Source organism: Pigmentiphaga litoralis (genome assembly GCF_013408655.1).
Taxonomy (GTDB): Bacteria; Pseudomonadota; Gammaproteobacteria; order Burkholderiales; family Burkholderiaceae_B; genus Pigmentiphaga; species Pigmentiphaga litoralis_A.
In genome coordinates this window covers 2,001,141-2,058,811 of sequence record NZ_JACCBP010000001.1, presented here as the reverse complement: position 1 = coordinate 2,058,811, position 57,671 = coordinate 2,001,141, and the positions used below count along the sequence as shown (strand labels likewise).

At 65.5% G+C, this 57,671-nt stretch carries 51 protein-coding genes and 1 pseudogene (2 of these 52 cut by a window edge); 24 read left to right on the top strand and 28 right to left on the bottom strand.

Translation table 11 applies throughout. From position 1 onward, the window contains the following. The 5 genes from HD883_RS09105 to HD883_RS09085 all read right to left on the bottom strand — a co-directional run. On the bottom strand, window positions 1-693 hold the 5' portion of the coding sequence (locus HD883_RS09105; RefSeq protein WP_179586250.1) for an ABC transporter permease. 132 nt of this gene lie to the left of the window's left edge; 693 of the gene's 825 nt are visible here — the first part of the coding sequence; the start codon lies at window positions 691-693; its stop codon lies off the left edge, out of view. Further along, window positions 690-1,616, bottom strand: coding sequence for an ABC transporter permease (locus HD883_RS09100; protein ID WP_179586252.1), 927 nt, complete (start codon window positions 1,614-1,616; stop codon window positions 690-692). Before HD883_RS09100 ends, HD883_RS09105 begins: the two co-directional genes overlap by 4 nt. Before the next feature lie 31 nt (window positions 1,617-1,647). Next, window positions 1,648-2,715: an ABC transporter substrate-binding protein gene (locus HD883_RS09095; RefSeq protein WP_179586254.1), complete on the bottom strand. Its 1,068-nt coding sequence runs from the start codon at window positions 2,713-2,715 to the stop codon at window positions 1,648-1,650. A 102-nt stretch (window positions 2,716-2,817) separates the two neighbouring features. Further along, complete coding sequence (locus tag HD883_RS09090; RefSeq protein WP_179586256.1) at window positions 2,818-3,147, bottom strand: 4Fe-4S dicluster domain-containing protein; 330 nt, start codon at window positions 3,145-3,147, stop codon at window positions 2,818-2,820. Continuing rightward, complete coding sequence (locus HD883_RS09085) at window positions 3,144-4,793, bottom strand: FAD-dependent oxidoreductase (RefSeq protein ID WP_179586258.1); 1,650 nt, start codon at window positions 4,791-4,793, stop codon at window positions 3,144-3,146. The genes HD883_RS09090 and HD883_RS09085 overlap by 4 nt, the downstream gene beginning before the upstream one ends. A 233-nt stretch (window positions 4,794-5,026) precedes the next feature. On the opposite strand from HD883_RS09085, the gene HD883_RS09080 reads away from it, so the two are divergent. From HD883_RS09080 to HD883_RS09065, 4 genes are read left to right on the top strand one after another with little or no spacing between them, the layout of a single operon-like run. Next, window positions 5,027-6,763, top strand: coding sequence for an FAD-binding protein (locus HD883_RS09080; RefSeq protein WP_218863188.1), 1,737 nt, complete (start codon window positions 5,027-5,029; stop codon window positions 6,761-6,763). After that, complete coding sequence (locus HD883_RS09075; protein ID WP_179586260.1) at window positions 6,760-7,134, top strand: 2Fe-2S iron-sulfur cluster-binding protein; 375 nt, start codon at window positions 6,760-6,762, stop codon at window positions 7,132-7,134. Before HD883_RS09080 ends, HD883_RS09075 begins: the two co-directional genes overlap by 4 nt. Continuing rightward, window positions 7,134-7,712: a winged helix DNA-binding protein gene (locus HD883_RS09070; RefSeq protein WP_179586262.1), complete on the top strand. Its 579-nt coding sequence runs from the start codon at window positions 7,134-7,136 to the stop codon at window positions 7,710-7,712. The genes HD883_RS09075 and HD883_RS09070 overlap by 1 nt, the downstream gene beginning before the upstream one ends. Then, entirely contained in the window at window positions 7,709-11,392 is a 3,684-nt protein-coding gene (locus HD883_RS09065; protein ID WP_179586264.1) for a hydantoinase B/oxoprolinase family protein, read from the top strand. Before HD883_RS09070 ends, HD883_RS09065 begins: the two co-directional genes overlap by 4 nt. 45 nt (window positions 11,393-11,437) lie before the next feature. Here the strand turns inward: HD883_RS09065 and HD883_RS09060 are convergent, their stop codons facing one another. From HD883_RS09060 to HD883_RS09015, 10 genes are all read right to left on the bottom strand, one after another. Then, window positions 11,438-13,342, bottom strand: a complete 1,905-nt coding sequence (locus HD883_RS09060; RefSeq protein ID WP_179586266.1) for a putative bifunctional diguanylate cyclase/phosphodiesterase — start codon at window positions 13,340-13,342, stop codon at window positions 11,438-11,440. After that, a complete protein-coding gene (locus HD883_RS09055; RefSeq protein WP_179586268.1) occupies window positions 13,339-13,830 on the bottom strand; it encodes a YfiR family protein in 492 nt (163 codons plus the stop codon). The genes HD883_RS09060 and HD883_RS09055 overlap by 4 nt, the downstream gene beginning before the upstream one ends. A 14-nt stretch (window positions 13,831-13,844) precedes the next feature. Beyond that, window positions 13,845-15,836: a TonB-dependent receptor plug domain-containing protein gene (locus tag HD883_RS09050; protein ID WP_257022098.1), complete on the bottom strand. Its 1,992-nt coding sequence runs from the start codon at window positions 15,834-15,836 to the stop codon at window positions 13,845-13,847. Window positions 15,837-16,029: 193 nt separating this feature from the next. Then, the gene (locus HD883_RS09045) at window positions 16,030-17,943 is read right to left on the bottom strand and encodes a B12-binding domain-containing radical SAM protein (protein WP_179586270.1); all 1,914 of its coding nucleotides are present in this window, start codon (window positions 17,941-17,943) and stop codon (window positions 16,030-16,032) included. Between the two features lie 100 nt (window positions 17,944-18,043). Further along, entirely contained in the window at window positions 18,044-19,603 is a 1,560-nt protein-coding gene (locus HD883_RS09040; protein ID WP_179586272.1) for an esterase-like activity of phytase family protein, read from the bottom strand. A 9-nt stretch (window positions 19,604-19,612) separates the two neighbouring features. Further along, window positions 19,613-21,805, bottom strand: a complete 2,193-nt coding sequence (locus HD883_RS09035) for a metallophosphoesterase family protein (RefSeq protein WP_179586274.1) — start codon at window positions 21,803-21,805, stop codon at window positions 19,613-19,615. 190 nt (window positions 21,806-21,995) lie between these two features. After that, complete coding sequence (locus HD883_RS09030; protein WP_179586276.1) at window positions 21,996-22,853, bottom strand: hypothetical protein; 858 nt, start codon at window positions 22,851-22,853, stop codon at window positions 21,996-21,998. A gap of 90 nt (window positions 22,854-22,943) precedes the next feature. Beyond that, window positions 22,944-23,702 (bottom strand): HpcH/HpaI aldolase family protein, encoded by a 759-nt coding sequence (locus tag HD883_RS09025; protein ID WP_179586278.1) that lies wholly within the window; start codon window positions 23,700-23,702, stop codon window positions 22,944-22,946. 27 nt (window positions 23,703-23,729) lie between these two features. Next, entirely contained in the window at window positions 23,730-24,353 is a 624-nt protein-coding gene (locus HD883_RS09020; protein WP_179586280.1) for a flavin reductase family protein, read from the bottom strand. Between the two features lie 10 nt (window positions 24,354-24,363). Continuing rightward, the gene (locus HD883_RS09015; RefSeq protein ID WP_179586282.1) at window positions 24,364-25,341 is read right to left on the bottom strand and encodes a Bug family tripartite tricarboxylate transporter substrate binding protein; all 978 of its coding nucleotides are present in this window, start codon (window positions 25,339-25,341) and stop codon (window positions 24,364-24,366) included. A 294-nt stretch (window positions 25,342-25,635) separates the two neighbouring features. Here HD883_RS09015 and HD883_RS09010 point away from each other — a divergent pair, with 294 nt between their 5' ends. The 8 genes from HD883_RS09010 (at window position 25,636) to HD883_RS08975 (ending at window position 31,776) form a co-directional block, all read left to right on the top strand. Beyond that, window positions 25,636-26,505: a DNA-binding transcriptional regulator gene (locus tag HD883_RS09010; RefSeq protein ID WP_179586284.1), complete on the top strand. Its 870-nt coding sequence runs from the start codon at window positions 25,636-25,638 to the stop codon at window positions 26,503-26,505. A 113-nt stretch (window positions 26,506-26,618) separates the two neighbouring features. Beyond that, entirely contained in the window at window positions 26,619-27,560 is a 942-nt protein-coding gene (locus HD883_RS09005) for an amidohydrolase family protein (protein WP_179586286.1), read from the top strand. A gap of 66 nt (window positions 27,561-27,626) precedes the next feature. Further along, window positions 27,627-27,776 carry a hypothetical protein gene (locus HD883_RS09000; protein ID WP_179586288.1) on the top strand — a complete coding sequence of 50 codons (150 nt, stop codon included), beginning with the start codon at window positions 27,627-27,629 and terminating at the stop codon, window positions 27,774-27,776. A 116-nt stretch (window positions 27,777-27,892) separates the two neighbouring features. Further along, window positions 27,893-28,399, top strand: coding sequence for a hypothetical protein (locus HD883_RS08995; RefSeq protein ID WP_179586290.1), 507 nt, complete (start codon window positions 27,893-27,895; stop codon window positions 28,397-28,399). Between the two features lie 49 nt (window positions 28,400-28,448). Further along, on the top strand, window positions 28,449-29,117 hold the full coding sequence (locus tag HD883_RS08990) for a response regulator transcription factor (protein WP_179586292.1): 669 nt from the start codon (window positions 28,449-28,451) through the stop codon (window positions 29,115-29,117). Next, the gene (locus tag HD883_RS08985) at window positions 29,114-30,493 is read left to right on the top strand and encodes an ATP-binding protein (RefSeq protein WP_179586294.1); all 1,380 of its coding nucleotides are present in this window, start codon (window positions 29,114-29,116) and stop codon (window positions 30,491-30,493) included. The genes HD883_RS08990 and HD883_RS08985 overlap by 4 nt, the downstream gene beginning before the upstream one ends. A gap of 57 nt (window positions 30,494-30,550) precedes the next feature. Further along, complete coding sequence (locus HD883_RS08980) at window positions 30,551-30,997, top strand: hypothetical protein (RefSeq protein ID WP_179586296.1); 447 nt, start codon at window positions 30,551-30,553, stop codon at window positions 30,995-30,997. 29 nt (window positions 30,998-31,026) lie between these two features. Beyond that, a complete protein-coding gene (locus tag HD883_RS08975) occupies window positions 31,027-31,776 on the top strand; it encodes a MipA/OmpV family protein (protein ID WP_179586298.1) in 750 nt (249 codons plus the stop codon). A 54-nt stretch (window positions 31,777-31,830) separates the two neighbouring features. On the opposite strand, the gene HD883_RS08970 is transcribed toward HD883_RS08975, so the two are convergent. The 4 genes from HD883_RS08970 to HD883_RS08955 form a co-directional block, all read right to left on the bottom strand. After that, complete coding sequence (locus HD883_RS08970) at window positions 31,831-33,534, bottom strand: amidohydrolase (protein WP_179586300.1); 1,704 nt, start codon at window positions 33,532-33,534, stop codon at window positions 31,831-31,833. Window positions 33,535-33,723: 189 nt separating this feature from the next. After that, window positions 33,724-35,010: an aromatic ring-hydroxylating dioxygenase subunit alpha gene (locus HD883_RS08965; protein ID WP_179586302.1), complete on the bottom strand. Its 1,287-nt coding sequence runs from the start codon at window positions 35,008-35,010 to the stop codon at window positions 33,724-33,726. Further along, window positions 35,004-35,702 (bottom strand): class II aldolase/adducin family protein, encoded by a 699-nt coding sequence (locus HD883_RS08960; protein ID WP_179586304.1) that lies wholly within the window; start codon window positions 35,700-35,702, stop codon window positions 35,004-35,006. The genes HD883_RS08965 and HD883_RS08960 overlap by 7 nt, the downstream gene beginning before the upstream one ends. Before the next feature lie 13 nt (window positions 35,703-35,715). Further along, entirely contained in the window at window positions 35,716-36,705 is a 990-nt protein-coding gene (locus tag HD883_RS08955) for a Bug family tripartite tricarboxylate transporter substrate binding protein (RefSeq protein WP_179586306.1), read from the bottom strand. A gap of 129 nt (window positions 36,706-36,834) precedes the next feature. On the opposite strand from HD883_RS08955, the gene HD883_RS08950 reads away from it, so the two are divergent. Next, a complete protein-coding gene (locus HD883_RS08950; protein ID WP_179586308.1) occupies window positions 36,835-38,193 on the top strand; it encodes a citrate synthase in 1,359 nt (452 codons plus the stop codon). A 577-nt stretch (window positions 38,194-38,770) separates the two neighbouring features. On the opposite strand, the gene HD883_RS08945 is transcribed toward HD883_RS08950, so the two are convergent. Continuing rightward, on the bottom strand, window positions 38,771-39,802 hold the full coding sequence (locus HD883_RS08945) for a LacI family DNA-binding transcriptional regulator (RefSeq protein ID WP_179586310.1): 1,032 nt from the start codon (window positions 39,800-39,802) through the stop codon (window positions 38,771-38,773). 498 nt (window positions 39,803-40,300) lie between these two features. Here HD883_RS08945 and HD883_RS08940 point away from each other — a divergent pair, with 498 nt between their 5' ends. From HD883_RS08940 to HD883_RS08890, 11 genes are all read left to right on the top strand, one after another. Beyond that, window positions 40,301-41,149 (top strand): alpha/beta fold hydrolase, encoded by an 849-nt coding sequence (locus tag HD883_RS08940; protein WP_179586312.1) that lies wholly within the window; start codon window positions 40,301-40,303, stop codon window positions 41,147-41,149. Between the two features lie 189 nt (window positions 41,150-41,338). Next, complete coding sequence (locus HD883_RS08935; protein ID WP_179586314.1) at window positions 41,339-42,358, top strand: tripartite tricarboxylate transporter substrate binding protein; 1,020 nt, start codon at window positions 41,339-41,341, stop codon at window positions 42,356-42,358. Window positions 42,359-42,400: 42 nt separating this feature from the next. Then, entirely contained in the window at window positions 42,401-43,060 is a 660-nt protein-coding gene (locus HD883_RS08930; protein WP_179586316.1) for a cupin domain-containing protein, read from the top strand. 79 nt (window positions 43,061-43,139) lie between these two features. Beyond that, window positions 43,140-44,105 carry a tripartite tricarboxylate transporter substrate binding protein gene (locus HD883_RS08925; RefSeq protein WP_179586317.1) on the top strand — a complete coding sequence of 322 codons (966 nt, stop codon included), beginning with the start codon at window positions 43,140-43,142 and terminating at the stop codon, window positions 44,103-44,105. Window positions 44,106-44,114: 9 nt separating this feature from the next. Then, the gene (locus tag HD883_RS08920; protein ID WP_179586319.1) at window positions 44,115-44,660 is read left to right on the top strand and encodes a cupin domain-containing protein; all 546 of its coding nucleotides are present in this window, start codon (window positions 44,115-44,117) and stop codon (window positions 44,658-44,660) included. Beyond that, entirely contained in the window at window positions 44,635-45,948 is a 1,314-nt protein-coding gene (locus HD883_RS08915) for a ketopantoate reductase family protein (protein ID WP_179586321.1), read from the top strand. Before HD883_RS08920 ends, HD883_RS08915 begins: the two co-directional genes overlap by 26 nt. A gap of 389 nt (window positions 45,949-46,337) precedes the next feature. Next, entirely contained in the window at window positions 46,338-47,855 is a 1,518-nt protein-coding gene (locus HD883_RS08910; RefSeq protein WP_179586323.1) for a 4-hydroxyphenylacetate 3-hydroxylase family protein, read from the top strand. A 3-nt stretch (window positions 47,856-47,858) separates the two neighbouring features. Further along, window positions 47,859-48,419 carry a flavin reductase family protein gene (locus HD883_RS08905; protein ID WP_218863190.1) on the top strand — a complete coding sequence of 187 codons (561 nt, stop codon included), beginning with the start codon at window positions 47,859-47,861 and terminating at the stop codon, window positions 48,417-48,419. A 95-nt stretch (window positions 48,420-48,514) separates the two neighbouring features. Further along, the gene (locus tag HD883_RS08900; protein WP_179586325.1) at window positions 48,515-49,540 is read left to right on the top strand and encodes a TRAP transporter substrate-binding protein; all 1,026 of its coding nucleotides are present in this window, start codon (window positions 48,515-48,517) and stop codon (window positions 49,538-49,540) included. 23 nt (window positions 49,541-49,563) lie between these two features. Further along, on the top strand, window positions 49,564-50,142 hold the full coding sequence (locus tag HD883_RS08895) for a TRAP transporter small permease (protein WP_179586327.1): 579 nt from the start codon (window positions 49,564-49,566) through the stop codon (window positions 50,140-50,142). After that, a complete protein-coding gene (locus tag HD883_RS08890; protein WP_179586329.1) occupies window positions 50,139-51,422 on the top strand; it encodes a TRAP transporter large permease in 1,284 nt (427 codons plus the stop codon). The genes HD883_RS08895 and HD883_RS08890 overlap by 4 nt, the downstream gene beginning before the upstream one ends. Before the next feature lie 98 nt (window positions 51,423-51,520). On the opposite strand, the gene HD883_RS08885 is transcribed toward HD883_RS08890, so the two are convergent. From HD883_RS08885 to purD, 8 genes and pseudogenes are all read right to left on the bottom strand, one after another. Further along, a complete protein-coding gene (locus HD883_RS08885; RefSeq protein ID WP_179586331.1) occupies window positions 51,521-52,186 on the bottom strand; it encodes a MarR family winged helix-turn-helix transcriptional regulator in 666 nt (221 codons plus the stop codon). 101 nt (window positions 52,187-52,287) lie between these two features. Further along, window positions 52,288-53,754 carry a ribonuclease G gene (gene rng, locus HD883_RS08880; RefSeq protein ID WP_179586333.1) on the bottom strand — a complete coding sequence of 489 codons (1,467 nt, stop codon included), beginning with the start codon at window positions 53,752-53,754 and terminating at the stop codon, window positions 52,288-52,290. Between the two features lie 107 nt (window positions 53,755-53,861). Further along, the gene (locus HD883_RS08875) at window positions 53,862-54,458 is read right to left on the bottom strand and encodes a Maf family protein (RefSeq protein ID WP_179586334.1); all 597 of its coding nucleotides are present in this window, start codon (window positions 54,456-54,458) and stop codon (window positions 53,862-53,864) included. 11 nt (window positions 54,459-54,469) lie between these two features. Beyond that, window positions 54,470-54,940 carry a 23S rRNA (pseudouridine(1915)-N(3))-methyltransferase RlmH gene (rlmH, locus tag HD883_RS08870; protein ID WP_179586336.1) on the bottom strand — a complete coding sequence of 157 codons (471 nt, stop codon included), beginning with the start codon at window positions 54,938-54,940 and terminating at the stop codon, window positions 54,470-54,472. A gap of 24 nt (window positions 54,941-54,964) precedes the next feature. After that, window positions 54,965-55,300, bottom strand: a pseudogene (rsfS, locus tag HD883_RS08865) (ribosome silencing factor); the annotation flags it as partial. A 3-nt stretch (window positions 55,301-55,303) separates the two neighbouring features. Further along, window positions 55,304-55,936, bottom strand: a complete 633-nt coding sequence (gene nadD / locus HD883_RS08860; RefSeq protein WP_179586340.1) for a nicotinate (nicotinamide) nucleotide adenylyltransferase — start codon at window positions 55,934-55,936, stop codon at window positions 55,304-55,306. Next, a complete protein-coding gene (hemF, locus tag HD883_RS08855) occupies window positions 55,933-56,868 on the bottom strand; it encodes an oxygen-dependent coproporphyrinogen oxidase (protein WP_179586342.1) in 936 nt (311 codons plus the stop codon). Before hemF ends, nadD begins: the two co-directional genes overlap by 4 nt. A 21-nt stretch (window positions 56,869-56,889) precedes the next feature. Then, window positions 56,890-57,671: the 3' portion of a phosphoribosylamine--glycine ligase gene (gene purD, locus HD883_RS08850; RefSeq protein WP_179586344.1), read on the bottom strand. Its footprint extends 505 nt past the window's final position; the window shows 782 of its 1,287 coding nt (coding positions 506-1,287); its start codon lies beyond the right edge, outside the window; its stop codon occupies window positions 56,890-56,892.

Here is a 57,671-nt window from a genome sequence, read left to right as displayed (position 1 = left end):
GACCAGGAAGCTGCCGATGCCGCCGCCCACGCCGATCGCGTATTCGGCGCCGACCGTGCCGATCCATGCCGTCAGCAACGCAATCTCGATGCCAATGAAGATCGACGGCGCCGCGCCCGGCAGCACCAGCCGGGTCACGCGTTGCCAGGCCGACAGCCGCGCCAGATCGGCAACTTCGCGCAAGGCGGGCGAGATCGTGCGCACGCCCTGTTCGGTATTCAGGAAGGCGGGGAAGCACGCCGACAGCGAAATGAAAACGATCTTGGCGGTTTCACCGTTGCCGAACCAGCTCGTCAACAAAGGGATCCACGCGAACAGCGCAATTTGCCGCAGGCCGTGCAGGGTGGGCGACACCGCGCGCTGTGCCGGCCGCCACAGGCTCAGGCTGATGCCCAGGGCGATGCCGATGCTGGCGCCGGTGGACACGCCCGCCACGACGCGCAGCAGGCTCCAGCCGATCGCCCCCCAGATCTGTCGGCCGTCGGGATCGGTGAAAGGCGCAGCAAGCACCTGCGCCAACGGAACCAGCAAAGGGTTGGTCAACCAGCCGGTGTCGACCGTCAGGATCCAGCCGGCCAGCAGCGCCAGGGGCAGCACGGCGCCGCGCCACGCGGAAGCGGGTGCAAGGCCGGATGGCGCAGCAGCACTCGCTGCTGGCACGATATCGCCGTTGCGTTGGGTCAGGCCGGTCATGCCCGCACCGTCCAGCGGCTGAGGCGGCGTTCCGCGTGGCGCAAGACGGTGTCCAGCGCCACACCCAGTATCCCGACCAGCACCATGCCGACGATCACCACATCGATCTGGAACAGCTTGCGTCCCCAGACCATCAGATAGCCGATGCCTTCGGTAGCCGCCAGCATCTCGACCACGACCAGCGCGATGAACGCATGGCTCAGGCCCAGGCGAAAGCCGCTGAACAGCGCGGGCAGGGCGGCCGGCAGCGTAAGCCGCGTCAGCCGTGTCCAGCGCGTCAGGTGCAGCACGGCAGCGGCCTCGCGATAGGCCACCGGAATGTCGCGGATGCCTTGCTGCGTGTTGATGACGAAGGGCACGAACACGGCCTTGGCGATGATCAATATCTTCAGGGCTTCGTCAACGCCAAAGATCAGGATCAGGATCGGAATCCAGCCGATCGATGGCACCGCGAACAGCGCCTTCAGCAAGGGTTCGACATAGCTGCGAAACGTGTTGGAACTGGCGAGCGCCATGCCGACCGCCAGGCCTGCCAGCGCGCCTGCACCGAAGCCGATGGCGATCCGATGCAGGCTGATGATCAGTGCACTGCCGATATCGCCATTGCGCCAGAGTTCAAGAAAGCTGTCCCACACAAATGCGGGCGCAGGCAGGACCTGTGCCGACAGCCACGCCTGTGATGCGGCCAACTGCCACAGTGCAAGCAGCAGCGCCGGAAGGAGCAGGGGTAGCAGCAAGGGCGAGCGCCGCGATCCGAAGCTGGACCGGTGCGCGGGCGCCAGGCGCGAGGCCGGCAGCGCCGCCTGCCGGCGGAATCCAGGCAGTCGCGGTAATCGTGTCAGTCCCGATACGGACGACGATCGCGGGCGACCCGGCGACGGCGCTGCAAGATCGGACAGGGCTAGGGGAGAGGCAGGAGGCATGGCGCGGTCCTTGTGGGCAGGCCGGAAGCAGTCAGTAGGATGCCGCGGACGGCGCCGCCGGGCGCACCGGGAACAGCGCCGCCACGCCCAACTGGTTGATGGCGTCATCGACATACGACGGCGCCACCCACTGCTTCAGATCGATGTCGGCGCGGATCAGCTTCTGGGCCTTGCTGAACGCAATGGCGTCGCGGTACTGGTCAACCAGGAATGGGTCGATGCGGGGGTTGAACACGGTCTTGAACGCCACGCCGTCGAACTCGGCCTTCAGGGAACTGAGCGCCACACCCGACTTTGACCAGATCGTCAGCGCCTCGTCCCGGTGGCTGTCCTCGGCCAACCAGGCCGCGCTGCGCACCAGCCCGCGCGCCACGCGGCGGACGGCATCGGGGTAGGCTTTTTCGAACGCTTCCGTCACCGCGATCGCACCGAATCCGGCGGCCTTGGGACCCACGTCGTTGGACGAATAGAAAATCTTGACCGCCCCCTTGTCGCGCAGCGCCAGCAGGGTGCTGGTGCCCACCGCGGCGTCGATGCTGCCGGCCGCCAGCGCGGCCAGCTGGTCGGCCGTCGACAGATCCAGCAGCGTCACGTCGTTCAAGGTCAGTCCGTTGGCTTCCAGCCCTTTCAGGAAGGCCCAGTGCAGCACCGTCCCCTTCGCGACCGCGACGCGTTTGCCGGCCAGGTCCTTGAACGAGTGGATGGGCAGGTCGGCACGGGCCGCCGCAAAGACGGTGGTCGGTCCATACGACGCAACCAGGCGCGTCGGCAAACCTGCGGCCTTGCCGACGATGTTGGGCAAGGCCCCGTACTGCGCGAAATCCAGGCGGCGATTGGCGATTGCTTCGTTGATCGCGGGGCCGGTGCCGGTGAAGTATTCAAACGTCAGTTTGGTGGGCGTGCCCTTGAACTCATCGGCAAGGAAGCCCTTGCCTTGCGCAATGGCCAGCAGCGCCAGGCCGTAGGGTTGGCCAAAGCCCTGGCCGAAGCCGCCAAAGCGGATGGTGTCGGGTTGCGCCGCGGGGGCGGTCTGGGCCTGGGCGCCGGATACGATCAGGGCGGACAGGGCCACGCCCACAAGGGATTTCCACAAGGTCATTCGGTATTCCTGCAATAAGGTTGGAACGCGCGCTGCATGGCGCGCGGGGGGCGATGGGGTTGCGGGATGCGGAAGCGGGCTGCAGTCGCCGGAGCGCAGCCTTCAGTGCGCGCGTTCGAGCAATTCGTAGCTCGCGTCGATCGCGGCGGTCGGCCGGCGTTTGGCGCCCCAGCCGATCGCGCTGCGGTAGCTGCCCATCAGCGCTTGCGTGGCCTCGGCGTGCTCGTCGACGGTCAACGGACTGTCGGCGATCGGGGCCACGTACAAGGCATCCACCGGGCAGTACAGCTCGCACATGAAGCAGGTCTGGCAGTCCTGCTGCCGCGCGATGCGGGGCGGGCCCCCGTCGACGATCTCGAACACATTGGTCGGGCATGCATGCACGCAGATATTGCAGCTGGTGCAGCGTTCGCTGCTGACGATTTCGATCATGCCGGGACGGCCTCCGTGTGACGGGTGAGGGAAGATGCCGGGTTGTCGACGCGGTCGGTGGTGGTCCAGACCTCGTCCAGTCCACCGCTGAGCAGGCGGTATTGCTGCAAGGGGTCGACACCAGGGTGATCGCTGCGGCGGCTCATGCCGCGCGTTTCCGTGCGTTGCAGGGCGCTGCGATACATCCACCGCGACGTCGCCAGCATGGCGGCGGCTTCGCGGGCGCGTACGGCGTCCTGGGGAGTGCGGGCCGGGCCGCTGTCGCGCACCTGTTCCCACAGGCGGTCGAGCCGTCCCAGCGAGTCGTCCAGGGCGTCCGCGTCGCGCGACCAGTTGCGCTGGTAGGGCAGCACTTCGGCCTGCACCGCTGCGATCACCGCCTGGCTGTCGTAAGGCTGGAGGCCCCGGCCTGCCAGTCCCGCGCCGCCGGCCCGCAACAGCGTCCGGCGGTGGGACGACCGCGCATCGCGGGCGTGGTCTGCCGCGCCGGCGCCCGACCAGAATCCCGATGACATGGCCCACGCCGCGTTGTGGCTGCCGCCGCCCGTAAAGGCGCCGCAGATCAGTTCCCGGGTCGCGGCATCGCCTGCGGCATACAGGCCGCTGACGGTGGTGGCGCATTGGTCATTGACGACGCGCAGGCCGCCGGTGCCGCGCACGGTGCCTTCAAGCCGCAAGGACACCGGGAAGTGGTCGGTGAAAGGGTTGATGCCAAGCCGGTCGAAGGACACAAAGAAGTTGGGCTGGGCGGTGCGCATCCAGGCCTGGATCTGCGCATCGGCACGGTCCAGGCAGGCAAACACCGGCGCGGTCTGCAGGGTGCGGGCAATCACGCTGCGGCCGCGCGACGACCCGGCGCCTTCGATTGGCTGGCGGTCCTTGTCGTAGAACGTGGCCCAGTTGTAGAACAGCGATTTGGTCACCGACGAGAAGGCCGGGCCCAATCCATAGGCGTTCGAAAACTCCATGCCCGACAGCTGCGCGCCGGCTTCGGCGGCCATCAGGTAGCCGTCGCCGGTCAGCACGTTGCAGCCCAGGGCGCGGCTCAGGAAGGCGCAGCCGCCGGATGCGATCACGACCGAGCCGACGCGGGCAAGCCAGGTGTCGCCGGTCTGGCGGTTGACGCCCGACGCGCCGCTGATCGCGCCATGGTCATCCACCAGCAGTTCGAGCACCGGGCTGTGATCCAGGATGCGCACGCCGGCCTGTTTGACCTGCTTGCGCATCAGGCGCATGTATTCCGGTCCCTGCAGCGACGTGCGGCGCAGGCTGCCGTGTTCGTCGACCGGGAAGGGGTAGCCCCATTCGGTCAATTGCTCCACATTCAGCCAGGTCTGTTCCAGCACGCGATCCATCCACGCATGTTCGGCCAGGAAACCGCCCATGGTGAACCGGCTGGCCTTGGCTTTTTCACGCGCGGCAGTGTCGCGCGGCACGTGCCACAGGCCGGTGCCCGACGGGGCGGTGGCGCCCGATGTGCCGCAGTAGCCCTTGTCGGCCAGCACGACGCGTGCGCCGCGGGCAGCGGCGCTGATCGCGGCCCAGGCCCCGGCGGGGCCGCCGCCGATCACCAGGACGTCGGCGGTATGCTCGGTGGATGCGGTGATGCCAGCGGCGTCACCGTTCAGAAAATCGCTAGATCCCATGCTGCTCTCCGGGCCGTCGGATATGACGGCGTACCGTGGATGGTGGGACCGCGGCCGCGCCCGGACAACGAAGCGATTTGCAGATGCTTAGTCGGTTCGCACCATAGGGCGAGGCGTCATGAACTCATGGCGGCGTAACCATATAACCAGGAATACGTTTACATTTTATCGACGAAACGTTAACGTTTCGGCTCCTGGAAACTGAACCGCACGCAGTCAAGCTGGAGTTGTCGATGGAACGACCGCCGTTGACCGTCCTTGAGACGGATGTCCTGATCGTCGGCGCTGGCGGCGCCGGCATGAGCGCCGCGATCGCCGCTGCTGACGCCGGCAAGCAGGTGATGATGACCGACCGCAGTCTGATCGGCCGGGGTGGCGCGACCATCATGGCGCAGATGACGGTGGCGGTTGCCCTGGGCGAACAGGAACCTGACGACTGGCGTTTTCATTACGCCGACACGCTGGCCGCCGGTCGCGGCCTCTGTAGCGAGCCGCTCGCCCGCCTGCTGTGCGAGGAAGGCGTGGCGGCGATCCGGAAGATGGACGACTGGGGCGTGGGCTGGGCCCGTGCCGACGGGCACATGACGCAGGCGCATGCGCCCGGTCACGACCGTCCGCGCTGCGTGTATGTCGACTTCCTGGACACCGGCCCCGCGGTGGCGACCACGCTGCGCACGCAGGTGGCCAAGGACAAACGCATCCGCCGCATTGGTGATTTGCTGATCGTCGACCTGTTGAAGGAGGACGGCAGGGTCGTGGGCGCCGTCGCGCTGCACCTGGCCAGCGGCCAGCCCGTGCTGATCCGCGCGGCTGCGACCATCATCGCCACGGGCGGACTCACGCGCCTGTACCGCCGCAACAGCGCGTCGGTCAATATGGGTGGTGACGGCTACGCCCTGGCGCTGCGTGCCGGCGCCAGGCTGATCGACATGGAATTCGTGCAGTTCTTTCCGATCGGCCATCTGGCGCCGCGCCTGGTCGGCTTCGATCCGATCATGTGGGACCCGTTCCGCTACAAGCTGGGCGGCCGCCTGCTGAACGGACTGGGGGAAGAATTCGTCGAATCCTACGGTCACCAGGCCGAATCGGGCGGCTATACCGTCACGCGCGATGCCGCGACCTACGCCATCCTGAAAGAAGTCGAAGCCGGCCGGGGCACCCCCGCAGGCGGCGCCTACCTGAGCTTCCGCCATGTGCCGGAAGCCAGTCTGCGCGCGGCCTTCGGGCCGATCATCGACCGGCTGGCCGCCAACGGCATCGACCTGACGCAGACCATGATCGAGGTCGCCCCGACAGCCCACTATCACATGGGGGGCATCCGGGTGGACGCGGCCATGGCGACCGACGTGCCGGGCCTGTTTGCCGCGGGCGAAGCCGTGGGCGGCGCCAACGGTGCGAACCGGCTGTCGGGCAACGCGATTACCGAAGCATTGACCTTTGGCGCGGTGGCGGGCCGGTCGGCGGCGGCGCAGGCGCCTGTCGCCGCGGTGCCCGACGCGGCGGCGCTGACTGCCCTGGCCGAGCCCACCGTGAACTGGCTGAGGGCAGCGTCGCCAACAGGCGCCGTGCCGGTGGCCGAGATGATCGTCGCCTTGCAGGATGTGATGCAGAACGATGTCGGCCCATTCCGGAACGAAGCGGGCCTGCATCGCGCGGCCGACGCCATCAAGGCCTTGCGCGACCGGTTGGGCGATGCCTTGCCCGGCGGGACCGGACCGCAAGACCCCGTGCGGGTCGACGGCCTGGACCTGCGCAACATGTTGATGGTGGCCGAGGCGGTGGTGATCGCCGCCACGGCGCGAACCGAAAGCCGCGGCGCCCACCAGCGGGACGACCATCCGGGCATGCTGGACGAGTGGACCGTCAACCAGACCCTGGCCTGGCAGGACGGCCACTGGACGCTGGCGGTGCAAGCCGTTGAACGCCTGCCTGCTTCTTCTATCGACACGGCCGTGGAGGCCCACGCATGACTTCGACCCTCAAGACCGGCCAGGCCGGCCAGCCTGTCGTGCTCCACATCGCGCGCGGTGTGGGGGACGGCGCCACCCGCATCGACGATTACACGCTGCCGGCTGGCGCCGCGGCGTCGGTGCTCGATGGCCTGCGCTGGATCCGTGAACACCTGGATGAAACGCTGGCCTTTCGCTACTCCTGTATCAACGCCAATGCCTGCAAGGAATGCATGATGCATGTCGATGGCGAGGTGGTGTATGCCTGCGTCGCGCGGCTGGAAGATGGCGCGCAGTACGATGTGGCGCCGTTGCCCAACAAGGCGCGCGTTCGCGACCTCGTCTCGGAAATCGCACCGAGCAAGGAACGGCTAGACCTGGATCCGACCTGATGACTGCTTCCCCCAGCCGGCGCAAGCGCGCCACGCCCGCTACCCCTCCTGACGCGTCGGCGCCCGATGCCGCCGATCGCCTGCGCATCCTTTCGTCCTCGCACCTGGCGGAAGGCTCGCACGCGGGCCTGTCCGAACTGGAGTTTGGCCTGATCGTGTCGCACAACGCCTTTACGCGCTGGGTGGCCCGGTGCATGCATGCCGCGGGCGAAGCGGATCTGGGGGTGACCGACATCCTGGTGCTGCATCACGTGCACCATCGGGACCGGCGCAAGAAGCTGGCGGACATCTGCTTCACGCTCAATTACGAAGACACGCATGTCATCAACTATTCGCTGAGGAAAATGCTGGCGATGGAATTGGTCAATGGGGAAAAGATCGGCAAGGAAGTGCACTACGGCACGACCGAAGCCGGACGCGCGCTGATCGGGCGCTTTCGCGAAGTGCGCGGCCGCTGCCTGATGCCCAGCGTGACGGGCGAACTGTCGGATGGCGACATGCTGTCCGATATCGCCGCGCAACTGCGCACCCTGTCGGGCCTGTACGACCAGGCCGCCCGCGCGGCGTCGTCGTTATGAGCGCGCTCGATATTGAACGCTCGCCAGCTCACGGCGGCGCGAGCGCGGACGCTGGCACCTGGGCTTTCTGGGTCGATCGCGGCGGCACGTTCACCGATGTGGTCGGACGCCGGCCCGATGGCACGCTGGCCACCGTCAAGCTGCTGTCCGAAAACCCCGAGCGCTACCCCGATGCCGCCGTGGCGGGCATTCGCCAATTGCTGGGCGTCAAGGACGGTGAGCCGACACCGTCGCACCGCATCGACGTGGTCAAGATGGGCACGACCGTTGCGACCAATGCCCTGCTGGAACGCAAGGGCGACCGGGTCCTGCTCGCCATCACGCGCGGCTTTCATGATGCCCTGCGTATTGCTTACCAGAACCGGCCGCGCCTGTTCGATCGCGAGATCGTGCTGCCCGAACTGCTGCACGAACGGGTGCTGGAAGTCGATGAACGGGTCACGTCCGACGGCGAGGTGCTGACCCCGCTGGACGAGGTGGCGGCCGAAGCCGGCTTGCGCGCCGCGTTCGCCGACGGCCTGACGTCGATCGCAATCGTGCTGATGCATGGCTATCGGCACACCGCGCACGAAGCGCGGCTGGCCGAGCTGGCGCGCGCCGTGGGCTTCACGCAGGTATCGGTGTCGCATGAAGTGTCGCCGCTGATCCGCCTGGTGGCGCGCGGTGATACGACCGTGGTCGACGCCTACTTGTCGCCCGTGCTGCGCAGCTATGTGGATCGCGTCGCCTCGGCGCTGCCGGGGGTGCGGCTGCAGTTCATGCAGTCCAACGGCGGCCTGACCGATGCGCGTGCGTTCCAGGGCAAGGACTCGGTCCTGTCGGGTCCGGCCGGCGGCATCGTCGGTATGGCGGGCGTGGCGCGCACCGCCGGCTTCGACCGCGTGATCGGCTTCGACATGGGGGGCACGTCCACCGATGTCTCGCACTATGCCGGCGAATTCGAACGTGTGTTCGATACGCTGGTGGCGGGCGTGCGCTTGCGCGCGCCGATGATGAGCATCCATACCGTTGCCGCAGGCGGCGGTTCGATTCTGCAATTCGATGGCGCGCGCTTGCGTGTCGGACCGGAATCCGCGGGCGCCAATCCGGGCCCGGCCAGCTATCGCCGCGGCGGACCGCTGACGGTGACCGATGCAAACGTCATGCTGGGTCGCATTCAGCCCGCCAGCTTTCCGAGTGTGTTCGGGCCGAACGGTGATCAGCCGCTCGATGCCGACATCGTTCGCACGCGCTTTGCCGACCTGGCGAAACAAGTGGCAGATGCAACCGGTCAGGCGACCACGCCCGAGCAGCTGGCCCAGGGTTACCTTGATATTGCCGTTGCCAATATGGCCAACGCGATCAAGAAAATCTCGGTGCAGCGCGGCTACGACGTCACGCGCTACACGCTGGTGACCTTCGGTGGCGCGGGGGGCCAGCACGCCTGCCGCGTGGCCGATGCGCTGGCCATTCCGCGCGTGCTGGTGCATCCGCTGGCGGGGGTGCTGTCCGCCTATGGCATGGGTCTGGCCGTGCCGACCGTGATTCGTGAACGGTCGGTGGAATTGCGTCTGGACGCGGCCGGACTCGCGCAGGCGTCGGACACGCTGGACGCCTTGGTGGCGGCGGCCACGGCCGAACTGGTCGCGCAAGCCGTGGACCACGCCGGCATCGTTGCGACCCGCCGGCTGTATCTGCGCTACGAAGGCACCGACACGGCGTTGCCGGTCGCGTGGCAGGATCCGGCGGCCATGCAGGCGGCGTTTGAGGCCGCCTACCGCCAGCGGTTTGCCTTCCTGATGCCCGGGCGGGCGCTGGTGATTGAATCCGCGGTGGCGGAAGCGACCGGACCGGAAGAATCCGGCACCGCGTCGCAGACGCTGTCCCCCCGCACCGGCGACGAGCCCCTGGTTCCGGCCGATACCGTGCGCTTCCATGCAGACGATGGCTGGACCGATGCGCCCCTGTTCCGCGGCGCGGACCTGCGCCCCGGCGACGTGGTGGCGGGCCCCGCCGTGCTATCGGACGCGAATGCCACCACGGTCGTCGACGCGGGCTGGCAGGCCACTGCCACGGCGCGCGGCGACATCGTGCTCGACCGCGCCGTACCCCGGCCGCATACGCTGGCCATCGGCACGGATGCCGATCCGGTGATGCTTGAGATCTTCAACAATCTGTTCATGTCGATCGCCGAGCAGATGGGCCATCGGCTGCAGAACACGGCGCACTCCGTCAACATCAAGGAACGCCTGGACTTCTCCTGCGCGATTTTCGATCCGCAAGGCGGCCTGGTCGCCAATGCGCCGCACATTCCGGTGCACCTGGGATCGATGGGCGCCAGCATCCGTGAGGTCATGCAGGCCAACGCCGGACGCCTGCGTCCGGGCGATGTGTATGTGCTGAACAATCCCTACGCGGGTGGCACGCACTTGCCGGACGTGACGGTGGTGACCCCGGTCTTCGACGCGGCGGGCGCCGAGATCCTGTTCTATGTGGGATGTCGTGGCCACCATGCCGACATCGGGGGCACCACGCCCGGGTCCATGCCGCCCGATTCGCGCACCATCGACGAAGAAGGCGTGCTGATCACCAACTTCCAGCTGGTCGAACAAGGCCGCTTGCGTGAAGCCGAACTGCGCGAGGTGCTGGCAGGCGCCCGGTACCCAGCACGCAATATCGACCAGAACGTGGCCGATCTGCATGCCCAGGTTGCCGCCAACGAGAAGGGCCGTGAAGAGCTGTTGAACATGGTCGCCACCTTTGGCCTGGACGTGGTGCACGCCTACATGAAGCACGTGCAGGACAACGCCGAGGAATCGGTGCGCCGCGCGATCGAACGCCTGACCGACGGCCACTTCACGGTGCCGCTCGACAACGGTGCAAAGATTGACGTGCGCCTGACCGTGGACCGCGCCACCCGCAGCGCCACGCTGGACTTCAGCGGCAGCTCGAAGCAGTTGCCGAACAACTTCAACGCGCCCCGCGCCGTCACCACGGCCGCGGTGCTGTATGTGTTCCGCACGCTGGTCGATGACGACATCCCGATGAACGAAGGCGGCCTGAAGCCCCTGACGTTGATCGTGCCGGAAGGGTCCATGCTCAACCCCACCTACCCGGCGGCCGTGGTGGCGGGCAATGTCGAGACGTCGACCTGCGTCACCAACGCCTTGTATGGCGCGCTGGGCGTCATGGCGGGCAGTCAGCCGACCATGAGCAACGTCACGTTCGGCAACGCGCAACATCAGTACTACGAGACGGTGTCGGGCGGATCCGGCGCGGGGGGGCGGTTCGATGCCGACGGCGCGTTGACCGGCGGCTTCAATGGAACGTCGGTCGTGCAGACCAATATGACGAACTCGCGCCTGACCGACCCGGAAGTGCTGGAACTGCGATTTCCGGTGCGGCTCGAACGGTTCCAGATCCGTCCGGCATCGGGCGGGCCCGGCACGTGGACGGGCGGCAATGGCGGGATCCGCACCCTGCGCTTTCTGGAACCCATGACCGTATCCTTGCTGGCCAATGGCTGGATCCATCCGGCGCCCGGCGGCGCGGGCGGCGGGCCGGGTGCGCCGGGCGTGGCGCGGGTGCTGCGGGCCGACGGCAGCATCAGGATGCTTGCGCATGCCGACAAGGCGGAACTGGCCGCGGGTGACGCGTTCGAGATCGAGACGCCCGGGGGCGGGGGCTACGGCGCGAAGTAGGCGGGCAGGGCGGCGCGCGTCATGCGCCGCAGGCCCTGTGCACCGTCACGCGGCCGATTGGACCGGCGTCATGAGGGACTGCAGCGCCACGCGGTCCATCGGCCGGGCGAACAGATAGCCCTGCACGACATCGCAGCCGGCATGCTGCAGCCACGCCAGCTGCTCGGGAGACTCCACGCCTTCCGCAATGACCCTGAGCCCGAAGCCATGCGCCAGCGAAATGATGGCGTTCGCGATCTCGAAGCGCTCGGACGGGAGCTGCCGGACGAAGCTCTGATCGATCTTCAATTTGTTGATCGGAAAGGTCTGCAGATAGGCCAGCGAGGAATAGCCGGTGCCGAAGTCATCGATGGACAGTTTGATGCCGAGGCCGCGTATCGCGTGCATGAACGCAACCGCCGTGTCCACGTCTTCCATCAGCAGGCTTTCGGTCAGTTCCAGTTCCAGCTGCGCCGGCGGCAGACCACTCGATTGCAGCACCTCGCTGACCCGGTCGATGAACGCCGGATCACGCAGCTGCCTGGCCGACACGTTGACCGCCACCGTCAATGGCGCGGTGTCCCGGCCCGGCCAGCGGGTGGCGTCCCGGCAGGCGCGGCCCAGGACCCACAGGCCGATATGGCTGATCAGCCCGCATTCTTCGGCAACCGGAATAAAGTCGGCTGGCGCAATGAACCCCTTTTCCGGATGGAGCCACCGCACGAGGGCCTCGGCGCCGACCAGCACGCCCGTTGCACAGTCGAACTGCGGCTGGTAGTAGACGTCCAGTTCGCCCCGGTCGATCGCCTTGCGCAGATCGCGTTCCATGGCGACCCGGCGCTGCGTCGCCACCGTCATCTCCCGCTTGAAGGCAACGAAGGTGTTTTTCCCCAGCGACTTGGCGTCGTACAGCGCAATGTCGGCGTTGCTGACCAGGTCCGACTGGTTCTGGGCGTCGTCGGGAAAGAGACTCAGGCCCACGCTTGCCCGGGCGAATACTTCCTGGCCATCGACATGAAACGGCCGCCCCAACGCCGAGGTGATGCGTTCGGCAATCGAGAGCGCCTCGGCCACATCGGCGATCGGCGACGCCACGACGGCAAATTCGTCGCCCCCGATACGTCCCACGACGTCATCGGGCCGCACCACATGGCGCAGCACCTGCCCCACCTTGCGCAGCAGGGCGTCGCCCACGCTATGGCCCGCCGTATCGTTGACCGCCTTGAAGTTGTCCAGATCGATCAACAGCAAGGCGAATCGCGCGCCGGCCGGACCGCGTGGATCGCCGCGCACGTCCGTGCGTGTCGCGATGCGCGCCGCGATAGTGTCATACACGACACGGCGGTTGCCGAGCTCGGTCACCGGGTCGGTGTGGGCCAGGTAGTCCATCCGGGCTTCGGCTTTTTCGACGCGCGCCCGGGTCTTGGCCATGACGAGCGCGGCGGCCGACAAGGCGCCAAGGGTCGCCATGGCAAACAGCCCCACGTAGCGCAGCAGGCCGACGCCGACCCGCGACGTGCTCGCCACGACCACCACCCGCCCGAGTGCTTCGCGGCGGTACGCCACCGGGCGGGCCACCGCGATCCGTGTCAGCGAGGTGTCGACCCCATCGCGGCGCAATGCCGGGCGCATGGCATCGTCGGTTGTGGCGCCCGGACGATGAAACTCGGCAAACACCTTGTCTTCCAGGTCGTAGACCGTCACGGACAGCAGGTAGGGCGGTGGCTGCAGCAGGTCGAGGGTCTGGGCGGCGGCGCGCCGGTCCAGGAACATCATCGATGCCGCCACGTTGTCCGCCACCAGCGACGCCTGCACCTTCAGGTCGTCCGTCAGCGACTGCTGCAGCGAGGCGAACTGGAATCCGGTCAGGATGCAGCCAGCGACCATCAGGCTGATGGCCGTGGCGGCCAGCTGCGCCACCCGGAACGACGCCGTGATGGGGGTCTTGTCCGTCTTGACCGCGGCCGTCACTGCACACTCCTGGCCAGCGACAGCAGTTTCGAGCTGAAGGTCAGCCCACTGCGCCGCGCGGCGCGGGTATCGATGTCGAAGCGGACATGATTGGCTTCGGTGACCAGCGCAATGGACGCGCCGTCATTGGGTGATCGATCGCCGTCGCGAACGATCAGGGTCGCCGGGTACGACGGGGTCGGCAGGGACCCGCTCAGCACCAGCACGTCGCATTGCTGCGGCGTTTCTGCAGGGGCCATCGGGTAGACGGCCCACGGCCGCGTGCCCACCAGCTTGCCCCGCAAGCGCTGCAGGCTATTCCACAACTCGCCGTCGGCCGCCGTGCAGACCCGAAAATCCGGTGTCTGCGGCCCGCCCTGCCAGGTCGTGAACAGCGCAAAGTTGTAGATGAACGCCGCCTTCAACGCGACATCATCGGCCTGACCGAAGCTGCTGGTCGACAAAATCATCAGCACACTGCCCATCAGAACAGCGATGCGGATCGGCATGTGGCGAAGCGCTTTCAAAACTCGTAAGCCAGCTTGGCGCGCAGGCTGCGGCTCTGCCGCTGCAAGGCTTCCTGCACGAATGCCGGTCCGGCGGGATCGGCATATTTCTTGTCGAAAGCGTTGTACAGGCTCAAGGACACCGCGGCCCGGGGGATCAGGCGGGTGGAGGACAGCGTCAGGTTCGCGATGCAGGCGCCGCCGGTGGCCGCGTTGGCGGTCAGGCGGCCCGACGTGCACTGCATTTCGCTGCCCAGGCGTATGTCTTCGCGCAGCACTGGCGTGGTCAGGTTGACTTTGACCAGTTGCGACGGCGAATTGTCGAGCCGTTCGCCCGTGGTGGCGTCCTGAGCCCGCTGCCACGCGTAGCTGGCACGCAGGCGCGCGCCGCGCGTGAAGGTGTGCACGATGGACAGTTCCGCGCCGATCGTCTTGATCCGGTCCAGGTTCTGATAGATCAGCGAGCCTGAATCGGGGTCGGTCGTGAGCGAAATCAGGTCTCGCACGGCGTAGTGGAAGACGGACAGGGTGGCGCGGCCCGTCCTGGCATAGGCGTGGTCAAGAACCAATTCGCGCGTCGAAATCCGTTCAGCCCGCAGGTCGGGGTTGGGCAGCTGGCCTGCCTCGCCGGGTACCGAGTAATACAGTTCGTAGGCGTTCGGCGCGCGATAGGCCGTGCCGTAGATCAGCTTGGCGGTGCTGCGGGGCGTGATGGCGTAGTTCAGCGCAATGCGCGGATTGAAGTGGCCGCCCGTCACGTTGTCGTTGTCGTAGCGGGCGCCCAGGTTCAGCAGGAAGCCGGCGGGCAGGCGGATCTCGTCTTCGAAGTAGACCCCGCGGCGGTCGCCGGTCCGCTTGTCATCCATGTACTGCGTGTAGGGCTGGATGTCGAAGTTGTATTGATCGCGGCGGGCGTCGCGGCGGACGTCCATGCCGATCACGATCTTCTGGCGCGCAAGCTGCGTGAAGGTGGCGTGCAGATCGCCGCCCCACCAGATCGCCCGGTCGCCATCGACATTGCGGGTCGGGGGCTCGCCCGGGTAGGTGCCGACGCCTTCGTAGTCGTATCGGCCCCAGTACGCCTGGCCGCCCAGTGCAACGTCGTCGCTCAGCCGTCGTTGATAACTGGCGTTCACGAATGTCTGGTTGTCGCGGGTCTGGTTGGGCGCGTTGAACACGGAGCCGAACGAGGCAGTGGGCACGCCCTTGGTTCGCTCGCTATGGGCGGCCGACACGGTCAGGTCACCGCTGCTTGCCTTCAGGAAAAAATTGCGCGACCGGTCGTAGTCCAGCCGCCGCGCCACGCCGCCATTCTGCGCGGCCGTGTCGAACTCCGGGTAGTACAGGTCCTGTCCACGCCGATTGGCGTCGGTGACCGACACCAGCAGGTCGCGGCCTTCATTGTCGTTCCACCCGTAGCTGAAGCGGGCCTTGCGCTCGCCGTAGCTGCCCACCGCCACCGCCGCCTGCGGACCGGCCAGGTCCCGCCCATTCCGGGTAATCACGTTGATCACCCCGAAGAACGCATTCGACCCATACACCGCGGCGCCCGGACCCGGCACGTATTCGATCCGGTCCACCAGATCCATGTCGAGCAGCGCTTCGGTGCCGATCGCGGCCTGGTCGTACACCGAATCATTGGTGCGATAGCCGTCGATCATGAGCAGGAAGCGGCTGTCGTAGTCCCCGGGCCGGGAAAAGCCCCGCGCGCCCAGGTAGGAGTAATTGCGGTCGCTGGTGACATACAGGCCGGGCAGGGTGGCCAGCGCGTCGGCCAGCGTCCGCCAGCCGTATTCCCGGATTTCCCTGGACGTCAGCACCACCACTGCCGACGGGGCATCCGAAATCGGCTGCGGCAACCGTGACGCGGTGCGGACAACGGCCACTTCCAGCAACTGTTCCAGGGGCAGGTCGATCAGCGCGGCGCTGTCGGTGTCGGGCGTGATGGTGTCGAGCGTCAGGGTGTCGCCAGCGGGCCCATTTCCTGCCATCGACGCGGTGGCAGTCATTGGAAACAAAATGCTACAGGAGCCCGCCGCAAGCGTTGCCAGGAGCAAGGCAGAAGCAAACGGAAGGGTGGTGCTGGGCATGGTGACTCGGGGCAAGCCTGCATCCAACACGCAGGGTGCCAAGCTAACGACACAAACGCCCGATACTTGAGCGTCATGCCGGTCCGAATCGTTGCGCTTTGTGAGTTCCTGGTTATGCCGGCTGCCCCAGCGCCCGCTCGATCCGATGCCGCGAGACCGTCGTTTTTGGCACCTTGAACGGGAACCAGCTGCGTACGTCCTCTTCCAGCCCGATCCCGTGCATGAAGTTGTAGATGGCCTTGCGCAGGGCCACGCCCAGCGCATCGTGGTCCACCCCCGTCGGGTCGTCGAAGCCGATGTCGTTCTTGGCAAAGCTGACCGGCGGCAGCGGACGCAGCGTCACGCCGTACTCTTCCGGGTTCTGCCCGACCGGCGAATGCACCGTACAGGTAAAACGGTGGAAAAAGCCGCTCTGGATGCAGCCGTTGGCGAATAGCTGGCGCACGTATTCCAGCGCGTCCACGGTGTCCTGCACCGTCTGCGTCGGAAAGCCGTACATCAGGTAGGCGTGCACCAAGATACCCGCGTCCGTGAACGCGCGGGTGACCCGCGCCACCTGATCCACCGACACGCCTTTTTTCATCAAGGACAACAGGCGGTCGGACGCAACTTCCAGTCCCCCCGACACGGCAATGCAGCCGCTGTCGGCCAGCAGCTCGCACAGGTCCGGCGTGAACGTCTTTTCGAAGCGGATGTTGCCCCACCACGAAATACCCGTGTTGCGCGCGATCAGTTCCGTGGCCAGGGCCTTCAACGCCTTGGGGGGCGCGGCCTCGTCGACGAAGTGAAAGCCCGTCTGCCCGGTTTCCTTGACGATGGCATCGACCCGATCGGCCAGCACGATCGCCGAAGCGCCTTCGTAGCGGCCGATGTAATCGAGGCTCACGTCACAGAAGCTGCACTTCTTCCAGTAGCAGCCATGCGCCACGGTCAGCTTGTTCCAGCGGCCATCGCTCCACATGCGATGCATGGGATTGAGCATGTCCAGCAGCGACAGATAGCGGTCCAGCGGCAGGCCGTCCCAGGTCGGCGTGCCGACTTCGGCAAAGGCGACGTCGGGCTCGACCATATTCACGTAGCGGACCAAGCCCGTCTCGGCATCGCGCAGGAAGGTGCGCACCAGGCGCTGGCGCGACCGTTCGCCCTGGATGTAGGCCAGCAGCGCAAGCAGCGGCCGTTCGCCCGCATCCAGCGTCACGTAGTCCACGTGGTCGAACACGCGCGGATCGGACAGCTCACGCAGCTCGGTGTTGACGAAGCCGCCGCCCAGCACGGTCACGATGTGCGGGTGCGCGGCCTTGATCGTCTGCGCGATCCGGAACGCGGCATAGACCGAGCCCGGGAAGGGCACCGACAGCAGCACCACCGTTGGCTGATGGCGTTCGATGGCGGCCAGCGTCAGTTTACGCAGCGTGTCGTCAACCAGGTTGGGCGGGGCGGCGAGCGCCTCGGCCAGCGGATCAAAGGTTGGCTGGCTCGCGGCCAGCGACTCGGCATAGCGCACGAATTCAAAGCGCGGATCGACCGCATCGCGCAGCACGTCCGACAGGTCGTTCAGGTACAGCGTCGCCAGGTGCTTGGCGCGGTCATGCAGGCCCAGCGCCCCGAACGCCCAGCCCAGGGGATCGCCGCCATCTTCATCGATGTACACGTCCAGCGATGAAAAGCGCGGTCCTTCCGGCAGGTAATGGCGGCCGGCGATCCGATGCGCGAGCGTCGTATCGCGGCCCTGCAGGAACGCAATCGTGGCCGTGATCGTGCCCAGGTATTGGTTGCGCTGCGCAACGAATGCCTGGATCGACGGGGTATGCGACAGGACCGGCAGCGTATCGATATGACGCGCCACGGCGTCGAGCCCCTCGCGCGACAGGAGCTTGAGCACCAGCGCAAGCGCAAGGTCTTCCTGCACCGCGGTCATGCCGCGCGAGCGCAGAAAGCCGGTCAGGTAGGCGGTGGACGGATAGGGCGTGTTCAGCTGCGTCATCGGGGGGATGACGGACAGCACACGTAAAGGCTGGGCCGACATGAAAGGGGGGCGTGGTACGCCGCCAGGGGAAGGGAGACCCGTGATTATAGGCGGCATGGGCCGGGAGCCTCGTTGCCCCGGCCCGATGCCGCCTGCCTGCTCAGACCGGCAGGGCCTTGGGCAGACGGATGAGCACGAACTCGTTGTCGTCCGGCTTGGTCTTCGACCGCGACGGCGAACCGCCCGGGTAGTTGTTGTCGTTGACAACCAACAAGGTGCTGGCGTCAACGATGCAGACCACTTCCATGGACTCCATCGGGTGGGTGTAGATGCCGTTGATGGTCGCCGTCTTGCCGACGCCGTCGGGGTCGCGCAGGTTCATCAGGTCGACCACTTCTTCCTTGATCAGGTCGCCGTTGCTGTCGATCTTGTCGAGCGACACCTGGTAGATGCGCTTGACGCGCGCCGCGTTGCGCGACGTGCCCGACGCCGGGAAACCGGCACGCACATCGCCTGCGCCGCTGTCCTTTTCCATCACCAGGAACGCGGTATCGCTGAAAGCGACCATGTCATTCACGGTATGGATCTCGGTTTCCAGATTGCCGCTGCCGTTCACGCGCTGGCTGACACCCACGCGGTAGGAGTAGCTGCGCGCATCGAAGTTCTGCGTCGCCAGGTTGTAGACGTTGATGACGCGGCGGCGGGCATCGTCGTTCGTGATGGCCGCTTCGAACATCGCATACAGGCGGGTGCGGCTGGTATTGATCGCCATGCTTTCCAGGCCGCCCGAGCCCGGCAGGTTGGCGGCCGCGGCGTTGCCCGCCAGATAGGGATTGTTGGACGTCTGGACCAGCGGATTGGCGCCGACGGCGCGCAGGTTGGGCAGTTGCACTTCGCGCGCCAGCAGGCGGCCCTGGCGGTCGAACTTGAGCAGGAACGGACCGAACTCGTCGCCGATCCAGAAGTTGCCTTCGGCATCGCGCTGCAGGGATTCCGGATCGATGTCGCCGCCCGTCAGCAGGCGGTTGGTGAGGATGGAAGGATCCACCGGCAGCGTCTGGCCCGCGGGGGAGACCGACAGGCCCGGGTAGTTGGGCGCGTCGGCCACGGCACGATAACCCAGGAAACGGTTCGGATCGCTGAGCCGGATGAAGCTGCGTGCGCTGAATTCAGTCAGTGGCGCACCGGTCGTGAAGTCGACCGGAATGACCGCGCCACGCGTCCAGTCAAAGCCGATCGCATAGATGTGCAGCAGCGCGTCGGGCGACGAGGCCTTGCCGCCGAAGCCGTTGTCCTGCATGGCATAAAAGGTGCCGGCGATCGGACCGGGAATCACGGCCGAAAAGCCCTGCATGGGCTGCTTGCCGACAAAGGGCAGGCGATAGCCATACGTGGCCGTGGCGCGGTCCAGATCACCGCCGGACACGAACTGGCCCGAGGTCGGCCCGGCAACATAGCTGTCGGCCGGCAGAATGGCGCGGCCGACCAGGGTGGGGGCGGGCACGGTGGCGCCGGGTGCGCTTGGGCCAGTGCCGGTGCCAGTGCCAGTGCCGGTGTCGTTGTCGTCGTCACCGCCGCCGCAGGCAGCCAGCAGCGCGGAACTGCCGAACAGAGCCAGGGCCGTGGCCGTTGCGCTGCCACGCAAGACGGTGCGGCGAGCGGGGCTGGCGGGCAGGTCGCCAGGCATCTGGAGTTGGGAGCCGGGGGGAAGCGTCGTCATGGTCAGGTCTTAGAAAGGCGAAGGTTCGCGTGTCAGATCGGTCAGGGCGTTGGCCTTCAGATCGATCACGAAATGGCGGGTCGGGGCGCCGGCCGCGAGCTTGAGCAGGATGGCCATCAGCGGCTTGAAGCGCGCTTGGAAGAGGGCGCCCACCGGGTTGGCGTTGGACACCTGCTCGCCCTTCATCAGCAAGGTGGCATTGGTGGTCTGCAGCGCTTCGGCCAGCAGCTTGTATTGCTTGGCGCGGGCCGTCGGAATGTCGGCAAACGCCAGGTCGCCCGCATTGGCCAGCCGTACGAAATCGCCCGCCAGGTCCAGCGCCTTCCAGTCGTTGAAATCCTCAAGACGCATGCCGTGGGCCTGGGCCAGGGCGCGCGCCTTGGCTTCCGCCGCCGCGTAGTCGGCCGCATAGGCTGCGTTGGCCGTGCCCGGCGTGCCGCCATCGGCCAGGCAATTGAAGAAGCTGGTCGAAAACAGACCGCGCGTGCCAGTGTTCGCCAATTCCTTCAGCGTAACAGCCGACGTCATCTGCGACAGGACCAGCAGGTGCGAGCCGTACAGCGGACTTTTCACCAGCTCGCGCATCTCGCAACGCCAGTCGTCATTGAGCAGACGCAGGCGCACCAGCTCCGACATGTAGCGGGTACTGAAATCGCCGTAGTTGGTGGCGTCCAGAATCGACTTGCTCCACAACTCGCCGCCCGGCACCTGCGCCGGGAAATCGGTAAAGAAGCTGTGCTCGGCGCGGTAATGTTCGAACAGCTCGTCAAAACGCGGCACTGTGTCCAGGCGCACCGTCTGCACTTCGACATGCGTGGCATCGGTCAGCGTCATCAGCTTGTAGGCCGGCACATAGGCCGCCATCGACGGCGCCTGGATGTTGAACAACGCATGCGTCGCGTCGATCTGGCGGAAAGCCGTGTCGTTGAAATGCATGTGGCCGCCCACGTGGATCTGCAGGCCCGTCTCGGCCAGCGCCTTGGTCGTGTCTTCGGCCGGGCGGCGCACCATCTGCATCTTGCCCGAGCCCAGCAGCGCAATGATGTCGTCCGACGCGCCGTTAAAGAACTCGCTCATCGGGAAGTGGCTGAAGCCGATCACCTGCTTGCCTTCGGCCTTGCCCCGCGCCACCACATCGCGGATCCACGCGATCACGTGCTGCTTGTGGGTCAGCATGCGGTTGTAGCCCGCGTCACCCGACCCCGCGAAATCATTCGCGCCCGCGCCGCTCGGGATGTAGACGTTCGCATCGATCGCGACCAGCCACACGCCCTTGACCGGCTCCACCACGTACGATGTGTCGGGCACTTGCTTGCACAGCGTGTACTCCGGCTTCTTGAATGCGCCGCCCGTGCCTTCCTTGCAGATCTCGTACTGACGCTTGTCCCAGCCGGCCTGCGCCTGCGCCGTTTCGAACCGGTAGTCCTTGTAGGCGTAGGTGCTGTACGGGGTTTCGTAATACAGGTAGTTCGGCTTGGGCATGAAGCCGTGGCTGTTCATCGCTTTCGCGATCCCTTCGTAGCCTTGCTCCAGGACTTCTTCGGTGCAGTACGACGCGCCCTTGCGCGCCCAGGCCGTCGTGTAGTTCACGCAGTCGGCATTGCCGCCCTTGCTGTAGATCGGCTGCGGCGCACCGGCCCGACCCGTGGCCAGGTCAATGCCCATGTAATCGCTCTTGCCCGCGGGGCGCGCCAGCGGCCGGTTGGGATCATGATTGCCCGGCGCCGCAAAGAATTCGATGCCATGCTGCGCCGCGTACTGGTCCAGCATCTTCTTCAGGCCGCGCATGTGCACGGGCTGGCCGTCGTCCGAAAAATCGCCCGGCAGCGCAATGTGCTTCACGCCGCGCTTGACCGCGTCGTCCAGCGCCGCAATGAACGCAAAGTAGTTTTCGTTGAATAGCCGCGTCGACGTCATCTGTGCCTGCATCAGGCGGATCGTGGCGTTGCGGCCCGACTTGCTGTTTGGGATGCCAGGGAACGACCCGTCTTCAAAGTTGGCGTACACGTCGTGAAAGTGCACGTCCGGCATGAACGCGATCTGGACCGGGCCCGACGGCGTCGGCGTTGGCGTGGTGGGGGTGGTGGCGACGGTGTCGTTGTCGCTGCCGCACGCGGCGAGCAAGGACAGGCACAGAACAGACAGGCAGAACGCGCCGGCGACAGGCGCGGCAGCGCGCGGGGCGCGAGGTGACAGGGGCATGTGGGTGATTGGGCGCAAGAGGAAGACGGGATGTCCGTCGCGGCGATCGACCCGGGGCCGACCTGACACGCAGATGAACGCAAGGCCCGTATGCTGTCTTGCGGATGTGACAGGGGCATTGCAGGGGCAACCCTCTGGCTCACCTCAGGGGCGGCCGCCGCTCCCATCCCCCGGCCGCCCCCGCCTCACCTTAGGACGGCGCGACCACCAGCGGCATCGGATAGTCATCGGCATTGCAGACCATGCCGGGCTTGCTTGAAAAGTCCATGCGCGGCGGGCCGAAAATGTCGACGAGCCAGCAGTCGCCTTCGCTGACATTGGCGCTGGTGTGCAGCACCTTGGCAGGGATGACGGTCACCGACGGGCTGCCGACCGTGACGTGCTCGTCGTCGCGCCACTGGTTCATGTCCGGCGTCCAGGGCCAGCGCAGATGGTGGGTGTAGGTGCCCTGGATGGCGAGCGACGCCTGTTCAAAGTCGGTGTGGCTGTGCGGGCTGAGCTTGGCGGGGTCGCGCGGCACGGTGCGTTTGTTGAGCACGTTCACCATCAGGTTGCAGCTGCGGAAGATGCGCATGTTGCTGTCGGGGCGGACATGGTCGGCCAGCACGTAGTGGCGCAGGCGAAAGCCGTCGACCGGATCGGGCCAGGACACCAGCGGCGCGACTTCGGGCGCGCCGTCGGCGTAGATGGCGGCGTTCGGGCAGGCGTCGAGCAGGTCGGTGTTCAGCCGCGAGAACACGCGCACGATGTGGCCGTCGTTCAGCGCTTCAATGCGGCTGTCGCCGGGCGGCACGATGGTCAGGGTTTCGGCGTGGGCGTCGATGCTGTCGGCACCGGCCGAGATGCGCGCCTGGTTGGCGGGCAGGAACACAAAGTATTCGTCGGGGTTGTCCGTGCGTTCGAGCACGGCGCCCGCGCGCACTTCGGACACCGCGACGACAAAATTTGCGCCGCGGGTCAGCCAGGTGCGACAGCCAGGGCTCTCTTGCTGCGGTGGCTGTTCATAGTGGGCCGCGTAGGTTGCGGAGCGGGGAAGAGAAGCAGTCATGGCGAAACTCCTGGATCTGGATGGATGCGGTGCGTAACCCTGCGCGGCGGGCCAACGTTGCCGCCGATACGCACTCAATCTTGAGCGCGCTCAGGCGCTACGCGGCCGTGGCGCCGTGGACGACGCGATGGCCTGGGCGGCCTGCCGAAGCAGGGACTGGTCGGACCCCACGATGAACCAGCTGGCGCCTTGCGCGGAAAACTCGTCGCGTTCGGCGTTGCTGGCGACGAACATTGCGGCGATCTTGCCGGCGTCGGTCGCGGCCTTCAGGATGCGCTGCGTGGCTTCCAGTACCTTGGGGCTGCGCGAGCCGGTTTCGCCCATCGACAGGGCCAGGTCGGCACGGCCGACGAACAGGCCATCGACCCCGGGCACGGCAGCGATGGCCTCGGCATTTTTCAAGCCATCGACGCTTTCGATCTGGCACATGACCAGCGTGCGGTCGCCCGCCTGCTGTGCCTGCTGGTAGCTCATCATCCCGTAGCCGGCGGCGCGCGGCGAGCTGGAAAATCCGCGTTCTCCGCCGTGATAGCGGGCGCGCGACACGATCTGCGCGGCCTGCTCGGCCGAGTCCACGTGGGGCACGACGATCCCGGCGGCACCCAGGTCCAGCGTCGACAGAATGGTCGACGGCGCAAAGTCCGGGACGCGCACGAACAGGGGCAAGCCGGCGGCGCGGCCGGCCAGCATCATCAGGTCCATCGCCGCGCGGTCGAACGGCGCATGCTCGGCATCGATGACGCCGAAGTCCAGCGTGGTCGTGCCCAGGATTTCGATGATGTGGGGCGACACCGTCTTGATGAAGGTGCCGGTCTGCAGCGGGTGCTTGCCAGGGGAGGGGGATGTCATGGCCGTTCCAATAAAAAGGGGCAGTGATCAGCGGGTAGGCGGGGCCTGCAGCATGGGGCGGTGAAAGATCTCGCCCAGCCCGGCGTAGTAGGGCCCGCCCAGCCGCGAGATGGGCCGCATCGCGACCGTGTCTACATAGCGTCCGTCAAAGATGTCGTCGGACAGGTGAAAGGCGACCACCTCGCCGATGTACAGGGTGTTCAGGCCGCGGCCCAGGGGCAGCACCTGTTCCAGACGGCATTCCATCTGCACGGGTGTCACCAGAATGCGCGGTGGCTTGACGATCGTGCTGGCCACCAATTCGATGCCCAGTTGTTCCGGCTCGCCGATTTCGGGCGGGTAGTCGGCACCCGACGCATGCACCAATTCCAGCGTCGACTCGGTGGCGACGTTGACGACGAATTCGCCTGTCTCGCGAATGTTGCGGGCGGTGTCCTTCAGTTCGCCGGCACGCGAACCGATGTTGATCGCCACCATCGGGGGGCTGTGCGCGACATAGTTGTACGAACTGAAGGGCGCGGCGTTGACCCGGCCGTCGGCGCTTTGCGTGGTGATCCAGGCGACCGGGCGCGGAGTCACGCAGCCGCACAGCAGGCGGTAGGCTTCCTCCGTGCTCATGTCCTGGGTGGGTAGGGTGACGAATCGGGTCATGGGAATTCCTTTAGTCGAGGCGGATGTTCGCTGCCTCGATGATACGTTTCCATTTGGCGCTTTCGTCCGTCATCAGCTTGCCCAGGTCTTCGGGCGATCCGCCGCCGACCAGGGCGCCGAACTGTTCCAGCGTTGCGCGGCCTTCGTCCGACTTCAGGATCACGTTCACTTCCCGGTTGACGGTGTCAACCACATTGCGGGGCACGCCGGCCGGGCCGGCGATCGCGAACCACACCGATGCGTCCAGATCGATGCCCTGTTCCAGCGCCGTCGGCACGTTGGGCGTGCCGGGGTAGCGCTGTTTGGACGTCACGGCAAGGCCAGTGATCCGGCCGTCCTTGATGTACGGAATGAACGCGGTGATGGGCGCGACCACGGCTTGCACCGAATTGCCGATCAGGTCGGTCAGCGCCGGCACGTCGCCCTTGTACGGCACGCCTTGCAGGGGCGCCTGCGTGGTCCGCTTGAGCAGTTCGAAGGCCAGGTGGCCGATGGTGCCGTTGCCCGGGTTGCCAATGGCATAGGTGCCCTGGCCGGACTTGGCCAGCGCAATGAAGGACTTCAGATCCTTGGCTGGTATCTTGTCGGTGGCAGCGATCACCAGCGGGATTTCGCCGACCAGCACGATCGGCGCCAGATCCTTCTGCGCATAGGGCATCGTCTGGTACAGGTACTGGTTGTTCGCAAGCGGACCCGACGTCGTCAGGGTCAGGGTGTAGCCATCGGGATCGGCCTTGGCAACCTGGTCGGTGCCGATATTGCCGCCTGCGCCGGGGCGGTTGTCCACCACGAACTGCTGGCCCAGCTTTTCGCTCAGCCGCTGCGCAATCAGGCGGCTGACGGCATCGGTGCTGCCGCCAGCCGGGAAGGGCACGACCAGCCGGACCGGTTTGGACGGCCACGCCGTTTCTTTCTTGTCGGAAGAACAGCCCGTCAGGGCGGCAAGGAGGGCGCTGGCTGCAAGCGCGGCCAGATACGTTCTATTCATCAAGTCTCCATCACTATCGTTGCGAAAGCCGCTGGGCGGCCCGTCCGGCCTGGGGCGCGGAATAGCGGCAAGGATGCGCATGCGGCGGTCCCGGCTCAAGCAAAACGTGGCGACTTTTCGCACAATGAAACGATGTGTCCTGGGGCGTTACGCCAAACGCACGAGACCGTTTCGCACAATGAAACGCGCAGAATAAGAATGGCGGGGCTTGCCCCACATTCCCTATAAACACGGTTCGCAGTCAGTGCCCGCCACAGAAGCCGGCCGCTGCGAGATGAAGGCAAGGAGACACCTGTGCTCGACGATCCTCTGGTTCTTGACGACAACGGCAGTCCGGTGATGCACGATGCCGGCGCGGGGTCGCGCCCGTCCTACCGGCCGGTACATGCCGTGCAGCGGGCGTTGACGCTGCTCTGTGCGCTCAATACGCGGGGCGTCAGTTCCATCGACGCGCTGTATCGCAGCACCGGATTGCCCAAGCCGACCATCGTCCGCCTGATGGAAACGCTGATTGCCGAGGGGTACGTGACCAAGGACAAGAAGCAGGGCGGCTACCTGGTGACGTCGCTGGTGCAGTCGCTCAGTTGCGGCTTTCATGCGGATCCGCTGGTCGTGCAGGCCGGCAGGCCGTGGGCCTCGGCGTTAACGCGGCGTTTGCAGTGGCCGATTTCGATCGCGCTGCTGGACGAGTCGGATGTCGTGATCCGCTTCAGCACGGTCAGCGATAGTCCGGTGTCACCAGCGCACGCCACGATCAACATGCGGCTGAGCCTGCTGGATCGCGCGATGGGGCTGTCGTACCTGGCGTTCTGTCCAGAGGGCGAACGCGAGATCCTGCTGCACATCCTGGAAACGAGCCGGGCCAAGGATCTTGCCGCGGCCGGTGGCCGTCGGAGCATCGAAGACCGTCTGCAGCTGATTCGCAAGGACGGTTATTCGACTCGCGGCAAACGGGTCGAGCCGCTCAGCTCCGGCACGGTGGCCGTGCCGATCATGGACGATGGCCGCGTGCTGGCGACGATGGGCATGGGTTACTTCCGGTCGGCAGTGACCGAAGAACGGATCGCACAGCATTACGTGCCGATCATGCAGGAGTCGGCCGCCCATATCGTCGAACAGGTGCGCCTGCTGCGCCGGGGCGATGGCAGCCGCCAGGTCGCCTAGCCGGCGGGCCTTGCCCTAAGGAATCATGCGTTGATGGGCCGCTTCGCCCATCAGAAGGTGCCAGCGTGCTGGCCAATGACTCACCATTCGGTGAAAGAAGAGTAGACAAGACCATGACCCAATCCGCCCGTCCCTTGTTGTTCGATTCGCATGCTCATCTGGTCGCTGACGACCAGAAGGCCTACCCGCGCAACCCGATGATCCGTCCCGCCAGCGCGCCGCCACGGCTGCCCGGCGTCATTGGCACGCCAGGTGGCCACCACGGCCCGAATCCGATCAACGAAGTGCCCGACGCGCTGCGGATGCTGGAGTGGATGAAGGAAGAAAACGTGGACGGCGCCGTGGCCGTGCAAAAACGCATGATTTACCGCTTCGATAACAGCTACATCCTGGATTCATCGGATAAATACCCCGACATCTTCTCGGCGGTCGTGATCCTGGACGCCGAAGACGAAGGCACGCCCGACCTGGTGCGCCGCTACATTACCGACCACGGCCTGACGGGCGTGCGCCTGTTCGGAGGCCGCAAGGAAGACGGCAGCATGCCGTGGCTCAATTCGCCGCAGGCCCTGAAAACGTGGGAAGTGGCCGAAGCGTTCGGCCTGGTCATGGACCTGGAAGTGCTGGCGCATGGTGGCGGCGGACCGTCGGCGCCGGCCATCATCGAGCTGGGCCGCCGCTTTCCGAACGTGCGTATCGTGCTGGATCACCTGCTGGAACCTGAATCGGATCACGGCGACAACTACGGCCTGGACGAAAACTTCGAGCTGCTGGTGCCCGAAAAGAATATCTCGTTCAAGTTCACGTCGATCAACCTGGACATCCTTCGCGAAACCGACATTCCGGCTGAAAAGGTCCTGCGCCTGGCCGTCGACATGTTCGGCGCGGACCGCATCATGTGGGGGTCCGACATCGGCACGTCGTCGGGCACCTACAAGGACATGGTCCAGCGCATGCTGGACGCGTCGGTGCTGCTCAATGAAGACGAAAAGCGCGCCGTGCTGCACGACACTGGCAAGGCCGTGTTTGTCAAGGGCGGATCCCGCACGCGCTGATGGATTCGGCACCACGGATGAGCAGGGTTAGAATCGTTGCCTCCATCAACTGTAAGGGGGATAACAATGAAAAGCCTGATGCTCATTGCGGTGCTGTCTTCCGTACTGTCGGCCTGTGCCGTGTACACGCCATCGGGCGCCGTGGTCGTGGATCCACCGCGCGGCGGCGGCGGCGGGTTCTGTCCTCCGGGGCAGGCCAAGAAGGGCAACTGCTAACCACAACGCCGGCGCTTTTGCCGGCGTTGTTCTTTTCCGGCGGTGGCGGCGTGTGCGTCGGGCCGGCATGGGAACGAATCCTGCTCGTCCTGAGCACCATTCGCCAGGAGACCGCCATGCGAGGCACCAGCAAGACCTTTCCCTATCGCGCAGCCACTGGCTTCGATTACCAGGTGATGATCAATCTTGAGCATCACCCGGAAAGCGGCCAATACAGCGGGCTGGCGCAGGCCTACGAAGGCAATCCCAACAACAGCGCCTATGTCGGCAATGCCGTGCCGCTGCACATGTTCGACGCAGCGTCGCTGGACGACGCCTTTGACAAGGCCCTGAGCCACTTCGGCACGAATCTGGACGAAGGGCTGCTGTCTACCCCGGGGGTGTTGGGTCGCCGTTCAGCGCTGACGGATGCGCACGGCCCGGGTGCGGACGCCACCGCGGGCACGCCGCCCAATGCGCAGCCGGCTGCCGTTACCCAGGCGGCCGCCAGGGCCACCGACCGTTCCGCGGCCACGGGCGGCAGCGATCCGGCGTACGGCAGGGAACCTACGCCAACCGGCGGCCGATCGGACGACGCCCGCCCGGCCACGCAGATTTCACCCGCCGCCGACCGCCCCGCTTAACAATTTCTTAAACTGCACGGTCCAACATCGCCTGTCTTGAGGTGGACCGATGCAGATACTGCTCATAGAAGACGACGCCATGCTGGGCCAGGCGCTCGTGAGCGCGTTGTCCCAACTGCCCGATGCGGTCGTCACCTGGCAGCGCGACGCCTTCAGCGGCAAGCTGGCGCTGCTCGATCAGGCCTACAGCGTCGTGCTGCTGGATCTGGGTCTGCCTGACCAATCCGGATTGAGCGTGCTCAGCGCGCTGCGCGCGCGGCATGACACCACGCCGGTCATGATCATCACGGCCCAGGCCCGCCTCAGCGACCGCATCCGCGGCCTGGATACGGGCGCCGACGACTACATCATCAAACCTTTCGAACTGGACGAGTTGCTGGCCCGCATGCGCGCGCTGATCCGCCGCAGCACGCAGGCCGTGTCGGCTGTGATGCGCCGCTTTGACGTCGAGGTCAACCCTGGCCAGCGTGCCGTGTCCAAAGCGGGCGTGCCGGTCGCGCTCAGCGTGCACGAATACCGCACCTTGACCGCCTTGATGCAAAGCCAGGGCAAGCCGCTGTCGCGCGACTATCTGGAATCGATGATCTACGGCGAGCGCAGCTCGGTCGAAAGCAATACCGTGGCCGTCTACATCCACCAGTTGCGTCGCAAGCTGGGCGACGAACTGATCGAGACCGTGCATGGCGTGGGCTACCGCATTGGCGAGCCCGGCGCATGACGATGAAAGCGCTGCGCAGCCGGCAGCTGGTGGTCCTGCTGATCGTCCAGGCGGGCTTCTGGGTGGTCTGGATGAGCCTGCTCACGTGGACCGAAACGCGGGATGTGACCGGCCGTCTCGATAGCGCGCTCAGCCAAAGCGCGCGTCAGGCCCTGATGTCGATCCCCAAACATCTTGCGGACTTGTCGTCGACCGAAACCTTCATTGCGCCGCCCCCCTCGCCGGTCGAGCTCAAGCGCGTCAACTTCCAGATGTGGGACCTGCGCACCGGCCGGCTGTTGATGCGCACGCCGAGTTCGCCCAGGGAGCCTTTTGTTCCCGGCTTCGTTGAGGGGTTCAACGACAGCACCGCGGCGGGCGGACCCTGGCGCGCCTACGCCGTGTCCGATGTGGAAGGGCGGGTGCAGATCCAGATGGCGCGCGCCGAAGAACAGATCAAGGCCGATATCGTGTCGTCGGTGTTGAAGGGCCTGGGCGGCGCAATGGTGATGTTCGTGTGTCTGGCGTCGATGATGTGGGTGACGGTGGTGTGCTCGTTCCGGCCCATGCAGCGAGCGGGCGAAGCGCTTCGGCATCGTGACCGCCTTGACTTCACGCCCCTGGCGCTGCGGGAATTTCCGCTGGAGGTGCACCCCTTCGTCAACGCGGTGAATGACTTGCAGCTTCGCCAGTCCGAAGCCCTGGTGCGCGAACGCCAGTTCCTGTCGGACGCCGCGCACGAACTGCGCACGCCCCTGGCCGCGTTGACGACGCAGGCCCAGCAGGCACTGCGCGCGACCGACGCCGCGCACCGGGACGAAGCGCTGGTGCAGGTGCTGGCAGGCACCCGGCGCGCGACGCGTCTGGCCGAACAATTGCTGGACCAGGCGCAGCTGGATGCGCACGACTGCATGCTGACAGATCGCGTCGATCTGGCGTCCTTGGTATCGCTGGAAGTGCGGGAGTTTGATGCGCGTGCGCATGCCAAGGGACAGCACATCCGGCTTGAGATCGAACCGACCGTGGTGCTGGCCAACGTGGACGCCGTGGGCGTGCTGATCCGCAACCTGATCGACAACGCGCTGCGCCACGCGCCGGCCGGCGCACGGGTCGAGATCGTCTGCCATCCGGGCGGCGAGGGCGACGCGGTGCTGACGGTACGCGATGATGGTCCGGGCATTCCCGACGCAGATTGCGAGCGGGTGTTCGAACGCTTCTATCGGGTATCGGGGTCGAAGGAAAGTGGCAGCGGCATCGGTCTTTCCCTGGTTGCGCGGATCGCACGCATGCATGGCGCGCGCCTGACCTGCGGCAAGGGGATCGACGGCAAGGGGTGGTGCGTGTCGGTGGCCTTTCCTGCGGTCGGCGAACCTTTCGTGGCCGGCGCTCTTTCTTAATTCATTCTTAATCGCGCATCGCCAGAATTCGAATTCCGATACGAACAGGCGGGCGACATGGATGCACCATTGCAAGGATTCCCTTCGATCCGGACGGCGTTCGACCGATCGTTGTGGTTGACAACCTTAAGGCCGCTGGAAGACGCCGACGCCGCGCCGCGGGATCGGCTTGAAGCGTACTTCGAGTTGCTGGATTTCATTTGCGACGCACGGTTGGGCGACCGGGCGGGCAACGACGCGTCACAGGCGCCCGACGCATCTGACCAGGACGAGGCGCTTGCCGGCGCCCTCGACCTGCTGACCTACACCCGCGCGTTGCTGGCGCGACTGATGCGGCAGGCTGCCGCGGGGTCGCCGCGCGATCTGCCCGAGCGTGTCGATGCCGTCATGGCGTCGGGGCTTGCCGTCACGACCAGTGTGGCGGGCCACAGGCATCATGATCATCGTCCCCATCTCCATCTGCGTCTGAAGGCTGCACGGCAGTTTGCCCTGCAGGCCCTGTGACGTCCCTCCAAAGTGCGAAGGTAACCTCCATGACTCTGTTTCAACGCGCTGTGTGCGCAGGCGCCTTGCTGGCCGCGGCAGGCGCCGCGCACGCCCAGAACTTCATCGGCGCCGGCGCCGGCATCGTGCCGAAGTACCCTGGCGCCAACGACTATCGCGTCGCGCCTGTCCCCTTGATCAACTACAGCAACGGCATGTTCTTTGCCTCGTCCGTGGATGGCTTTCCTGGCATCGGCCTGCGCGCCAACCTGGGCAATGACCTGTCGGCCGGGGTGCGCCTGGGGCTGAACCTGGGACGTCCGGAAGACCGCGCGCCCATCCTGCGCGGACTGGGCGATATCGATGCCCATGCCAACTATGGCGCGTTCATCGCATGGACGCCGGGCCGCTTCCGCGCCACCCTGAGCTACACGCAGGCAACCAAAGGCTATGGCGGCACCGCCAACCTGGGGGCGTCCTACGCCGTGTGGCAGCAAGGGCCGCACCGGGTCACGGCGGGCGGGGGACTGGAATGGGGCAACAGCGATTACATGCAGACCTGGTTCGGCGTCACGCCTTCCCAAGCCGCCCGCAGCGAGGCCGGGCTTCGGCCGTATCAGCCTTCGTCGGGCCTGAGCGGCGGGTCGGTGTTTGCGTCGTGGTCCTACCGGATCAATGAACGGTGGGGCGCGGTCACGACGCTGGGGGTGCGCTCGCTGGTGGGCGACGCCAAGGACAGCCCGATCGCCGAAAGCGCGACGCGCGCCTTCGGCATGGTCGGCGTCACGTACGCGTTCTGACGGCGGTGGATGACTGGCGCACCGCGTTGATCCGGCGGCGCGCCCGCATCCGACTTATGGCGCGAAGCTGGCGTCGCGATATACCTGCTTGCCGCCCACGTAGGTGGCCACGGCCTTCAGGTCCTGCACCTGCCTGGCGGGGATCGTCAGGTAGTCGGCCGACAGCACCGCAAAGTCCGCGAGCTTGCCGGTTTCGATCGACCCCTTGATGGACGCCTCATCGGTCAGCAGGGCGTTGTTGATCGTCATCATGCGCAGCACCGTATCGCGCGACGTGACGGCCTGGTTGGCGCCGTAGACGCCGTCCGAAATCGTGTCGCGCGTCAGGAAGTGATACATGACCCAGAAGGGGCTGAGCGGAATCACCGGGGAATCGGTGCCGCCCGCGACCAGGAAGCCTTCGTCCACATAGGTCTTGACCGGCGTGACTTGCGACGCGCGGTCCATGCCCCAGTAAGCCTTGAGCACTGGCGCGGCCAGGTACAGATGGTCCTGCACCGACAGGTTCACGCCCAGGCGCTTCATGCGCGGATACTGATCGGGGCGCGAGACGAACGCATGTTCGATGACCCAGCCCTTGCCGACGATGGGCTGGTCGGCATTGGCCGCTTCATACCCGGTCAGCGCCTGGTCGATCGCCGCGTCCCCCACCGCGTGCACGGCCGACCGCCAGCCTGCCCGATTGAGCGTCACGACATACTCGTTGAAGCTGGGCTGATCGAGCAGACGCAAGCCGTAGTACGTGCCGTTCTTGCCGAGCGGATCCAGGTAGGGCTTGGTCATCAACCCGCCTTCGAAACCGCCATCGACCGCGACCTTGATGCCCCAGATCTTGACCCAGTCATCGCCCTCGCCGGGCTTGACGCCCGATGGAACCACGCTGGCGCGGTAGTCGGCCAGATCCCGTGGGCGCAGCAGGATGCTGTAGCGCACGGTGGCCTTGCCCGCGTCGCGCAGTTGCTGGAACACGCGGTAGTTGGCCACCGAGATGCCCGGCACGCGGATGCTCGTCAACCCATAGCTGTTCAGGATCTTCTGTTGCGCTTCCAGTCCCGCAACCGATGGCGCGGGCGTGGGCGGCAAGGCCACAAGGGGCTTGGCGGTGTCGGTGATCTCGCCGGTCAGCTTGCCGTCCGGGCCCACCGGAATCGCGCCGCCGGCAGGCACTGGCGTGGCCTTGGTGATCTTGTATCTGGCAAGCGCCGTGTCATTCAGGAAGTAGCTGTGACCGCCCCGGACCAGCACCACGGGCACGCCTGGCGCAGCGGCTTCCAGCTCGGCGGCGGTGGGCAGGCGCTGTTCCTTGAACTGCGCTTCGTGCCAGTCGGAATTGGACACGAGCACGGTGCCCGGCGCCGCATTGCGGGCGGCATCGCGCAGCACCGCATAGACCTCGCCCAACGACCGCGTCTTGGACAGGTCCAGACCCGGTCCGCCGCCCGCGGTGTGCAGATGCGAATCGGCCAGACCCGGAATGGTGGTGCGGCCTTTCAGGTCGACCACCTGCGTGGACGGGCCGACATAGGCTTGCGCCTGCGCGGTGCTGCCCACGAACACATACTTGCCGTCCTTGACCGCAAAGGCCTGGACGATGGAAGACTGTTTGTCGACAGTGACGACTTTGCCGTTGGTATAGACGGCGTCGGCCGCAACGACGGACGACGTGGGGCCGACCTGGCTGCAGCCCGCGGCCAGGGTGGCGAGCGAGGCAATGGCGGTTGCCAGGAGACGGGGCGACGACGGAATTCGGACGATCATGGGGGCTTCTCCCGAAGCTGGAGTGGGTGGGGCGTACGCTGCCCCATTGACCCACATTTGCCGCCGGCTGACCAGCAGGGCATCTGTCAGCGTGCCGCTGGCGGGACGCTGCGTTCCGGCAGCGGAACCGATCGGCGGCATCGATCCGCGCGAACAGCCTGCGGCATCAGCCCGCAGCGGCTTCGCCGATTAAACCGTCGCGTGCGGCTTGCCTGGCGCGGACTGCAAGGCTTCTTCGGCCACCGCGGGGAAGGGCGCCGCTTCCGGCGACACCAGCGCCACCGACCGGATGTGCTGCAGCGCCGCTTCCATGCCCGGCGGCGGCGTGCCGCTTTCGGCCAGCGCGGTGGCCGCGGCGATCAGGCGGCGACGCGCCTGCACAATGCCACGATCGGTGCTGGTCAAGGTTTCCTTGGTCCGGTCCTGGATGGCGCCCATGCTTTCCTGCAACGACGAATCCTGGATCGCAATGCTCTCTACCCCGCTGTAGAGCTCGCCCGACTTCTGGCGCGCCCGGTCCATCAGGTAGTCGTTCGACTTGTTGGCCAGCGGAATGTACGTGCCCGGAACGTACTTGCAGTGGATGCCCGCGCCGTCCTTCATGGCCTGCACTTCGGATTCCTTCAGCGCGCGCGTGGGGTGGTAATCGAAGCTCCAGGCCCAGCAGTTCTCGTCATCGATCGGCACCCAGAAGTGGCCGTGCACCGGGTGGTCGGCACGCGGGGGCACCATCATGAAGTTGGGCATGACCCACGGCGTGATGCGCCAGTACACCGACCCGGGTTCCGCCTTGCGGCGTGCGCCGATCAACAGGCCGCCGTCGGTCTCCGCCACTTCGAAATGCGGACGCAGATCACCCAGGTTGTACTCGTTGCCCTTCGACCCTTTGAACAGCGGGTCGTGCTTCAGGCCGCCGCTGTGCAGGAAGGACACGTGGCTCGAATCAATGCCGCCTTCCAGTGCCTGCAACCAGTTGCATTCCTGCAGCCGCTTGGTCATGAAGCTCTGATCGGCCGGCACGGTCGCGAATTCCCATTCGGGCAAGGCCGGCTGATGTTCGGGCTCGCCCATGTAGATCCAGATGACGCCGCCGCGTTCGATCAGCGGATAGGCGCTCAGCTTCACGCGATCGCACAGCTTGCTGTCGGCCGGCTCGGACGGGATGTCGATACAGCGGCCTTGCGTGTCGTACTTCCAGCCGTGATACGGACAGCGGATGCCGCCCTCTTCATTGCGGCCAAACCAGAGCGACACGCCGCGATGCGCACAGAATTCGTCGATCGCACCCAGCGTGCCACTGCTGTCGCGAAACGTGATCAATCGTTCCCCCAGCAGTTGCAGCCGCACGGGCGCACAGTCCGGTTCGGGCAGTTCTTCGGACAGCAGGGCCGGCAGCCAGTAGCGGCGAAACAGCTCGCCCATCGCCGTGCCCTTGCTGGTGCGGGTCACCAGTTCGTTCTGTTCTTTCTTCAGCATGATGTCGTCCGATGGAGTTTCGCAAGGTGGTAGTCCCAGGCCTTCTTGAGCAGGTGGGGCTTCCACAGGTTGGCGTTGATCTTCTGGATCTGTTCGGCGTTCAGCACGTCGGGCTGGCCGATCTGCGACGCCAGGTATTGCCGGTGCGCGGTTTCTTCCAGGTAGTAGGCGAGCACGAAGACTTCCAGGATGCCCTCGGCTGCGACCACCGCGCCGTGCGACTTGAGCATGGCGATGCGGTGCCGGCCGAGGCAGGACGCAAGCTCATCCCCCAGGTCACGCGTGTTGATCGACGCGGTCTTGGGGAACTGCTGGATCTCGCCCAGCATGGCGGCCTGCATGATCACGGGTTCGACCGTCTTGCCCACGCTGCTGAACAGCGTCGACCACACCGGGTGGGTGTGCGCCACCGCGTTCACATCCGGCCGTTGCCGGTAGATCGATGCGTGGATGTGGAATTCCATGGGCGGCACGATGCCGCCATCGACAGGCTGACCATCCAGGTCGATCTCGATGATGTCGGCGGCCGTGATGGCGCTGCGCACCGACGCGCCGGAATTGATCAGGATGCGGTTGTCGCCGATCCGTGCGCTCATGTGGCCGTTGAAGTCGATGATGCCGGCGCGCTCCATCATGCCAAGCGCATCGGCTATCTGCTGCTTCTTGTCGGCGATCTGGTCTTGGGTGTCCATGGTCCTGTCCTTATTAATCGACCGATATCTGGCCGGCGCGAATGACCTGGCCCCACTTCACGGTTTCCTTCCGGATGAAGGCGCCGGTGTCAGCCGAATTGGCAACGAAGGGGTCGATGCCCATCTCGGCAAATTTCTGCTTCATGTCCGGCGCGGCGATCGCGGCGCTGATCACCTTTTCGTATCTGGCGACGATGTCGGCAGGGGTCTTGGGCGGCGCGACCACGGCATACCAGGCGTTGGCCAGCATGTCTTTCATCGCGGGCGGACCCGCTTCGGCAAAGGTCGGGACCTCGGGCAGCAGCGCGGAACGCTTGCTGTCGGCCACGGCAAGAATCTTCAACTTGCCCGACTTCTGGTACTTGCCGCTGGAACTGAGCGTGTCGAAAAACACCGACACCTGCCCCCCCAGCAGGTCGACGATCGCGGGTCCGGTGCCCTTGTAGGGCACGTGCAGCATCTTGGTGCCGGTCAGCTGCATGAAGAGTTCCGCGGCCAGGTGCGATGACGATCCGCTGCCTTGCGATGCAAACGCAACCTTGCCGGGATTGGCTTTCACGTAGGTAATGAATTCGGCCAGGGAATTGACCGGCAAGGACGGGTTGATCGCCAGCACGTTGGGCACGCTGGCCAGCATGGCGACCGGCACGAACTGATCCGAGTCATAGCTCAGCTTGGGATACAGGTTCTTGTTGACGGCCAGCGGACCATAGGGCGCGACCATCAACGTGCCGCCATCGGGCGCGGCGTTGTACACGTTCTCGGCCCCGATGTTGCCGTTCGCCCCCGACCGGTTTTCAACGATCACCGTGCCAAACGTGGGCTGCATGCGTTCCGCCACCAGGCGGGTGATCGTGTCGAGATTGCCGCTGGGCGGGAAGGGCACCACCAGGCGGACCTGCTTGGGGGCGGCCTGGGTGGTCTGCGCGGCCAGCGTACAGGCGGCCAGGGCGCTGGCCAGGGCGATGCGTCCGGTGGTGGTCAGGAAAAGGCGTCGGGTCATGCTGTCTCCGTGGCGCTGTGCGCCTGGTGTTGTTGACGCATCGTAGGCCTCGAATCTATATTGATCAATCTTGATTAATTAATCGATATTGGATGGAATGTGGCTGCTTCGACCCGAAAGACATCCCGAGTGAAAGAGATCCGCGCGGCTCCCGCCAAGGCGCCGGCCGGGCCAGCGACGGGCCAGGTGGCGGCTTCACCTCGCGCGGCGCGGATCGATGCACCCTCCGACTACCTGACGGCAACCCAGGCGGCGGAAGCGCTGAATGTGAAGGTTCCTTCGCTTTATTCGTATGTCAGCCGCGGCGTGATCCGGTCGGTCACCCAGCCCGGCACGCGCGCCCGCCTGTACTACCGCGAAGACGTCGAACGCGCGGCGAAACGCATGGGCGGCCGAGCCGGCATCCCTGACACGGTAGAAACCGCCGTGCGCTGGGGGCAGCCCATGTTGACGACATCGATTACCGACCTGGCCGACGGCGGCCACCGCTATCGCGGCGTGCCCGCGCTGGAACTGGCCGCGGCCGGCCGGTCGTTCGAGTCAGTGGCGGAGTTGTTGTGGAGCGGGGTCGACGTGCCCGGCCTGACCTTGTGGGAAGCGGCCATGCCGTCAAGCGAGGTGCTGGATCGCCTGGACGCGGCCGCCGGCAGCAGCGACACCCTGACCAGCGCGCGTCTGATGTCACTCGCCACCGCCATCATCGCGACCGCCATGCCCAACAAACCCGACTTTGAACGCGGCACCACGGTGGCCGACGCGGTCAGCCTGATCAGCCTGTATGCGTGCGCCATGGGCCTGCTCGGCCCCGCCAGAAAGGTGTACCGGCCTTCGCATCCGCAATCGATCGCCCAACTGCTGGCCAATGCATTGATTGGCGAAGACGCGGCCGATGCCCGCACGCGCGCCGCCCATCTGCGCGCCATCAACGCCACGCTGGTGGTGTGCGCCGACCACGAACTGTCGCCCGCCACCTTCGCCGCACGCGTCGCGGCATCCGCCGGCGCCGAACTGCGCGCGTGCCTGCACGCCGCCATCGTCACGCAATCCGGCATCCGGTTTGGGGGAGGGTGCGAGCGCACCGAAGCGCTCCTGGCCAGCGTGCAGACGGCCGAAGCCCTGCGCGACGCCATCACCGGCTACGTCGCGTCAGGCCGGCAAGTGCCCGGGTTCAATCCGGTGTCCTACCCCAAGGGCGACCCCCGCGCGCGCTACCTGATCGATCTTGCATCGAGCATGCCCAAAAATGAGCGCAATCAATTTCATGCGCTCGACGGCATCTTCAAGGCGGCCCAGGCCGAGTTCGACCTGAAGCCGCGCATCGACGTAGGACTGGTCAGCGTGTCGTTCGCATTGGGCCTGCCCCGTCGCGCCGCCGCGGCCATGTGGATCATCGGCCGCTGCGCCGGCTGGACCGCGCACGTGATCGAGCAAAGGCTCGCCGGGTTCACGATGCGGCCGCGGGCGAAGTATGTGAGTCTGGGCGGCTGAGTCAGGTCTTACACAACAAGCCGAATCCCTGTTGCCCTAGCTCAGCACCCGCTGTAATTCTTGTTTCCGCTGGCCGTAATCGTGTACGTGCCCCCGCGCGGGCCGGTGTAGCAGGTCTGGCCCCCGGCGGACCTTGCGCTGCTGCCACTGCTGCTGCTCGGCACGGCATATTGGGGCGTGGCGGTCTGGGACGAACGCCGGGCAGACTGTCCCACCGCAGCGCCGGACGTATTTGACGTCGCGTCCGTCGCATCGGCCGCCTTCAAACACTCAACCCGTTTGCTTGCGGAGTCCAACAGGCTGCATGCCTCGATCAAAATCGGGGCGACCCTGGCTATGGCCAGCCCGGCAGGTGCAGCGATCAACAGTGCGGTTATCGATATCCAAGCGCTTTTCGTTATTGTCATGGTTCGCTCTAAGGTAAAGGGAAGGAGGGGCTAGTCGTGCAGCGTGACCGCACGATACCCACATGCACTTTTCAAGCGACCATATTCGTTCCTGCGCGTCGCATAAACGTCCCACTGCAGTGCACACAACACGCGGTGGCTCGCTTGCGGTCCTGAGTGCGTGCCAGCGATCAGGAAATCTGCTGCGTCGTGCGTCGCACAATCAGCTTCAGAGGATGGCTCACGTGCCTGGGCGTGTCGATGGACGGCGCGTCGTCACTCCGAACGCCGGTGACCCGTTCGACCAGCAACGCGCCGGACTCGGCGGCCAGTTCGCGGATGGGCAGGCCCAGCGTCGTCAGGCCGCCGCGCCACCAGGTCGACCAGGCGTGGTCGCCGAAACCGATCACCGACAACGCGTCCGGCACGGCAACGCCAGCGTCGTCGATGGCGGCCAGCAGGGCCACCGTGATGCGGGAACCGCCGGCGATCACGGCCGTGGGGCGGCTGCGTGTCAGCATGTCACGCAGCGCGTGGCCGACGCCGTCCGCGCTGGGCGGCAAGGTCGCGATGAGACGGGGGTCGGCTTCCAGTCCGGCATCCCGGTGCGCGCGATGAAACCCCGCCAGCCGCCGCGCGCCGGTGCTGAGTGCGGCCAGGGTGCCCACGTAGGCGATGCGCCGGTGACCCAGGGCAAGCAGGTGTTCGGTCGCGGTTCGCATGCCTGCTTCATCGTCGTAGACAAAGTAGTCGGACGACAGATTCGGTAGATGCCGGATCACCTGGATGAACGGAAGCCGCTGGATGATGGCCAGGGACTCCGGTGTTGGCGTGAGCGTCGGAACGATGATGAGGCCGGCGGCTCGGGCACCCACCAGGGTCTGCAGATGCGCGTGTTCGCGCTGCGGGTCGTCTTCGGACATGGCCAGCATCAGCTGCAGGCCCGCGCGATTGCATGACTGCGCGACCGCTTTGGCGATGGTGGCGGAATCGTTGTCTTCGACATCGGGAACCAGGAATCCGACCAGCTTGCTGGTCTTGCTGCGCATGGTGGCCGCTGTGGAATTGGCGACGTAGCCGATGTCGCGCGCCGTCTGATGGACGCGGTCGCGCATGTCCTGACTGATCCGCGGATTGTTCTGCAGCGCGCGTCCCACGGTCGACACGGCCACGCCGAGCAGGCGGGCGATGTCCTTGATGGTGGGGGCGGGGCGGTCCGTCATCGGAAGGTCGGCGTCCTGGAAGGAGTGCGGTCGTTGATCGGCAGTGCGGCCTGCAGATGCCTAAGGCAGATGCAGAAAGCAGGTGTCGCAGGCGGGTGCATTCTATCGTCAATCGTCGTTGAGATTGCGTTTGGGTGCACCGCCTTGGCCGGTGCACTGGAAGCCCCTGGAGCCCAACGTCGACGCCTGAATATCAGCGCCGCAACATTAAGCCTCAGCATCGGACCCTCTGGATCAGAGCCTCAGCATCAGCCCCTTAGCATCGCCGCCTCAACGTCAACGCCTCAACGTCAACGCCTCAACGTCGCCGCCTTGACGTCAGCCGGATGGGTTGCCGCCTTGTCATCCCCATCGCGTCATGACGCACTTGCAGCAACGCCCGAATGCATAGTTTTAAACGATTGCGCGAACGTTCGCACAGTTTTAGTATCGGCTCGACCGGCACAGCGTTCGCCGCATCCCGATTGTCTTACGCCCCCACTGACCGGACACTGCCCCATGCCCATCGCTGCCCTGAACGGAACACACATCCCCTTCGAGGTCATCGGTGACCAGGGCGACTGGATCGCGCTGTCGCCAGGCGGGCGGCGCGGCATGGACGAGCTGGTGCCCCTTGCCACGCGCATCGCCGCCGGGGGCTACCGGGTGGTGATCCACGACCGCCGGAACTGCGGCGCGGGCGAGCTGGCCTTTGACGACCGCGCACCGGAATTCGAAATCTGGGCCGACGACCTGCATGCGTTGCTGCAGCATCTGGGTGCGTCACCTGCCATCGTGGGTGGGTTCTCGTCAGGATGCCGCCTGTCTTTGCTGCTGGCGCTCAAGCACCCCGAGGCCGTGCGTGCCTTGCTGCTGATGCGCATCACCGGCGGTGCGTTTGCTGCCGAGCGCCTGGCAGCCAAGTACTACACCGACTACATCAAGAGGGTCAAGGAGGGCGGCATGGACGCCCTTGCGCGCGACGCGCACTTTCGCGCGCTGATCGTCGCCAATCCTTCCAATCAGGCGCGCCTGCAGCAGTTCGACGCGGCCACCTTCTTGCGCATCATGCGGGCGTGGCGTGCCGATCTGGAAGCGGGGGCCGCCATGCCCGTGCTGGGCGCAACCGAAGCACAGTTGCGGTCCCTGACCATGCCGGCGTGCGTGATCCCGGGCACGGACCGCACGCATCCCATCGACGTGGGTGAGCGGGTGCAGCAACTGATCGCGGGCAGCACGTGGATTCCAATGCAGCTGAAGCAACAGGATGCGGACTTCATTCCGATGGAAGCGTGGTGCGATGACGCAACGCTGGCCGAACAGCTGTTGGCCTTCTTGAAGACCTTGCCGGCGACAGGCGCGCACTGACACTGCAAGAACCCGGACACGGAGCGTCAAAGCACTAGGGCATCAAAGCAACAGAGCACCAGAGCACCAGAGCATCGAAGCACCGGAGCACCGGAGCACGGGAGCACCGGAGCAGCAGAGCATCAAAGCACCGGAACACCAGAACACCAAGACACCAAGACAACAAAACAAGAACATGCTGGAGACACGATGCGCGCCACCTTCTTCAAAGCGGCCGCGGCGATTGCCTGCGCAGGCTCGCTGCTGATTTACACCCCGGATGGGCAAGCCCAGGCGGCCGCATCAGGCACGGCGCAGACCGCTGCGTCTGCCGATTATCCGACCCGGCCGATCCGTCTGGTAGTGCCTTCCGCCGCCGGAGGCGGCACCGACATCGTGGCGCGGTTGATCGCGCAGAAGCTGTCGGCGTCACTCGGCCAGCAAGTGTTTGTCGACAACCGCCCCGGCGCAGGGCAGATGATAGGCATCGATCAGGTCGCGAAGGCCTCGCCCGATGGCTACACCTTGCTGATGGCGGCCAGCACGCTCGCTCTAAACCCTGCGATGTACAAGACGGTGCCCTACGACACGCTGCGGGACCTGGCGCCGATTTCGGAAGTGGCGTCCTTGCCTAACGTGCTGGTGGTGCACCCTTCCGTGCCGGCCAACAGCCTGCCCGAACTGCTGGCGCTGGCCAGGTCGCAGCCCGGCAAGCTGACGTACGCGTCGGCCGGGGTGGGCACGTCGCCACACATGTCGATGGAGTTGCTGAAGGACCTGGCGCGCGTCGACATCCTGCATGTTCCCTACAAGGGCACCGGCCCGGCGCTAGTCGACGTGGTGGCCGGTCAGGTCGCCATGATGATGGGCAACACGCTGTCTGTCCTGCCGCACATCAAGTCCGGCAAGCTGCGTGCGCTGGGGGTGTCGGGCACGACCCGCAGCGCGGCCTTGCCCGACGTTCCCACCCTCGCCGAGGGCGGCGTCGCCCGCTATGAATCGGTGCAGTGGTACGGCCTGTTGGCGCCTGCCGGCACCCCGGTTGCCATTATCAACAAGTTGCACACAACAACCGTCAGTGCACTGGGCGATGCCGACCTGAAGAAGCATCTGGCGGCCGATGGCGCCGAGCCGGTGGGCAATTCCCCGGACGCATTTGGCGCGTTGATCCGCAGCGAGATCACCAAGTGGAAGGCAGTCGCCGCCGCGGCAGGCATCACACCCGAATGACGGTGGGTAGGCTTCCGCACTGACCAAAACAGGAGACGCACGATGACGACCGAACAGCGCCCGGCGCAGGCAAGCAGCCCCACCGCAGCCAGCCCCACCGCAGACAGCAAGGACACCGCCGGGAAGATCCGGCGCGTGGTGACCGGCCATGACGCCAACGGCAAGGCCATTGTCATGTCCGACGACGTTGCGCCCGTCGTATTTACCGCCGAAAAGCGTCCGGGCTACGCGTCCACCGAAATCTGGCGCACCCTGGCGACCCCGGCGCCGATCACTGCTGACATGGAAGACCCGACCCCAGGTGCCCGGCGGCAGTTGCCGACCTCGCGCGGCAGCGTGATCCGCATCAATACCCTGGCCCCCGAATCGGAAGCCGTGCGCAGCCTGTCGCCCGACGAGGCGCAGAACGTGTTTGCATCGCTGGGAAATTCGACCGCATCCACCTTTGCGAAAAACGGCCGGCACCCGATGATGCATCGCACCGAGACCATCGATTACGCCATCGTGCTGTCAGGCGAAATCACGATGCTGCTCGATGACTCGGAAGTCGTCCTGAAAGCCGGTGACGTGCTCGTCCAGTGCGGCACCAACCACGCCTGGAGCAATCGCGGCACGGTCCCGTGCCAGATTGCGTTCATCCTGCTGGACGGGGAATTCGATGCCGGCTTGAAGTCGGCGCTGGACGAGTTCGACGGAGCATGAAGGCGCATGAAGATGCGTGATGGTGAATGAAAGTACATGACGGTGCATGACGCGCGCAGACGCGTCCCAGGAGACAGGCATGACACCCAGACTTGTTTACGCCGCGCTGGCGCTGCTCGCGACGACGTTGGCCCACGCGGCGGACGACTACCCCAACCGGACGATACGGCTCGTTGTCCCCTTCAGTGCCGGCGGGCCGGACACCACAGCCCGCATCCTTGCGCAGCGCCTGACAACGCAGCTGGGGCAATCGGTTGTCGTTGACAACCGTCCGGGCGCCAATGGATTGATCGGGAGCGAAGCCGTCGCGCGGGCCATCCCCGACGGCTACACGCTGATGCTGACGTCGTCGTCCTTTGTCATCAACCCGAGCATGTACGCAAAGATGCCGTATGACAGCAACAGGGACTTCATCAAGGTGGCGCAAGTGGCCGCCGGCGAAGGACTGCTGTTTGTGGTCAATCCCGCCTTGCCTGCAACGACCGTCAAGGAATTCATTGCCTTGGCCAAGACGCCCGGGCAACGCGTGTCCTTCGGGTCGCCGGGCATCGGCGGCAACCTGCACATTGCCGGCGAGCTGTTCAATCAGCAGGCCGGCGTGAATATGGTTCACATCCCCTATAAGGGCGCGGGGCAGGCCGTTACCGCCGTCATGGCGGGCGAACTGCAGGCCATGTTCGTGACATCGCCGCTTGCGCTGCCGCAGATCAAGGCGGGCAAGCTGCGTCCGCTCGCCTTTACCGGCCTGGCACGCGCCAGCTATCTGCCCGACGTCCCGACGATCAAGGAAGCCGGCCTGCCCGACTTCGAGATCGATGCAGGCTGGCATGGCGTATTCGCGCCGACCGGCACGCCGCCTGCCGTCGTCGACCGTTTGCGGACGGAGATCACCGCGGCCTTGGCCAACCCCGAGATGCGTGCCGCCATCGAAGCGACGGGCCTCGCGCCGTCCAGGCTGGCGCCCGCGGACTTCTCGCGCACGGTCGATGCCGACATTACCAAGTACGCCGAGCTGTTGCGGCTCGCCGGTGTCAAACCCGAATAAGGAACGTTCATGAACCACCGCACCATGTCGCACGCGGACGCCAGGCTGTCCGCCGAGTTCGTCGCGCCGACCACGTCCTACCAGGACATCCGGGCCCAGCAGATCGCCAAGGCCGAAGCGACCCGGCCCACGGCCTTCAAGGTACGAGCCCAGCTGCTGGAGCAGGGCCGGTCCGAAACCGTGTTGGCCGCCAGCCCGCACCTGTCGGTTCGCCTGAAGGTCTATGCGTCGGGCGGCGAAAACGCCCTGCATGCGCATGCGACCGAGGACCACACCTTCGTCATCCTGCAAGGCGAAGCAGAATTCTTTGATGACGAAGGACCGCTCGCACTGCTGGGCAAGAATGAAGGCATCATGATTCCGCACGGCAGCTACTACCGCTTCAACGCGACCAGTGAAGAACCGCTGGTGATGCTGCGCGTCGGCTCGCCAAACGAAGCCGCGCAAGGACGGGAAGGGCGGTTGAACGTGCACGGGTCGTTCGCCGACGCCGACTCGAAAGACAACAAGACGGTCGAACGCATCTATCGTGACGGCGCGTTCTATGGGGATTGACGTGGGGGCGGATGCAGGGGCGGATGTGGGGGCGGACGCGGCGGCGGATGCAGCGGGCAACCCACCGACCAAGGTGGCGGCCGGAAAAGCGAGCATCAGCGCTGCAGAGCTATCCACCGACCTGCCGTTCGAAGCGACATCGTCCCGCCGTGTCAGGCGCGTCTGCATCTACGGCGCGGGCGCAGTCGGTGGTTACCTGGCAGCGCGCTTCAGCACCGTGCCAGGCATCGAGCTGAGCCTGATCGCGCGGGGTCCCCATCTGGCCGCCATCCGTGCTCACGGCCTGCAGGTGCGCGACAAGGACGCGGGCGACGCCACCGTGCACCCATTCGCCGCCACCGACCATCCCCATGCCTTGCCACCGCAAGACCTCGTCATCGTCACCTTGAAAAGCACCGCGCTGGCGTCCGCCGCGGAAGGCATTGCGTCCTTGCTGGCGGCCACCCACAGCCGCGCCATCTTCGTGACCAACGGGATACCGTGGTGGTGGAATCATGGCCTGCCGGCAGAGAACCAGTTGCCCGGCGCGCACCCGGTCGATCCAGACGGCGCGCTGTGGCGGCACGTTACCCCTGACAAAGCCATCGGCTGCGTCGCACTCTCGTCCAATCGCGTGGAGGCGCCCGGTGTGGTCGTGCACGCGGCGTTCAATCAATGGAAGCTGGGACTGCCAAGGACACAGATCGAGGGCATGGCAGGCAAGGACATCACCGGCAAGGACATCACCGGCAAGGACATCGCCGGCAAGGACATGCCTGGCGAACGGACAATCCGCGTCGGCCATGGGAAGGCTCCGTCAGCCGCGTCGCCCATTGATGACATCGTCGCCTTATGGCGGTCCGCCGGCCTGAACGTTGACGCCAGCAACGACCTGCGCGGCGAGATCTGGCGCAAGCTGCTCGTCAACATCCCCAACCATTCCCTGGGCAGCCTGACGCGCCTCGGCACCGACGACATCTACCGCGACCCCCAGCGCATCGCGCTCGCTCGCACCCTGCTGGAAGAGGTCGTCGCCATCGCAGCCGCCCACGGCTGGGACCTGGGCGCCGACGCCGTCGATCGCACCTTGCACCACTTCCAGCCCAAGGGCACCGGCGCCCGCCCGTCCATGCTGCAAGACGTCGAAGCTGGCCGCCCGCTGGAAGTCGCCGCCGTGTTCGACGCCGTACGCGCGCTGGCCAGATGCCAGGGCGTGACCACCCCGGCGCTGGATATCGTCACCACGCTGCTGGGCGGGTTGAATGAAGGGATGACTTCAGCCACTCGGCGCGCACCCCCGCGCGAGTGATCCACGCGCCGCGACGCATCTGAACGCCGTCTTCTGCTCAAGAAGGCTCGTTCAAGGTGCGTCAGCGCCGACAAAACCGTGCAGACAGTGCTCCGTTCTTGTGCGCGTGCCCCAGGATCAGGCATGCGGCTTTGCCTTGTCAAAATCCGGAATATTTATGTGCCAATTACCTGAGCATGTAGATATACTTTAAACGTACATTGTGTATCTAAGTGGGTGTTTGGCCCTTCCTGTCGAAGGCGCGCAAGCCGCCCGGCCGCCCTGCGTTCGACTATCGGGTCCTTCACATAAAAGGCGTTGACACACGAATTTATACATACATAATGAACCTACATTACGTATGTAAATAACCGATTGCGTCCCGTCGTTGAACCCAGGAGATCCGCCCAATGAATGCCCATACTGCTCTGGACTTGATAGCAAGCACCGATACACCCGCCGCGGGTTCATCAGACGGGCTTCGGCGCGGCGACGATTACCTTCGCGCGTTGAACGATGGCCGCGAGGTCTATGTCGATGGCGAGCGGGTCAAGGATGTGACCCGCCACCCGGCCTTTGCGCAAGCTGCGCAGTCGGCAGCCAGGCTGTTCGACACGGCGGCCCATCCTTCCTTGCGCGAGCGCATGACCTACACGTCGCCCACCAGCGGCAAGCCGGTCATGCGTGCGTATCAGATCCCCACCAGCCTTGATGACCTGAGAACCAAGCGTCTTGCGTCCGAGGTCTGGTCGGAAGGCTCGTTCGGGATGATGGGACGCACGCCTGATCACGTCGCCGGCTTCTTCTGCGGCTATGCCGCAGTCCCCGAAGTCTTTGCAGCGGGCGGCAAGCAGTTCGGTGACAACGTCGTCGCGTTCTACGAACACCTGAGAGAAAGCCACCTTTGGGCCACCTACGCCATCGTTCCTCCGCAGATCGATCGCAGCAAGCCGGGTCACAAGCAATCGGATCCGACGCTGTACGCAGGGGTCGTCAAGGAACGGGACGACGGCATCGTCATCTCGGGCGCCCAGCAGCTGGCGACCGCCGGCGTCCTGTCCGACTATCTGTACCTGAGCTGCATCCACCCCTTGCAGCCGGGCGACGAGAACTACGCGATCGGCGTTGCCTTGCCCATGAACGCCCCCGGCATGCGCTTGTATCCCCGCCGCCCCTACGCACTGCAGGCCACCAACGGGTTCGACTACCCCTTGAGCAGCCGCTTCGACGAAACAGACTGCTTTGTGGTGCTCAAAGACGTATTCGTGCCCTGGGAAAAAGTCTTCATCTACCGCAACACCGAAATCTGCCGGGATCAATGGTGGAAGACGCCATCGCATGCCTACGGCAACCTGCAGGCACAGGCGCGGTATGCGACCAAGCTGCGTTTCATGATCGGCCTGGTCAAGCGCATGAACGAAATGACGGGCAATGAGGCCCACCCCCAGGTCCAGGTGCAGATGGGCGAAATGGCCGCCATGGTCCAGCTGGTCGAGAGCATGCTCGAAGCCCAGGAAACCAAGGCGTCCATCGACGCGAACGGGGTGGTTTGGCCGTGCAAGAAGTCGCTGTACGCGGTCATGGCCTTGCAGTCCGAATTCAATCCCCGCATGGTCGACATGATCCGCGAGTTGACGGGCGCGGCCATGATTTCCCTGCCGTCGTCGCTCAAGGATCTGGACAGTCCGGAAACGGCTGGCGATATCGAGCGCTTCATGCGGTCGGCCAATACGGACGCGCGGTCGCGCATGGCTTTGATGCGTATGGCGTGGGACTTCGTGGGTACGGAGTTCGGCAATCGCAGCCAGCAATACGAAAAGTTCTACGGGGGCGCGTCGTTCCTGGTGAAGCAGAACATGTATCGCGCCTATGACTTCAAGCGTGCCACGTCGATGGTGGACGCCGCCCTTGACCTGCCGCCGCTCTGAATCATGACGGCGCCGCATGACTTCACCACCGAGATCGACGGTCGCGCCTTTCGCACGGCGCTGGGCCGGTTCGCCACGGGCGTGGCGGTCGTTTCGTGCGTGACCGAGACCGGCCACGCGCTGGCGTCCACCGTCAGTTCCTTCAATTCGGTATCGCTCGATCCGCCGCTGGTGCTGTTCAGCCTGGCGAACGCCGCGGCGTCCATGCCGGCATGGCAGCGGGCCAGCCACTACGGCGTGACGCTGTTGCATGCGGACCAGGCCGACCTGTCGAACACCTTTGCGCGGCCATCACCGGACAAATGGAAAGGGGTCCGGCCGTTGGAGGGCCCGGTCACCGGCGTCCCGATGGTGCCGAACGCGCTGGCCTGGTTCGAGTGCGAAGCGTACCGGCAGGTCGAAGGCGGCGACCACACGATTTTTGTTGGCCGGGTCGTGTCGATGCGCACCCGCATGCATGCCGACGACAGCCCGTTGCTGTTTTTCAAAGGACGCTATCGCGGCCTTGCACGAGAAGCCGACCCCGTCGTTGCCGATGACGGACTCTGGCTGCATGGATGGTAGGCGGCGTGCCGCGGCTTGTCCGCGCCTCGCCGTCGTAACGCACGCTTCCCCGATGTTCATCTGACTTCCCACCCCTCGCCTGAACAGGACGCCCCATGTCATTACACCGTATCGGCCGCCGTGCCATCGTGTTCTCCGCCATTTCCCTGCTGTCGACACTGGCGCCGGCGTCGTGGGTCCAGGCGCAATCCGGGCCGATCGTGATGAAGGTCGGTACGGCGACCATCAATGACGTGCAGCATGAATGGATGAAGCGATTTGCGGACTTCGTGGCCAAGGATGGCGAAGGCAAGATCAAGGTAGAGATCTATCCGGCAAGCCAGTTGGGGGCCATTCCGCGGATGATCGAAGGCACGCAGTTCGGCTCGATCCAGGCCTTTGTGGGTCCGCCGGAATTCTTGAGTGGCGTCGATTCGCGCTATGAAATACTGAGCAGTCCGGGACTGTTCACGAACCTGGACCACGCCAACAAAACCTTGCAGGACCCCGCGTTCAACCAGGCGTTCCTGAACATCGGCAAGAGCAAGGGGTTGAAAGGCATTGGTCTGTTCGTGAATGGCCCCAGCGTCATCAACACCCGCCAGAAGGCGCACAAGCTGGCCGACCTGCAGCGGCTCAAGATTCGCGTGCTGGCGTCTCCGGTGCAGATGGAACAGATCCGGAAGATGGGGGCGACGCCGGTGCCGATGGCGTTGAGTGAAGTCCTGCCGGCCCTGCAGCAGGGAACCATCGACGGCGTGATGAGCGTGCTGCCCGTGCTTGCCGCCTTCCGGTATTACGATGCGGCGCGCTACATGCTGGAAACCGATCATTCGATCGTCAGTGTGGTGTCGGTCGTCAATACCGAATGGTTCGACAAATTGACGCCGCCGCTGCAGAAGGTGGTGGTGGACGCAGGTCAGCGCGCGAGCCGTGAGGTCTATCCGTGGGCCGTGGATTTCATCGTCAAGCAACGCGCCCTGTGGACCGCCAATGGCGGCGAAGTCGCCCGCCTGGACCCTGCTGAACAGGCTGCCCTGCTGGCGTCGCTTGCGCCGATCGGCAAGGAAGTCGCATCACGCAAGGCCAATCAGAAAGCCTTGTACGACGTGCTGGTCGACGCCGCGCAGCGCAGCCGCTGATCGCGGGCAACGGGGAGCTATTCATGCATACAGAGATTCGCAGTCCCGTCACGGGCAGCGCAAGCGGCAGTCGCACGAAGGGTGGCGTTGGCGTTGATGGCGTGGTGCGCGGTATCGACCGGGCCAGCAATGCGGCATTACACGTTGCGACGGCGCTGTTGTTCGTCATCGTTGCGCTGAGCTGCGCCAACGTGGTCGGCCGATACGTTTTCGGCGCGCCCATCAGTTGGGCGGACGAAGCGGTCATGTTCCTGATGATCTGGATGGTGTTTCTGGGGGCCGTCGCGGTGGCCTGGAATGATCAGCACATCAAGGTGGAAGTGCTGGTCGGCATGGCGTCGCCCCGGTGGCAGGTCGTCATTCGCACGATCGTGGACTTGGTCGTTGCGGCCGTGGCGTTGCTGCTCTGCCAGGCCGGTGGCGGACTGATCTGGAAGTTGCTCAAATTTGATCAACGCAGTGACGCGCTGGAGATCCCCCTCTATATTCCGCAGGCAGCGATCCCGGTGGGTATGGGGGTGATCGGACTGTTCGTGCTGGTTCGCCTGGTCTTGCGGGTGCGGGCCGCCCGGCGCGCAACGGTTGCGGGTGACGCGACATGATCGAAATGCTTGTGTACCTTGCGATACCGATCGTGCTGTTGGTTGCCGGGACGCCGATCTATGTGGTCCTGCTGGCCGCCGGCATGGCCGCGCTGGGACTGCTGACCGACTATCCCCTCGGCGCCATCCATACCGCCGCCTTTGGCAGCCTCGACAGCTTTCCGCTGTTGGCGATTCCCTTGTTCATTTTTGCTGGCGACATCATGGGGCAGGGCGGGATCGCGCGCCGCCTGGTCGACTGGGTGCTGTCCATCATTGGCGGCGTGCGGGGTTCGCTGGGCATTGCGACCATTACGTCTGCCGAACTGTTCGGCACCATGTCCGGGTCGAGCGTAGGCTGCGTCGCAGCGGTGGGCCGCCTGCTGTACCCGACCCTCTGCGCGAACGGGTATCCGCCGCGATTCGCCGCCAGCCTGATCGCCTCGGCAGGCGCCGTGGCCGTCATCATCCCACCGTCGATCGCGATGATCATCTACGGGATCGTGGCGCAGCAATCGATTCCGAAATTGTTCATGGCGGGCATCGTTCCCGGCATCCTGATCGGATTGCTGGTGGTGGTGTATATCGCGGTGTATGCCCGGATCGAACGGGTGCCGCTCATGAGCAAGGCGCGGTGGGCCACCATCGCGACCACATCGCGCGCGGCCGTCTTTGCGCTCGCGGCACCCGTATTCATCCTGGGCGGGATCTACGGCGGCATCTTCACGCCTACGGAAGCGGCGGGCGTCGCCTGCGTCTACTCGATGCTGGTGTCCCGCTACATCTACCGTGAACTGACGTGGAAGCAGATCTGGGCCGTCGCGCAGGGATCGACCCGGCTTGTCGCGCAGATTCTGGTCATCGTCGCGGCGGCAGGTGTCTATGCGTGGATGGTCACGACCAGTGGGTTTCCGGTCAAGCTCGTCGAGCTGATCCAGTCCATCGGCCTGGGCCCGATCGGCCTGCTGTTGATCTTCAATATCGTGCTGCTGTTGATGGGCAGTGTTCTGGAGCCGCCCGCAACGATCCTGATGCTGGCGCCCCTGGTCATGCCGCTGGTGACCAGCGTGGGCATTGATCCTATCCACTTCGGCATCATCATGACCGTCAATCTGGCCATCGGCATGTTCCTGCCGCCGTTCGGGCTCAACCTCTTTGCCGCGCAGACCGTCTTCAACATGCCGCTGTCGTCGCTCTACCGCGGGGTGGTGCCCTTCATGGTGCTGTACCTGTTCGCCTTGCTGCTGATCACCTACATTCCGGGGATCTCGCTCGGGCTGATGCACTGGGTGTACCGCTGATCCGTCGGGTGGGAATTCGCGGCCGGCATCTGGGATGTGGCGCTTCTGTGTGGACGCGTCGCCTTGGGCGTCTTGGTTGGGTGCCTTGTTGGGGTGCCTTACTTGAGCGTCTTGCTGGCGGCCGCTCGTTTTGCCGCCACCTTCCGCACCGCCGGGGTTCGCGTCGCGGCCTTGCGTGCGCGCGGCTTCGGCGCGTCGGGCGCCGGTTTCGCCATGTCGAGCAGGTCGCCGTAATGCACCTCGGCCAGCACCCGCTGCGAGTTCAGCACCAGCATCTTCATGGCCCGGGTCACGGTGGCCAACTCGTCAGCGGCGATCCCCTGGAACAGCTGATCGTTCACCTTGCGCACCAGCGGAGCAATGCGGTCGACTTCCGCCTGACCCGTGGGCGACAACGACACCAGCACACTGCGGCCATCCGCCTCATTGGGACGCTTGACCAGCAGTTTGGCGCGGATCATGCGGCCCACTTCGGTCGTCACATGCGGAGCCGCCAGCCGGATATGATCGGACAATTCCCGGATGGTGACGCCTTCTTCGTTTTCTTTGTGCGCCACGCCCATCAGCACCGCAAACTGGCTGCCGGTCAGCCCCAGCACTTTGCTGAACACCTCGCGGCAGGACATCAGCCCGTCCAGGCCGCGAACGATGTTGTAGATGCTTTCACGAAAGGCCTTGTCGGTCCCGCCACTGAAAAATTCCTCACGCGAGGTGGTCGAGGGCGGGCGGTAGGAACGGGGCTCTTTCGACGGACTGGAAGGCATGCAGGCTCGATCAGTATTGGGAACTGCCTGCATTGTACTTAAAGGTTGAAGGTAGTTTTTTAGGTATCTCGGTCCGCGCCCATCCGATGCGGGCGCGGAACTCACATCAAAATAATGTCGTACTGCTCCTGCGAATAAATCCCTTCCACCTGCAATGTAATCGGCTTGCCCGTGAAGTCCCCCAGCGCCGCCAGGTTCTGGCTTTCCTCTTCCAGGAACATATCCACCACCGCCTGCGACGCCAGGATCCGGAATTCCTTCGGATTGAACTGCCGCGCCTCGCGCAGGATCTCGCGCAGGATTTCGTAGCACAGCGTCTTGGGCGTTTTCACGTGGCCGCGGCCGCCGCAGGTCGGGCAGGACTCGCACAACACGTGGCTCAGCGATTCGCGGGTGCGTTTGCGGGTCATCTCCACCAGACCCAGCTGCGTGAAGCCGTTCAAGGTGATGCGCGTCCGGTCGCGGGCCAGGGCCTTGCGCAGTTCGCTCAACACGGCTTCGCGGTGGTCCACGTTTTCCATGTCGATGAAGTCGAGGATGACGATGCCGCCCAGGTTGCGCAGGCGCAGCTGGCGGGCGATGGCCTGGGCGGCTTCGAGGTTGGTGCGGAAGATGGTGTCGTCGAAGTTGCGGCCGCCGACGAAGCCGCCGGTGTTGACGTCGATGGTGGTCAGCGCTTCGGTCTGGTCGATGATCAGGTAGCCGCCGGACTTCAGGTCGACGCGGCGCGAGAGGGCGCGCGCGATTTCGTCGTCGGCGTGGTACAGGTCGAAGAGGGGACGCTCGCCGGTGTAGTGGACGAGACGATCAATGACAGAAGGCGTGAATTCGCGGGCCCAGTTGGTGAGCCGCGCAAAGTTTTCGCGCGAGTCGATCATGATGGTGGCGGTGTCGGCATTGACCACGTCGCGCAGCACGCGTTGGGCGAGGTCAAGGTCGGCATGCAGCAAGGACGGCGCGCCCTGGACGCGGGCCTGCTTCTGCATGATGCTCCAGATCTTGCGCAGGTAGCCGATGTCGGCGGCGAGTTCTTCGTCGCTGGCGTCTTCGGCCTGGGTGCGGACGATGAATCCGCCTTTGTCTTCGGGCGAGACCAGGCGCTGCACGCGTTCGCGCAGGGCCACGCGTTCGGCTTCGGATTCGATGCGTTGCGAGATGCCGATGTGCGGGTCGTAAGGCAGGAACACCAGCATGCGGCCGGCGATGCTGACCTGCGTGGACAGGCGTGCGCCTTTGGTGCCGATGGGGTCCTTGATGACCTGGACCATGAGCGTCTGGCCTTCGAACAGCAGCTTTTCGATCGGCGTGGTGGGGTGTCCGCCATGAGCGCGTTCGTGGCGGCTTTCGCGGATGTCGGCGATGTGCAGGAAGGCGGCGCGACCCAGGCCGATGTCGATGAAAGCGCTCTGCATGCCGGGCAGCACGCGGGCGACCTTGCCCAGATAGATGTTGCCGACGTAGCCCTTCTGGGACGTCCGCTCGATGTGAAGCTCTTGTACTGCGCCTTGCTGGATGACGGCGACGCGGGTCTCGTAGGGCGAGATGTTGATAAGGATGTCTTCGGTCATTGGGGAAAGCCAGAGTGGCCCCGGAAAGGGCGGTTGGCCTCAGCTTACCCCGAGATGATCCCTCGATGCGCCGTGCGGGACGCCGGGCGTTGCGACCGGCGGTAAATTCAGGGCAGGACGATGCTGGCGTGGCCGAGCAGGCGCGCGGTCTCGTACAGCGGCAGGCCCATCACACCGGTAAAGCTGCCGTCGATGCGTGACACGAACACGCCGGCCAAGCCCTGGATGCCGTAGGCGCCGGCCTTGTCATACGGTTCGCCCGTGTCGCAGTAGCGGGCCAGCTCGTCGGCTGTCAGATCGCGGAAATGCACCTGCGTGACCGAGACGTCTTCGTGCAGTTGGCCGTCATGGAGCAACGCAATCGCGGTATGGACCTCATGCTGGCGGCCTGACAGCAGCGACAGGATGCGGATCGCGTCGTCGCGGTCAACGGGCTTGCCGAGCACTTGGCCATCAAGGATGACGGTGGTGTCCGCCGCCAGGATGGGCCTGGCGGGCAACCCGCGTTCGGCCATGAGCACAGCGCCTTGCCGTGCCTTGTCGCGTGCCGTGCGGCGCACGTAATCGGCCGCGGACTCGCCATCGAGTTGCGGCTCGTCGGGTCCCTCGGATGGCGGCGGAATCAGCAGCTCATGCGCGATGCCGAGCTGGGTCAGCAGCTCGCGGCGGCGGGGGCTTTTGGAGGCAAGGTAGATCGTCGTCACGTGGGGTTGCCTCACGCGCGGTGATAGGGATGATTGTTCAGGATGGACCAGGCGCGGTACAGCTGTTCAGCCAGCAGCACGCGCACCATGCCGTGCGGCAGGGTCAGGCTGGACAGGCGGATGAGTCCGTCGCAGCGGGCCTTCAGCGCCGCGTCCAGGCCGTCGGGCCCGCCGATGATCAGGCCGACGTCGCGGCCGTCGTCACGCCAGGTCTGGAATTGGCGGGACAGTTCGACGGTGGTCAGGTCGCGGCCGCGCTCATCCAGGGCCAGCCATCGACCGCCCTGGGGCATGACGGCGTCGATACGTTTGGCTTCAAGTGCTTCCATCTGGGCCGGCGTCTTGCCGGTGGTACGGGCTTCCGGCTTGACCTCGCGCAGTTCGATCGCGCAGTCGGCCGGCATGCGTTTGGCGTAATCCGAGAACGCTTCGTCCACCCAGCCGGGCATCCGCGTTCCCACTGCCACGATGATGAGCTTCATGCAGGAAAGGCGTTACAGAAACGTCTTTTGCTGGGTCTTCTTGCCGCCCCAGATTTCCTCGAGGTTGTAGTACTCGCGGATGGCGGGCTGCATGAGGTGGACGACGATGTCGCCCAGGTCGACCAGGACCCATTCGCCCGTGTCTTCGCCTTCGGTGGCGATGACGTCCTTGCCGATTTCCTTGGCCTTTTCGCGGACGCTGTTGGCGAGTGCGCGGGTGTGGCGGTTGGAAGTGCCGCTGGCGATGATGACGCGGTCGAACAGACCGGTCAGGCGGGTGGTGTCATAGACCGAGACGTGCTGGGCCTTGACGTCGTCGAGGGCGTCGACGATCGCGTGTTCGAAGAGGGTAATGTCCATGCTTTAAGCCTGATACAGGTGGTGAGAGTTGATATACCGGAGCACCTCGGGAGGAACGAGGTGATCGACCGGCTCGCGCTGCGCGAGCCGCCGCCGGATTTCCGAACCCGACACCGGCATCTCCGGCATAGGCAGGTGGTGCAGGGGGCGGTTGTGCGTGTCCAGGACGCGCTGCAGGGGTTCGGGTGGCCGGGGTTGGCTGCCCGGCCGCGCCGCCACCGCCAGTTCGGCGATCGCAACGATGTCCTGCCAGCGGTGCCAGGTGCAGAAGTTGGCGAGTTGGTCGGCGCCAAGGATCCATACGTACTGGACAGCGGGCCGTTGCTGCGCCTGGTCGAGGTCGACCAGTGCCTGCAACGTATCGACAGTGTAACTGGGGCCGCCCCGATCGATTTCAATGGAGTTGAGCGCCAACCCCGGATGACCGTGGATGGCAAGCGACACCATGGCCGCGCGGTGGGTGCTGTCCGCCGACAGCGGCGCGCGCTGCCAGGGCGCCGCCGCCGGAATCAGGTGGACGGCGCTGGCGTTGAGCGTGCGCAGCGCGCATTCGGCAAGGGCGATGTGAGCGTGATGGATGGGGTCGAAACTGCCCCCCAGCAACCCAACCCGTGCGCCGGGGCGGGGTGGCGTCAAACCCACTCCCGTGCGGGCAGGAAGTCGTAGATGCGCGCTTCGGCCGATCCGGGTTCCGGCGTCCAGTCATAGCGCCAGTGCACGACGGGAGGCATGGACATCAGGATCGATTCGGTGCGGCCGCCCGACTGCAGCCCGAACAGCGTGCCGCGGTCGAAGACCAGGTTGAATTCGACATAACGGCCGCGCCGGTAGCACTGGAAGTCGCGTTCGCGCTCGCCATAGGGCAGGCCGACCCGCTTTTCCACGATGGGCAGGTAGGCCTGCAGGAAGCTGTCGCCCACCGATCGGGTCATGGCGAACGAGTGCTCGAACCCCAGCTGGTTGAAGTCGTCATAGAAGATGCCGCCGATGCCGCGCGCTTCCTTGCGATGCTTCAGGTAGAAGTAGGTGTCGCACCACGCTTTGAACTGCGGATATAGCTCGGCGCCCGATGGGTCGAGCGCGTCCTTGCAGGTCTGATGGAAGTGGACGGCGTCTTCTTCGAACGGGTAGTAGGGCGTCAGGTCCATGCCGCCGCCGAACCAGAACACGTCGTCGGCCAGCACGCCGTCGACGGCGTCGGCGCCTTCCTCGGCCTTGGGGGCCTTGGCGATGAAGACGCGCACGTTCAGGTGCACGGTCGGGACCATGGGGTTGCGCGGGTGCAGCACCAGCGAGACGCCCATGGCTTCCCAGGGGCGGCCGGCCAGTTCGGGCCGGTGCGCGCTGGCGGTCGGGGGCAGGGTGGCGCCCATGACGTGGCTGAACAGCACGCCGCCGCGTTCGAATACGTCGCCGCCTTCGATCAGCCGCGAAATGCCGCCGCCGCCTTCCGGCCGCACCCAGGTGTCGGTGCGGAAGGGCTGGCCGCCGATGGCTTCAAGGCCGTCAACGATCCGGCCCTGCAGCCCGGTAAAGAAGTCGTAGGTACGCTGGGTGTCTATCTTCATGCGGGGATCTTCATGCCGTCGTCAGGCTTCCGGCGGCGCATTGCGGCGGGCGATCGCGCGCCAGCCGATGTCGCGGCGGCACTGCATGCCGTCGAAATGGATCGACTGCATGACGTCGTAGGCGCGTTGCTGCGCCAGCTTGACGGAGTCGCCCAGTGCGGTCACGCAGAGCACGCGGCCGCCGCTGGTCTTGGCGACGCCGTTTTCAAGGCGCGTGCCGGCATGGAACACCATGGCGTCGGGCTGCTCGGGCGGCAGGCCGTGAATGGCGTCGCCATTGCGGGGCGTGTCGGGATAGTTGTGCGCGGCCATGACGACGCCCAGCGCCGTGCGGCGGTCCCAGTCGATGTTGGCCTTGTCGAGCGTGCCGGCCACGCCGTGCTCGAACACTTCCAGCAGGTCGCTCTTGACGCGCATCATGATGGGCTGCGTTTCGGGATCGCCCATGCGGCAGTTGAATTCCAGGACCTTGGGGCCCTGCGCGCTGATCATCAGGCCAGCGTACAGGAAACCCGTGAACTGGATGCCGTCTTTGGCCATGCCCTGGATGGTCGGCAGGATGACTTCGCGCATGACGCGACCATGCAGTTCCGGCGTGACCACAGGAGCGGGCGAATACGCGCCCATGCCGCCCGTGTTCGGGCCTTCGTCGTTGTCTTTCAGGCGCTTGTGGTCCTGGCTGGTGGCCAGTGGCAGCACGTTGCGGCCATCACAGAGGACGATGAAGCTGGCTTCTTCGCCTTCCAGGAATTCTTCGATGACCACCCGTGCGCCGGCCGCGCCCAGCTTGCCGTCACCCAGCA

Excerpts from the sequence above, each read along its gene's own strand:
- HD883_RS09080 (WP_218863188.1), top strand. The coding sequence starts at position 5,027 with ATGGAACGACCGCCGTTGACCGTCCTTGAGACGGATGTCCTGATCGTC.
- HD883_RS08920 (WP_179586319.1), top strand. The coding sequence starts at position 44,115 with ATGAACCACCGCACCATGTCGCACGCGGACGCCAGGCTGTCCGCCGAG.
- HD883_RS08905 (WP_218863190.1), top strand. The coding sequence starts at position 47,859 with ATGACGGCGCCGCATGACTTCACCACCGAGATCGACGGTCGCGCCTTT.
- HD883_RS09025 (WP_179586278.1), bottom strand. The coding sequence starts at position 23,702 with ATGACATCCCCCTCCCCTGGCAAGCACCCGCTGCAGACCGGCACCTTC.
- HD883_RS08910 (WP_179586323.1), top strand. The coding sequence starts at position 46,338 with ATGAATGCCCATACTGCTCTGGACTTGATAGCAAGCACCGATACACCC.
- HD883_RS08980 (WP_179586296.1), top strand. The coding sequence starts at position 30,551 with ATGGATGCACCATTGCAAGGATTCCCTTCGATCCGGACGGCGTTCGAC.
- hemF (WP_179586342.1), bottom strand. The coding sequence starts at position 56,868 with ATGAAGATAGACACCCAGCGTACCTACGACTTCTTTACCGGGCTGCAG.
- HD883_RS08895 (WP_179586327.1), top strand. The coding sequence starts at position 49,564 with ATGCATACAGAGATTCGCAGTCCCGTCACGGGCAGCGCAAGCGGCAGT.
- HD883_RS08885 (WP_179586331.1), bottom strand. The coding sequence starts at position 52,186 with ATGCCTTCCAGTCCGTCGAAAGAGCCCCGTTCCTACCGCCCGCCCTCG.
- HD883_RS09070 (WP_179586262.1), top strand. The coding sequence starts at position 7,134 with ATGACTGCTTCCCCCAGCCGGCGCAAGCGCGCCACGCCCGCTACCCCT.
- HD883_RS08935 (WP_179586314.1), top strand. The coding sequence starts at position 41,339 with ATGCGCGCCACCTTCTTCAAAGCGGCCGCGGCGATTGCCTGCGCAGGC.
- rlmH (WP_179586336.1), bottom strand. The coding sequence starts at position 54,940 with ATGAAGCTCATCATCGTGGCAGTGGGAACGCGGATGCCCGGCTGGGTG.
- HD883_RS09020 (WP_179586280.1), bottom strand. The coding sequence starts at position 24,353 with ATGACCCGATTCGTCACCCTACCCACCCAGGACATGAGCACGGAGGAA.
- HD883_RS08975 (WP_179586298.1), top strand. The coding sequence starts at position 31,027 with ATGACTCTGTTTCAACGCGCTGTGTGCGCAGGCGCCTTGCTGGCCGCG.
- HD883_RS09075 (WP_179586260.1), top strand. The coding sequence starts at position 6,760 with ATGACTTCGACCCTCAAGACCGGCCAGGCCGGCCAGCCTGTCGTGCTC.
- HD883_RS08900 (WP_179586325.1), top strand. The coding sequence starts at position 48,515 with ATGTCATTACACCGTATCGGCCGCCGTGCCATCGTGTTCTCCGCCATT.
- HD883_RS09000 (WP_179586288.1), top strand. The coding sequence starts at position 27,627 with ATGAAAAGCCTGATGCTCATTGCGGTGCTGTCTTCCGTACTGTCGGCC.
- HD883_RS09045 (WP_179586270.1), bottom strand. The coding sequence starts at position 17,943 with ATGTCGGCCCAGCCTTTACGTGTGCTGTCCGTCATCCCCCCGATGACG.
- HD883_RS09095 (WP_179586254.1), bottom strand. The coding sequence starts at position 2,715 with ATGACCTTGTGGAAATCCCTTGTGGGCGTGGCCCTGTCCGCCCTGATC.
- HD883_RS09035 (WP_179586274.1), bottom strand. The coding sequence starts at position 21,805 with ATGCCCCTGTCACCTCGCGCCCCGCGCGCTGCCGCGCCTGTCGCCGGC.
- HD883_RS08990 (WP_179586292.1), top strand. The coding sequence starts at position 28,449 with ATGCAGATACTGCTCATAGAAGACGACGCCATGCTGGGCCAGGCGCTC.
- HD883_RS08890 (WP_179586329.1), top strand. The coding sequence starts at position 50,139 with ATGATCGAAATGCTTGTGTACCTTGCGATACCGATCGTGCTGTTGGTT.
- HD883_RS08970 (WP_179586300.1), bottom strand. The coding sequence starts at position 33,534 with ATGATCGTCCGAATTCCGTCGTCGCCCCGTCTCCTGGCAACCGCCATT.
- HD883_RS08940 (WP_179586312.1), top strand. The coding sequence starts at position 40,301 with ATGCCCATCGCTGCCCTGAACGGAACACACATCCCCTTCGAGGTCATC.
- HD883_RS08930 (WP_179586316.1), top strand. The coding sequence starts at position 42,401 with ATGACGACCGAACAGCGCCCGGCGCAGGCAAGCAGCCCCACCGCAGCC.
- HD883_RS09055 (WP_179586268.1), bottom strand. The coding sequence starts at position 13,830 with ATGCCGATCCGCATCGCTGTTCTGATGGGCAGTGTGCTGATGATTTTG.
- HD883_RS08995 (WP_179586290.1), top strand. The coding sequence starts at position 27,893 with ATGCGAGGCACCAGCAAGACCTTTCCCTATCGCGCAGCCACTGGCTTC.
- HD883_RS08985 (WP_179586294.1), top strand. The coding sequence starts at position 29,114 with ATGACGATGAAAGCGCTGCGCAGCCGGCAGCTGGTGGTCCTGCTGATC.
- HD883_RS08965 (WP_179586302.1), bottom strand. The coding sequence starts at position 35,010 with ATGCTGAAGAAAGAACAGAACGAACTGGTGACCCGCACCAGCAAGGGC.
- HD883_RS09040 (WP_179586272.1), bottom strand. The coding sequence starts at position 19,603 with ATGACGACGCTTCCCCCCGGCTCCCAACTCCAGATGCCTGGCGACCTG.
- HD883_RS09100 (WP_179586252.1), bottom strand. The coding sequence starts at position 1,616 with ATGCCTCCTGCCTCTCCCCTAGCCCTGTCCGATCTTGCAGCGCCGTCG.
- HD883_RS09065 (WP_179586264.1), top strand. The coding sequence starts at position 7,709 with ATGAGCGCGCTCGATATTGAACGCTCGCCAGCTCACGGCGGCGCGAGC.
- HD883_RS09015 (WP_179586282.1), bottom strand. The coding sequence starts at position 25,341 with ATGAATAGAACGTATCTGGCCGCGCTTGCAGCCAGCGCCCTCCTTGCC.
- HD883_RS09050 (WP_257022098.1), bottom strand. The coding sequence starts at position 15,836 with ATGACTGCCACCGCGTCGATGGCAGGAAATGGGCCCGCTGGCGACACC.
- HD883_RS08945 (WP_179586310.1), bottom strand. The coding sequence starts at position 39,802 with ATGACGGACCGCCCCGCCCCCACCATCAAGGACATCGCCCGCCTGCTC.
- HD883_RS08960 (WP_179586304.1), bottom strand. The coding sequence starts at position 35,702 with ATGGACACCCAAGACCAGATCGCCGACAAGAAGCAGCAGATAGCCGAT.
- HD883_RS09005 (WP_179586286.1), top strand. The coding sequence starts at position 26,619 with ATGACCCAATCCGCCCGTCCCTTGTTGTTCGATTCGCATGCTCATCTG.
- HD883_RS09090 (WP_179586256.1), bottom strand. The coding sequence starts at position 3,147 with ATGATCGAAATCGTCAGCAGCGAACGCTGCACCAGCTGCAATATCTGC.
- HD883_RS09085 (WP_179586258.1), bottom strand. The coding sequence starts at position 4,793 with ATGGGATCTAGCGATTTTCTGAACGGTGACGCCGCTGGCATCACCGCA.
- HD883_RS08925 (WP_179586317.1), top strand. The coding sequence starts at position 43,140 with ATGACACCCAGACTTGTTTACGCCGCGCTGGCGCTGCTCGCGACGACG.
- rng (WP_179586333.1), bottom strand. The coding sequence starts at position 53,754 with ATGACCGAAGACATCCTTATCAACATCTCGCCCTACGAGACCCGCGTC.
- HD883_RS09030 (WP_179586276.1), bottom strand. The coding sequence starts at position 22,853 with ATGACTGCTTCTCTTCCCCGCTCCGCAACCTACGCGGCCCACTATGAA.
- HD883_RS08955 (WP_179586306.1), bottom strand. The coding sequence starts at position 36,705 with ATGACCCGACGCCTTTTCCTGACCACCACCGGACGCATCGCCCTGGCC.